Source organism: Pseudomonas sp. FP2254 (assembly GCF_030687695.1).
GTDB classification, from domain to species: Bacteria; Pseudomonadota; Gammaproteobacteria; order Pseudomonadales; family Pseudomonadaceae; genus Aquipseudomonas; species Aquipseudomonas quebecensis.
In genome coordinates, this window is sequence record NZ_CP117444.1 from 457,689 (window position 1) to 515,359 (window position 57,671).

General features: G+C 62.7%; 44 protein-coding genes and 2 pseudogenes (1 of these 46 only partly in view). 12 read left to right on the top strand and 34 right to left on the bottom strand.

What is annotated here, in order from left to right; translation table 11 throughout:
* Positions 1–328: 328 nt before the first annotated feature.
* The 4 genes and pseudogenes from gltB to PSH94_RS02005 all read left to right on the top strand — a co-directional run.
* On the top strand, positions 329–4,774 hold the full coding sequence (gene gltB / locus PSH94_RS01990) for a glutamate synthase large subunit (RefSeq protein WP_305436276.1): 4,446 nt from the start codon (positions 329–331) through the stop codon (positions 4,772–4,774).
* A gap of 32 nt (positions 4,775–4,806) precedes the next feature.
* Positions 4,807–6,225 (top strand): FAD-dependent oxidoreductase, encoded by a 1,419-nt coding sequence (locus PSH94_RS01995; RefSeq protein ID WP_181080356.1) that lies wholly within the window; start codon positions 4,807–4,809, stop codon positions 6,223–6,225.
* A 129-nt stretch (positions 6,226–6,354) separates the two neighbouring features.
* Entirely contained in the window at positions 6,355–7,422 is a 1,068-nt protein-coding gene (hemE, locus tag PSH94_RS02000) for a uroporphyrinogen decarboxylase (RefSeq protein ID WP_181080357.1), read from the top strand.
* Between the two features lie 257 nt (positions 7,423–7,679).
* Positions 7,680–8,057 (top strand): annotated as a pseudogene (locus PSH94_RS02005) (cytochrome B); the annotation flags it as partial.
* Between the two features lie 80 nt (positions 8,058–8,137).
* Here the strand turns inward: PSH94_RS02005 and PSH94_RS02010 are convergent.
* Entirely contained in the window at positions 8,138–9,406 is a 1,269-nt protein-coding gene (locus tag PSH94_RS02010) for an MFS transporter (RefSeq protein ID WP_181080358.1), read from the bottom strand.
* 125 nt (positions 9,407–9,531) lie between these two features.
* Here PSH94_RS02010 and PSH94_RS02015 point away from each other — a divergent pair, with 125 nt between their 5' ends.
* Positions 9,532–10,455, top strand: coding sequence for a LysR family transcriptional regulator (locus PSH94_RS02015; protein WP_181080359.1), 924 nt, complete (start codon positions 9,532–9,534; stop codon positions 10,453–10,455).
* A gap of 102 nt (positions 10,456–10,557) precedes the next feature.
* On the opposite strand, the gene PSH94_RS02020 is transcribed toward PSH94_RS02015, so the two are convergent.
* Genes PSH94_RS02020 through PSH94_RS02115 form a run of 20 tightly spaced genes read right to left on the bottom strand, consistent with a single transcriptional unit; the run spans position 10,558 to position 27,806 of the window.
* On the bottom strand, positions 10,558–11,004 hold the full coding sequence (locus PSH94_RS02020) for a hypothetical protein (protein WP_181080360.1): 447 nt from the start codon (positions 11,002–11,004) through the stop codon (positions 10,558–10,560).
* Positions 11,005–11,030: 26 nt separating this feature from the next.
* Positions 11,031–12,257 (bottom strand): beta-ketoacyl-ACP synthase, encoded by a 1,227-nt coding sequence (locus PSH94_RS02025; protein WP_034095712.1) that lies wholly within the window; start codon positions 12,255–12,257, stop codon positions 11,031–11,033.
* Positions 12,257–12,985 carry a 3-oxoacyl-ACP reductase FabG gene (gene fabG, locus PSH94_RS02030; RefSeq protein ID WP_181080361.1) on the bottom strand — a complete coding sequence of 243 codons (729 nt, stop codon included), beginning with the start codon at positions 12,983–12,985 and terminating at the stop codon, positions 12,257–12,259. The genes PSH94_RS02025 and fabG overlap by 1 nt, the downstream gene beginning before the upstream one ends.
* A complete protein-coding gene (locus tag PSH94_RS02035) occupies positions 12,982–13,443 on the bottom strand; it encodes a hotdog family protein (RefSeq protein ID WP_034136590.1) in 462 nt (153 codons plus the stop codon). The genes fabG and PSH94_RS02035 overlap by 4 nt, the downstream gene beginning before the upstream one ends.
* Positions 13,440–14,606 carry a beta-ketoacyl-[acyl-carrier-protein] synthase family protein gene (locus PSH94_RS02040; protein WP_305436279.1) on the bottom strand — a complete coding sequence of 389 codons (1,167 nt, stop codon included), beginning with the start codon at positions 14,604–14,606 and terminating at the stop codon, positions 13,440–13,442. The genes PSH94_RS02035 and PSH94_RS02040 overlap by 4 nt, the downstream gene beginning before the upstream one ends.
* On the bottom strand, positions 14,603–15,085 hold the full coding sequence (locus PSH94_RS02045) for a hypothetical protein (RefSeq protein ID WP_253510076.1): 483 nt from the start codon (positions 15,083–15,085) through the stop codon (positions 14,603–14,605). Before PSH94_RS02045 ends, PSH94_RS02040 begins: the two co-directional genes overlap by 4 nt.
* Positions 15,082–15,816 (bottom strand): class I SAM-dependent methyltransferase, encoded by a 735-nt coding sequence (locus PSH94_RS02050; RefSeq protein ID WP_305436281.1) that lies wholly within the window; start codon positions 15,814–15,816, stop codon positions 15,082–15,084. Before PSH94_RS02050 ends, PSH94_RS02045 begins: the two co-directional genes overlap by 4 nt.
* Positions 15,813–17,060 carry an NAD(P)/FAD-dependent oxidoreductase gene (locus tag PSH94_RS02055; protein WP_253510080.1) on the bottom strand — a complete coding sequence of 416 codons (1,248 nt, stop codon included), beginning with the start codon at positions 17,058–17,060 and terminating at the stop codon, positions 15,813–15,815. The genes PSH94_RS02050 and PSH94_RS02055 overlap by 4 nt, the downstream gene beginning before the upstream one ends.
* Before the next feature lie 33 nt (positions 17,061–17,093).
* Positions 17,094–19,424: an MMPL family transporter gene (locus PSH94_RS02060; RefSeq protein WP_305436284.1), complete on the bottom strand. Its 2,331-nt coding sequence runs from the start codon at positions 19,422–19,424 to the stop codon at positions 17,094–17,096.
* Positions 19,396–19,986, bottom strand: a complete 591-nt coding sequence (locus PSH94_RS02065; RefSeq protein WP_181080367.1) for an outer membrane lipoprotein carrier protein LolA — start codon at positions 19,984–19,986, stop codon at positions 19,396–19,398. Before PSH94_RS02065 ends, PSH94_RS02060 begins: the two co-directional genes overlap by 29 nt.
* Entirely contained in the window at positions 19,983–20,408 is a 426-nt protein-coding gene (locus tag PSH94_RS02070) for a thioesterase family protein (RefSeq protein WP_034095527.1), read from the bottom strand. Before PSH94_RS02070 ends, PSH94_RS02065 begins: the two co-directional genes overlap by 4 nt.
* Positions 20,401–21,942 carry a histidine ammonia-lyase gene (gene hutH, locus PSH94_RS02075; RefSeq protein WP_305436287.1) on the bottom strand — a complete coding sequence of 514 codons (1,542 nt, stop codon included), beginning with the start codon at positions 21,940–21,942 and terminating at the stop codon, positions 20,401–20,403. Before hutH ends, PSH94_RS02070 begins: the two co-directional genes overlap by 8 nt.
* Complete coding sequence (locus tag PSH94_RS02080; RefSeq protein ID WP_305436289.1) at positions 21,926–22,861, bottom strand: glycosyl transferase; 936 nt, start codon at positions 22,859–22,861, stop codon at positions 21,926–21,928. The genes hutH and PSH94_RS02080 overlap by 17 nt, the downstream gene beginning before the upstream one ends.
* Positions 22,858–23,592: a glycosyltransferase family 2 protein gene (locus tag PSH94_RS02085; protein ID WP_285427686.1), complete on the bottom strand. Its 735-nt coding sequence runs from the start codon at positions 23,590–23,592 to the stop codon at positions 22,858–22,860. The genes PSH94_RS02080 and PSH94_RS02085 overlap by 4 nt, the downstream gene beginning before the upstream one ends.
* Positions 23,585–25,249, bottom strand: a complete 1,665-nt coding sequence (locus PSH94_RS02090; RefSeq protein ID WP_181080371.1) for an acyl-CoA synthetase family protein — start codon at positions 25,247–25,249, stop codon at positions 23,585–23,587. The genes PSH94_RS02085 and PSH94_RS02090 overlap by 8 nt, the downstream gene beginning before the upstream one ends.
* Positions 25,246–25,791 (bottom strand): hypothetical protein, encoded by a 546-nt coding sequence (locus PSH94_RS02095; RefSeq protein WP_305436291.1) that lies wholly within the window; start codon positions 25,789–25,791, stop codon positions 25,246–25,248. Before PSH94_RS02095 ends, PSH94_RS02090 begins: the two co-directional genes overlap by 4 nt.
* A complete protein-coding gene (locus PSH94_RS02100) occupies positions 25,788–26,042 on the bottom strand; it encodes an acyl carrier protein (RefSeq protein WP_181080373.1) in 255 nt (84 codons plus the stop codon). Before PSH94_RS02100 ends, PSH94_RS02095 begins: the two co-directional genes overlap by 4 nt.
* Positions 26,043–26,051: 9 nt before the next feature.
* The gene (locus PSH94_RS02105) at positions 26,052–26,321 is read right to left on the bottom strand and encodes a phosphopantetheine-binding protein (protein ID WP_253510088.1); all 270 of its coding nucleotides are present in this window, start codon (positions 26,319–26,321) and stop codon (positions 26,052–26,054) included.
* The gene (locus PSH94_RS02110) at positions 26,305–27,111 is read right to left on the bottom strand and encodes a 1-acyl-sn-glycerol-3-phosphate acyltransferase (protein ID WP_305436293.1); all 807 of its coding nucleotides are present in this window, start codon (positions 27,109–27,111) and stop codon (positions 26,305–26,307) included. Before PSH94_RS02110 ends, PSH94_RS02105 begins: the two co-directional genes overlap by 17 nt.
* Complete coding sequence (locus PSH94_RS02115; RefSeq protein WP_253510092.1) at positions 27,087–27,806, bottom strand: beta-ketoacyl synthase chain length factor; 720 nt, start codon at positions 27,804–27,806, stop codon at positions 27,087–27,089. The genes PSH94_RS02110 and PSH94_RS02115 overlap by 25 nt, the downstream gene beginning before the upstream one ends.
* A gap of 337 nt (positions 27,807–28,143) precedes the next feature.
* Between PSH94_RS02115 and PSH94_RS02120 the strand changes: the two genes are divergently transcribed.
* Entirely contained in the window at positions 28,144–28,914 is a 771-nt protein-coding gene (locus PSH94_RS02120) for a ParA family protein (RefSeq protein WP_181080377.1), read from the top strand.
* Positions 28,915–29,048: 134 nt separating this feature from the next.
* On the opposite strand, the gene trxC is transcribed toward PSH94_RS02120, so the two are convergent.
* From trxC to PSH94_RS25990, 6 genes and pseudogenes are all read right to left on the bottom strand, one after another.
* Positions 29,049–29,483 (bottom strand): thioredoxin TrxC, encoded by a 435-nt coding sequence (gene trxC, locus PSH94_RS02125; RefSeq protein ID WP_181080378.1) that lies wholly within the window; start codon positions 29,481–29,483, stop codon positions 29,049–29,051.
* A gap of 87 nt (positions 29,484–29,570) precedes the next feature.
* On the bottom strand, positions 29,571–31,034 hold the full coding sequence (selO, locus tag PSH94_RS02130; RefSeq protein WP_305436295.1) for a protein adenylyltransferase SelO: 1,464 nt from the start codon (positions 31,032–31,034) through the stop codon (positions 29,571–29,573).
* Positions 31,035–31,082: 48 nt separating this feature from the next.
* A complete protein-coding gene (gene mscK, locus PSH94_RS02135) occupies positions 31,083–34,466 on the bottom strand; it encodes a mechanosensitive channel MscK (protein WP_181080380.1) in 3,384 nt (1,127 codons plus the stop codon).
* Between the two features lie 49 nt (positions 34,467–34,515).
* Positions 34,516–36,258: a potassium/proton antiporter gene (locus PSH94_RS02140; protein ID WP_181080381.1), complete on the bottom strand. Its 1,743-nt coding sequence runs from the start codon at positions 36,256–36,258 to the stop codon at positions 34,516–34,518.
* Positions 36,259–36,433: 175 nt separating this feature from the next.
* Complete coding sequence (locus PSH94_RS25985; RefSeq protein WP_370694756.1) at positions 36,434–37,306, bottom strand: methyl-accepting chemotaxis protein; 873 nt, start codon at positions 37,304–37,306, stop codon at positions 36,434–36,436.
* Positions 37,307–37,336: 30 nt separating this feature from the next.
* Positions 37,337–38,059 (bottom strand): annotated as a pseudogene (locus PSH94_RS25990) (MCP four helix bundle domain-containing protein); the annotation flags it as partial.
* Positions 38,060–38,340: 281 nt separating this feature from the next.
* On the opposite strand from PSH94_RS25990, the gene PSH94_RS02150 reads away from it, so the two are divergent.
* Positions 38,341–38,571, top strand: a complete 231-nt coding sequence (locus tag PSH94_RS02150; protein ID WP_024073014.1) for a hypothetical protein — start codon at positions 38,341–38,343, stop codon at positions 38,569–38,571.
* A complete protein-coding gene (locus PSH94_RS02155; protein WP_181080383.1) occupies positions 38,568–38,858 on the top strand; it encodes a cell division protein ZapA in 291 nt (96 codons plus the stop codon). The genes PSH94_RS02150 and PSH94_RS02155 overlap by 4 nt, the downstream gene beginning before the upstream one ends.
* Here PSH94_RS02155 and PSH94_RS02160 read toward each other — a convergent pair.
* Together PSH94_RS02160 and putA are read right to left on the bottom strand one after the other, a co-directional pair.
* Positions 38,855–40,657: an acyl-CoA dehydrogenase gene (locus tag PSH94_RS02160; RefSeq protein WP_305436298.1), complete on the bottom strand. Its 1,803-nt coding sequence runs from the start codon at positions 40,655–40,657 to the stop codon at positions 38,855–38,857. The two genes, PSH94_RS02155 and PSH94_RS02160, sit on opposite strands and share 4 nt — an antisense overlap.
* Positions 40,658–40,828: 171 nt before the next feature.
* Complete coding sequence (putA, locus tag PSH94_RS02165; protein ID WP_305436300.1) at positions 40,829–44,782, bottom strand: trifunctional transcriptional regulator/proline dehydrogenase/L-glutamate gamma-semialdehyde dehydrogenase; 3,954 nt, start codon at positions 44,780–44,782, stop codon at positions 40,829–40,831.
* A gap of 457 nt (positions 44,783–45,239) precedes the next feature.
* On the opposite strand from putA, the gene putP reads away from it, so the two are divergent.
* The 3 genes from putP to PSH94_RS02180 all read left to right on the top strand — a co-directional run bounded on the left by putP (position 45,240) and on the right by PSH94_RS02180 (position 49,693).
* A complete protein-coding gene (gene putP, locus PSH94_RS02170; protein ID WP_181080386.1) occupies positions 45,240–46,724 on the top strand; it encodes a sodium/proline symporter PutP in 1,485 nt (494 codons plus the stop codon).
* 207 nt (positions 46,725–46,931) lie between these two features.
* Positions 46,932–48,947 carry a type VI secretion system tip protein VgrG gene (locus PSH94_RS02175; protein ID WP_305436302.1) on the top strand — a complete coding sequence of 672 codons (2,016 nt, stop codon included), beginning with the start codon at positions 46,932–46,934 and terminating at the stop codon, positions 48,945–48,947.
* Positions 48,948–48,967: 20 nt separating this feature from the next.
* Complete coding sequence (locus PSH94_RS02180; RefSeq protein WP_305436304.1) at positions 48,968–49,693, top strand: DUF4123 domain-containing protein; 726 nt, start codon at positions 48,968–48,970, stop codon at positions 49,691–49,693.
* Here the strand turns inward: PSH94_RS02180 and PSH94_RS02185 are convergent.
* Positions 49,679–50,956, bottom strand: a complete 1,278-nt coding sequence (locus PSH94_RS02185) for an O-acetylhomoserine aminocarboxypropyltransferase/cysteine synthase family protein (protein WP_305436306.1) — start codon at positions 50,954–50,956, stop codon at positions 49,679–49,681. The two genes, PSH94_RS02180 and PSH94_RS02185, sit on opposite strands and share 15 nt — an antisense overlap.
* Before the next feature lie 175 nt (positions 50,957–51,131).
* Between PSH94_RS02185 and PSH94_RS02190 the strand changes: the two genes are divergently transcribed.
* Positions 51,132–51,968 carry a 23S rRNA (adenine(2030)-N(6))-methyltransferase RlmJ gene (locus PSH94_RS02190; RefSeq protein ID WP_181080390.1) on the top strand — a complete coding sequence of 279 codons (837 nt, stop codon included), beginning with the start codon at positions 51,132–51,134 and terminating at the stop codon, positions 51,966–51,968.
* A gap of 90 nt (positions 51,969–52,058) precedes the next feature.
* Here the strand turns inward: PSH94_RS02190 and msrA are convergent, their stop codons facing one another.
* The 4 genes from msrA to aceE all read right to left on the bottom strand — a co-directional run.
* Positions 52,059–52,706 (bottom strand): peptide-methionine (S)-S-oxide reductase MsrA, encoded by a 648-nt coding sequence (msrA, locus tag PSH94_RS02195; protein ID WP_181080391.1) that lies wholly within the window; start codon positions 52,704–52,706, stop codon positions 52,059–52,061.
* A gap of 72 nt (positions 52,707–52,778) precedes the next feature.
* Positions 52,779–55,475: a bifunctional diguanylate cyclase/phosphodiesterase gene (locus tag PSH94_RS02200; protein WP_305436308.1), complete on the bottom strand. Its 2,697-nt coding sequence runs from the start codon at positions 55,473–55,475 to the stop codon at positions 52,779–52,781.
* Positions 55,476–55,792: 317 nt separating this feature from the next.
* On the bottom strand, positions 55,793–57,442 hold the full coding sequence (aceF, locus tag PSH94_RS02205) for a dihydrolipoyllysine-residue acetyltransferase (protein WP_181080393.1): 1,650 nt from the start codon (positions 57,440–57,442) through the stop codon (positions 55,793–55,795).
* 11 nt (positions 57,443–57,453) lie between these two features.
* Positions 57,454–57,671 carry the 3' portion of a pyruvate dehydrogenase (acetyl-transferring), homodimeric type gene (gene aceE / locus PSH94_RS02210; protein ID WP_181080394.1) on the bottom strand. It continues 2,428 nt past the right edge of the window, so only the last 218 of its 2,646 coding nucleotides appear in the window; its start codon lies off the right edge, out of view; its stop codon occupies positions 57,454–57,456.

The following is a 57,671-nucleotide window of genomic DNA, read 5'->3' on the forward strand; positions in this document are numbered from 1 at the left end:
CCGCCCTCCCGGCACCTCAAAAAAATCGCATGGCGTGCAGTCTCCAGGGACCGCGCGCTTTGTGGTGTCTGCGTCACGGTAGCTTTTGAGTCGTAGCGGTCAGAATTAAAAAAGTTTTGACTAGCACAGCATATCGCTTTAAACCTTTCATAAATGCGACATAGATTTGCGACATTTCGTCGCTAAATTTGTGAGCGTCTGTGTCGGTGTGTACAATGACCTCCCTTTTGCCCCCGCTAAGCCGGCGAACGTTCGGCGTGGAAGGTAACCGGTTGAATTGAAAAGAAATTTGCCTCGGTATAAGAGGCAGCCTGGTGAGAAAGTGTCTATGAAAGCAGGTCTGTACCAACCCGATGAATTCAAGGATAACTGCGGATTCGGCCTGATAGCCCATATGCAGGGCGAGCCCAGTCATACCCTTCTGCAAACGGCCATCGAGGCCCTGACCTGCATGACCCACCGCGGTGGGATCAACGCCGACGGCAAGACCGGTGACGGTTGCGGCTTGCTGATTCAAAAGCCCGACCAGTTCCTGCGCGCTGTCGCCAAGGAGCATTTCGCGGTCGACCTGCCCAAGCAGTACGCCGTGGGCATGGTGTTTTTCAACCAGGACCCGGTCAAAGCCGAAGCCGCTCGCGAGAACATGAACCGCGAGGTCGTCGCCGCCGGCCTGCAACTTGTCGGCTGGCGCAAAGTGCCGATCGACACCAGCGTGCTCGGCCGTCTGGCCCATGAGCGCCTGCCGCAGATCGAACAGGTGTTCATCGCCGGTGAAGGCCTGAGCGACCAGGACATGGCGATCAAGCTGTTCACCTCCCGTCGTCGCTCGTCCGTGGCCAACGCTGCCGACACCGACCACTACATCTGCAGCTTTTCCCACAAGACCATCATTTATAAAGGCCTGATGATGCCGGCGGACCTCACCGCCTTCTATCCAGACCTGAGCGATGAGCGTCTGCAGACCGCAATCTGCGTGTTCCACCAGCGCTTCTCCACCAACACCCTGCCGAAATGGCCACTGGCCCAGCCGTTTCGCTTCCTCGCCCACAATGGCGAGATCAACACCATCACCGGCAACCGCAACTGGGCCGTGGCCCGTCGCACCAAATTCGCCAATGACCTGATGGACCTGGAAGAGCTCGGCCCGCTGGTCAACCGCGTGGGCTCCGACTCCTCCAGCATGGACAACATGCTCGAACTGATGGTCACCGGCGGCATCGACCTGTTCCGTGGCGTGCGCATGATCATTCCGCCAGCGTGGCAGAACGTCGAGACCATGGACCCGGACCTGCGTGCATTCTACGAGTACAACTCGATGCACATGGAGCCGTGGGACGGCCCGGCCGGCGTGGTCATGACCGACGGCCGCTACGCGGTGTGCCTGCTCGACCGCAACGGTCTGCGCCCGGCGCGTTGGGTCACCACCACCAACGGCTTTATCACCCTGGCGTCGGAAATCGGCGTATGGGACTACAAGCCTGAAGACGTGATCGCCAAAGGCCGCGTCGGCCCTGGCCAGATCCTGGCCGTGGACACCGAAACCGGGCAGATCCTCGACACCGACGCCATCGACAACCGCTTGAAGTCGCGTCACCCGTACAAACAATGGCTGCGCAAGAACGCCCTGCGCATCCAGGCGACCATGGAAGACAACGACCACGGTTCGGCCTTCTACGACATCGACCAGCTCAAGCAGTACATGAAGATGTATCAGGTCACGTTCGAAGAGCGCGACCAGGTGCTGCGTCCGCTCGGCGAGCAAGGCTACGAGGCGGTCGGCTCCATGGGCGACGACACGCCGATGGCCGTCTTGTCCCAGCGCGTGCGCACGCCATACGACTACTTCCGCCAGCAATTCGCCCAGGTGACCAACCCACCGATCGATCCGCTGCGCGAAGCTATCGTGATGTCCCTGGAAGTGTGTCTCGGTGCCGAGCGCAATATTTTCCAGGAGTCGCCCGAGCACGCCTCCCGTGTGATCCTCAGCTCGCCGGTCATCTCCCCGGCCAAGTGGCGTTCGTTGATGAACCTGGAGCGCCCAGGCTTCGACCGTCAGATCATCGACCTGAACTATGACGAGAGCCTCGGCCTTGAAGCCGCAGTGCGCAACGTCGCCGACCAGGCCGAAGAAGCCGTGCGCGCCGGGCGTACCCAGATCGTGCTGACCGACCGTCATATTGCGCCGGGCAAGCTGCCGATCCATGCCTCGCTGGCTACCGGTGCCGTGCACCACCGCCTGACCGAAAAAGGCCTGCGCTGCGATTCCAACATCCTCGTGGAAACCGCCACCGCCCGCGACCCGCATCACTTTGCGGTGCTGATCGGCTTCGGCGCCTCGGCGGTGTACCCGTTCCTGGCCTATGAGGTATTGGGTGACCTGATCCGTACCGGTGAAGTGCTGGGCGACCTCTACGAGGTGTTCAAGAACTACCGTAAGGGCATCACCAAGGGCCTGCTGAAGATCCTGTCGAAGATGGGCATCTCCACCGTCACCTCCTACCGTGGCGCGCAGTTGTTCGAAGCCATCGGTCTGTCGGAAGAAGTGTGCGATTTGAGCTTCCGTGGCGTGCCGAGCCGTATCAAGGGCGCGCGGTTCGTCGACATCGAAGCCGAGCAGAAAGCCCTGGCGGCCGAAGCCTGGAGCGCGCGCAAGCCGATCCAGCAAGGCGGCCTGCTCAAGTTTGTGCACGGTGGCGAGTATCACGCGTACAACCCGGACGTGGTCAGCACCCTGCAAGCCGCCGTGCAGCAGGGCGACTACGCCAAGTTCAAGCAATACACGAGCCTGGTGGATAACCGCCCGGTATCGATGATCCGTGACTTGCTCAAGGTCAAGACCTTGGACACGCCGATGGACATCAGCGAAGTCGAGCCGCTGGAATCGATCCTCAAGCGTTTCGACTCTGCGGGTATTTCCCTGGGCGCCTTGTCGCCCGAGGCCCACGAAGCCCTGGCCGAAGCCATGAACCGCCTGGGCGCGCGCTCCAACTCCGGCGAAGGCGGTGAAGACCCGGCGCGCTACGGCACTATCAAGAGTTCGAAAATCAAGCAGGTCGCGACTGGTCGTTTCGGCGTCACCCCGGAATACCTGGTCAACGCCGAAGTGCTGCAGATCAAGGTAGCCCAGGGCGCCAAGCCCGGTGAGGGCGGCCAACTGCCGGGCGGCAAGGTCAACGGTCTGATCGCCAAGCTGCGTTATGCGGTCCCGGGCGTGACCCTGATCTCGCCACCGCCGCACCACGACATCTACTCGATCGAAGATTTGTCGCAGCTGATTTTCGACCTCAAACAAGTCAACCCGCAGGCGCTGGTCTCGGTGAAACTGGTCGCGGAAGCCGGCGTAGGCACCATCGCCGCCGGTGTGGCCAAGGCCTATGCCGACCTGATCACCATCTCCGGTTACGACGGCGGCACCGGCGCATCGCCGCTGACCTCCATCAAATACGCCGGCGCGCCGTGGGAGCTCGGCCTGGCCGAGACCCACCAGACCCTGCGCGGCAACGACCTGCGCGGCAAGGTCCGTGTGCAAACCGACGGCGGCCTGAAAACCGGTCTTGACGTGATCAAGGCGGCAATTCTCGGCGCCGAGAGCTTCGGCTTCGGCACCGCGCCGATGATCGCCCTGGGCTGCAAATACCTGCGCATCTGCCACCTGAACAACTGCGCCACCGGCGTCGCCACTCAGAACGAGAAGCTGCGCAAGGATCACTACATCGGTACCGTCGACATGGTGGTGAATTTCTTCACCTACGTCGCCGAAGAAACCCGTGAGTGGCTGGCCAAGCTGGGCGTGCGCTCGCTGGAAGAGCTGATCGGTCGTACCGACCTGCTGGACATCCTTGAAGGCCAGACCGCCAAGCAACAGCACCTGGACCTCACGCCGCTGCTGGGCAGCGATCACATCCCGGCAGACAAGCCGCAATTCTGCCAGGTGGACCGCAACCCACCGTTCGACAAAGGCCTGCTGGCCGAGAAAATGGTCGAGATGGCCAGCTCCTCGATCAACGACGCCAGCGGTGGCGAATTCGCCCTGGACATCTGCAACTGCGACCGTTCCATCGGCGCACGCATCTCCGGCGAAATTGCGCGCAAGCACGGCAACCAGGGCATGGCGAAGGCGCCGATCACGTTCCGCTTCAAGGGCACCGCTGGCCAGAGCTTCGGCGTATGGAACGCCGGTGGCCTGAACATGTACCTCGAAGGCGACGCCAACGACTACGTGGGCAAGGGCATGACCGGCGGCAAGCTGGTGATCGTTCCGCCTACAGGCAGCGTCTACAAGACCCAGGACAGTGCCATCATCGGCAACACCTGCTTGTACGGCGCCACGGGCGGCAAGCTGTTCGCCGCCGGTACGGCCGGTGAGCGTTTTGCCGTGCGTAACTCCGGTGCCCACACCGTGGTTGAAGGCACGGGCGACCACTGCTGCGAGTACATGACCGGGGGCTTTGTCGCGGTACTGGGCAAGACCGGTTACAACTTCGGTTCGGGCATGACCGGCGGTTTCGCCTACGTGCTGGATCAGGACAACACCTTCGTCGACCGGGTCAACCACGAGTTGGTCGAGATCCAGCGGATCAGCGGCGAAGCCATGGAATCCTACCGGAACCACTTGCAGCACGTGCTGGACGAGTACGTCGAGGAAACCGGCAGCGAATGGGGTCGCAACCTCGCCGAGAATCTCGATGATTACCTGCGTCGTTTCTGGCTGGTCAAGCCCAAGGCTGCCAACCTGAAATCGTTGCTTTCCAGCATCCGTGCCAACCCGCAGTGATATGCGCCTGAAGAGTTTGATGAGGTTTTAACATGGCTGAACGTCTGAATAACGACTTCCAGTTCATCGATGTCGGGCGCAAAGATCCGAAGAAGAAACTGTTGCGTCAACGCAAGAAAGAGTTCGTGGAAATCTACGAACCCTTTAAACCCCAGCACTCGGCCGAACAGGCACACCGTTGCCTGGGCTGCGGTAACCCGTATTGCGAATGGAAGTGCCCGGTGCACAACTTCATTCCCAACTGGCTGAAGTTGGTGGCCGAGGGCAACATCCTCGCCGCCGCCGAGCTGTCGCACCAGACCAACACCCTGCCGGAAGTGTGCGGCCGGGTGTGCCCACAGGATCGTCTGTGCGAGGGTGCCTGCACCCTTAACGACGGTTTCGGTGCGGTGACCATCGGTTCGGTTGAGAAGTACATCACCGACACGGCGTTCGCCATGGGCTGGCGCCCGGACATGTCCAAGGTCAAGCCGACCGGCAAGCGCGTGGCGATCATTGGCGCAGGCCCTGCCGGCCTGGGTTGCGCCGACGTGCTGGTGCGTGGCGGCGTGACCCCGGTGGTATTCGACAAGAACCCGGAAATCGGCGGCCTGCTGACCTTCGGTATCCCCGAGTTCAAGCTGGAAAAAACCGTCCTGAGCCATCGTCGCGAAGTCTTCACCGGCATGGGTATCGAGTTCCGCCTCAATACCGAAATCGGCAAGGACGTGACCATGGAGCAACTGCTCGAAGAATACGATGCCGTGTTCATGGGCATGGGCACCTATACCTACATGAAGGGCGGTTTTGCCGGTGAGGACCTGCCGGGCGTGTACGACGCTCTGGACTTCCTGATCGCCAACGTCAACCGCAACCTGGGTTTCGAAAAGTCGCCGGAAGATTTTGTCGACATGAAAGGCAAGAAGGTCGTGGTGCTGGGCGGTGGTGACACCGCGATGGACTGCAACCGTACGTCGATTCGCCAGGGTGCCAAGTCGGTAACCTGTGCCTACCGTCGTGACGAAGCCAACATGCCGGGTTCGCGCAAAGAGGTGAAGAACGCCAAGGAAGAGGGGGTGAAATTCCTCTACAACCGCCAGCCGATCGCGATTGTCGGTGAAGATCGCGTCGAAGGCGTCAAGGTGGTCGAGACCCGTCTCGGCGCACCGGATGCCCGTGGCCGTCGCAGCCCCGAGCCGATCCCGGGCTCCGAAGAGATCATCCCGGCCGACGCCGTGGTCATCGCATTCGGTTTCCGCCCAAGCCCGGCGCCGTGGTTCGAGCAGTTCCAGATCCAGACCGACAGCCAGGGCCGCGTCGTCGCGCCGGAACAGGGCCAGTACAAGCACCAGACCAGCAACCCGAAAATCTTCGCCGGTGGCGATATGGTGCGCGGTTCCGACCTGGTGGTAACCGCGATCTTCGAAGGCCGCAATGCTGCCGAAGGGATCCTGGATTACCTGTGCGTCTGATGACGTAGCGGCAAGTTTCAAGCGGCAAGCGGCAAGTTAAAAGCACAATGGCTTCAACTTGCCGCTTGTAGCTTGCCGCTTGCCGCTGTCTTTTGAGACCATACCCGCACTTTTTTTGCGGATGCCGACATGACTGCCCTCAAGAACGACCGTTTCCTGCGTGCCCTGCTCAAGCAGCCTGTAGACGTCACCCCCGTGTGGATGATGCGTCAAGCCGGTCGCTACCTGCCGGAATACCGCGCCAGCCGCGCCCACGCCGGCGACTTCATGAGCTTGTGCATGAACCCTGCGTTCGCCTGCGAAGTCACGATGCAGCCTCTGGACCGCTACCCACAACTGGATGCGGCCATTCTGTTCTCCGATATCCTCACCATCCCCGATGCCATGGGCCAGGGCCTGTACTTCGAGACCGGTGAAGGTCCACGTTTCCGCAAAGTCGTCAGCACCCTGGCCGACATCGAGGCCCTGCCGATTCCCGATCCGCACAAGGACCTGGGCTACGTGATGGACGCCGTCAGCACCATCCGCCGCGAGCTCAACGGGCGCGTGCCGCTGATCGGCTTCTCCGGCAGCCCGTGGACCCTGGCCACCTACATGGTCGAAGGCGGTTCGTCGAAAGACTTCCGCAAGACCAAAGCCATGCTCTACGACAACCCACAAGCCATGCACCTGCTGCTGGACAAGCTGGCCCAGTCGGTGACCGCGTACCTCAACGGCCAGATCATGGCCGGTGCGCAAGCCGTACAGATCTTCGATACCTGGGGCGGCAACCTGTCGGCAGCGGCGTACCAGGAATTCTCCCTGGCCTACATGCGCAAGATCGTCAGCGGCCTGATCCGTGAACACGAAGGCCGCCAGGTGCCGGTCATTCTGTTCACCAAGGGGGGTGGCCTGTGGCTGGAAAGCATCGCCGATGCCGGTGCGGACGCCCTGGGCCTGGATTGGACCTGCGATATCGGCGAGGCCCGCCGTCGCGTCGGCAGCCAGGTCGCGCTGCAAGGCAACATGGACCCGACCGTGCTGTACGCCAAGCCGGAAGCGATTCGCGCCGAAGTCGGGCGCATCCTGGCCAGTTATGGCAACGGCACCGGACACGTGTTCAACCTCGGCCATGGCATCACCCCGGAAGTGAATCCAGACCACGCCGGGGCGTTCCTGCAAGCTGTGCACGAATTGTCCGCGCAATATCACCAGTAACATCCCGCCCCAAGCGAGCCGCCCCCTGCCTGGCAGAGGGCGGCTCGCTGCGCTTCAGCGTTCGTTAAGTCCTGCCTTGATAGTCTGCAGAGGTTGGGATTTCTCCTACAGCCTCTGGTAACTCGCCTCGGTAAAAATCCTACCCGACGTTTCCACTCGCCAGCGATTGGCGTTCATTGTCAGGTGCTATCAGGATGAACACTTCAGCGTATTCAACGGGCCAGAAACTGCTGCATTGGGTTTCGGCCGTCATCATTATGTGGTCTTTGTTATCCGGTTTTGCCGTGGCCGTCTTCAGCGTGCCGGCGTCGGTAAAGGCATGGGTCGCGTTCTTCAATGTGTCGTTGACCACCCTCTATATTCCGGTTTTTGCCTTGCGGGTGTACTGCTCCTTCGGCCATGGCCTGGATTTTTCCATCAAGCGCACGTTGCAGGAATACATGGCGTTGCTGGTGCATAAGGCCATGTACCTGGTGCTGGCCGTGGTGCTGGCGACGGGCGTACTAATGATGGATCGACCGATCAATATCTTTAACCTGGCCTTCATTGCGCCATTTGAAACCGACCCTGCGCGTATCGCCCTCTATACCCGCGTACACGTGCTGTCCTGCGTGGCGCTGTTGTTGATGCTGGTGCTGCACATCGGCGCGGTGGTCCTGCATGAACGTCGCGGCAAGCGGGTGATGGCGCGGATGTCGTTCGCGGCGGCCGCTCCTCAGGCCGAGGCCAGCGGTGGCAGCTTTGCCAGCTTCAACGCCACCAGCAAGGCGCCGATCAACAGCGCGACGATAAAACCGCCAATGCCATGCCATCCGCCAAAGTGCCAGAAGAACCCGCCCGCCGTGCCGGCAATACTCGACCCGGCGTAGTAGCAGAACAGGTACAGCGACGATGCTTGCCCTTTGGCTTTCACCGCACGGCGGCCGATCCAGCTGCTGGCCACCGAGTGGGCGCCGAAAAACCCGAAAGTGAACACCAGCATGCCCGGAACGATCAGCCACAACGGTGTGAACAGGGTCAGGGCCATGCCCGCCAGCATCACCAGGATGGTGGCCCACAGCACGCGCCGGCGGCCGAGGCGGTCGGCCAGCGAACCGATCCTGGCCGAGCTGTAGATGCCCGAGAGGTAGACCAGCGATAACAGGCCCACCCACGCCTGGCTCAGATCGTAAGGGGCGGCGAGCAGGCGATAACCGATGTAGTTGAACAAGGTCACGAACGCACCCATCAGCAGGAACGCCTCCAGAAACAGCCACGGCAGCCCGGCATCCTTGAAGTGCATGACAAACCCGTCCAGCAGGCTGCGCGGCCTCAGGCTGCGAGGGCGGAAATTGCGCGATTCGGGAAGGATTTTCCAGAACACCGTCGCGGCAACCAGCGCCAGGGCGCCGATGATCAGCATCCCGGTGTGCCAACTGACGAAATCGATCAGTACTCCCATGATCAGGCGCCCGCTCATGCCGCCGATGGCGTTGCCGCCGATATACAGGCCCATGGCCAGACCGATGTGTTGAGGGTGGATCTCTTCGCTCAAGTACGTCATGGCCACGGCCGCCAGCCCACTGAGCGCCAGCCCCACCAGCGCACGCATAAACAGGATGCCTTCCCAGGAAGGCATCAGGCCGCTGGCGATGGTGGCAAGCGCGGCACAGAACAACGCGGCCACCATCACCGGTTTACGCCCCAGGGTGTCTGAAATCGGACCGGTGATCAGCAGCCCCAGCGCCAGCATCGCCGTGGAAACCGAGAGGACCAGGCTGCTCTGCGCCGCGTTGATGGAAAACTCATGGGACAGCGCCGGCATCATCGGCTGTACGCAATACAGCAGGGCAAACGTGGCGAAGCCGCCGGAGAACAGCGCGAGCACCGTGCGCATGAACAGCGGCGTGCCTTTTTCGATGTACTCGTCGTTAAGTTGCGCCACCACCTCATCCAGAGCGGTGGGCGGGGCATCTTGAGCGAGTGGCGCGACAGCAGGTTTCACAGAGACCTCGGGGCGATAAAAGCCGGGCAGAGCAGGCAATGCAAAAAAGCATATAGCTGGCTAATGATTCTTTCCAATATATTGTTCGACCTGTTTGATAGCTTTAACGACCTAATGAGGCAAGCATGGAATTACGTCATCTGCGGTATTTCATCGCGGTCGCCGAAGAGCTGCATTTTGGCCGTGCGGCGCAGGTACTGGGCATCTCGCAACCGCCCCTGAGCCAGCAGATCCAGGCGTTGGAGAACGAAGTGGGAGCGCGGCTGTTCGAGCGCACCAATCGTCGGGTCGAATTGAGTGAAGCGGGGCGCCTGTTCCTGCAAGAGGCACGCCTGGTGCTGGCCCAGGTCGATAAAGCCGCAGACGTGGCGCGGCGGGCACAGTTGGGCGAACTGGGAGAATTGAAGATTGGCTTCACGTCATCGGCGCCGTTCAATGCCAGCATTCCCCAGGCGATCTTTGCCTTCCGTCAGGCATTCCCGGCGGTTCACCTCAACCTGCAGGAAATGAGCAGCACCGAGGTGGCCGAGTCGCTGGTGGATGAGTCGATTCAGGTCGGGCTGATGCGTCCGTTGCCCTTGCCGGATTCGCTGGCTGTGATCGAGCTGATGCGCGAACCGCTGGTGGCCGTGCTGAGCGCCGGCCACCCTCTGGCGCAAGGCTCCGAGCGTGGCTTGCACCTGGCGCAATTGGCGCAGGAGCCGTTTGTGTTTTTCCCGCGCAGTTACGGCAGTGGCTTGTACGCCCAGTTGCTCAACCTGTGCCGCGACGCCGGCTTCAGCCCGCGCTTCGCCCAGGAAGCAGGGGAAGCGATGACGATTATCGGGTTGGTGGCGGCGGGGTTAGGCGTGTCGGTACTGCCGGCGTCGTATCAGCGCATCCGCATCGATGGCGTGGTCTATCGCACGTTGCTGGATCAGGAGGCGGTGACGGCGGTCTGGCTGGTACAGCGCAAAGGCGCACAAACGCCGATGGCGAAGGCGTTTGTGGAGTTGTTGGTGGTGAGCGGGCTTGCCCCGCGTTGGGCTGCGCAGCAGCCCCAAATCTGACGCTGTGATCTGTCTGAAAAAACGCGGTGATCTTGTTGGGGCCGCTTCGCAGCCCAACGCGGGCAAGCCCGCTCGCCACAGAGGTGGTGCCTGGCTTTGGTTTTACTTCGACGTTCCCGTCTGCTCAAACAACTGCGCCGCCGACCCTGCCTCGCCACTCACACCATTACTGCGCAATCCCGCCATGATGTCGTTATCCAGGTTGTTCACCCAGCGGTTGTAATTGCGATGGATCTTGCCGTCCTTGTAGCCCAGGTCGCGGCTGTCGCGGTAGGTGATGGCATAGCTACTGCGGGTGTAGTGGATGTCGATTTCAGCGTGGTACTGGCCGCGTACGGTGATTTCGGCCTGAACCAGTTGCGGGCTCAGGCGCTGCACGGTCCATTCGCGTTTCTGCAAGGCGTTGACGATCACCTGCTTCATTTTTTCTTCGCTGACCTGCGTTCCGGCCGGTAGCTCACTGTGAGGGTTGAGCACCGGTTTGCTGGTGCAACCGGCGGCGCTCAGCAGAGCCAAAGTGATGAAGGTGGCGCGTAGCAAGGAAGACATTCCGTTTTCTCCAATCGATTAATAAATCAGGACCAGCGGCGAAAGATCAGCGACGTATTGACGCCACCAAAGGCAAAATTGTTGTTCATCACATAGTCGTGATGCATCTGGCGAAAGCCGCCCTGCAGGTAATCCAGCTCGCCACACTGCGGGTCGACCGTGTCCAGGTTGAAAGTGTGCACGTACTGGTCGCGGTTCATCATTTCGATGCTGAACCACGACTCCAGCGCCCCGCACGCGCCCAGGGTGTGGCCCAGAAAGCTCTTTTGCGAACTGATAGGCATGCGACTGCCGAACAGGCTGCTGGTGGCCAGGGTCTCGGCGATGTCGCCCTGATCGGTGGCGGTGCCATGCCCGTTTACGTAACCGATGGCGGCCGGTGCCAGCCCGGCGTCTTCCAGGGCCAGTTCCATGGCGCGGCGCATGGTTTTCTGTTCCGGGCGGGTGGTGTGCTGGCCGTCGGCGTTACTGCCGAAGCCGACGATTTCCGCATGGATGTGCGCACCGCGCGCCAGGGCGTGTTCCAGTTCTTCGAGCACCAGCATGCCGCCGCCTTCACCGATCACCAGGCCGTCGCGGCCGCTGTCGTAGGGGCGTGGGCTGGTCTGCGGTGCGTCGTTTTTCAGGCTGGTGGCGTACAGCGCATCGAATACCATGGCTTCGGTGGGGCAGAGCTCTTCGGCACCGCCGGCGAGCATCAACGGCAGGCGCCCGAACTTGATCGCCTCGTAGGCATAGCCGATGCCCTGGCTGCCGCTGGTGCAGGCGCTCGAAGTGGGAATCAAGCGCCCGGTCAGGCCAAAAAAAATGCTGATATTCGCCGCCGTGGTGTGCGGCATCATGCGCACATAGGAGTTGGCGTTGAGCCCCTCGGCCACCGAGTTGAGCAGCATGTTGCCGAAAGCCTTGATCTCATCGGTGCTGCCGGTGGACGAACCACAGGCCACGCCCATGCGCCCGTCCTTGATCGACTCATCGCCGAGCAAACCGGCATCCTGCAACGCCTGCTCCGCGGCCCACACCGCCAGGCGCGAGACGCGGCCCATGCTGCGCAGTTGCTTGCGTGTCCAGTGGGAGGGCACCACGAAATCGTCGATGGGCCCGGCCAAGCGCGTGTTCAGTTCGGTGAAACGGTCCCATTCGTCCATGCGCCGGATACCGCTGCGGTTGGCGCGGAAGTTGGCCGAAATGGTCGGCCAGTCGCTGCCCAGGGAGGTCACGCCGGCCATGCCGGTGACGACGACACGCTTCATCAGCACAGGCCCCCATTCACCGCCAGCACCTGGCGGGTGATGTAACCGGCTTCCGCAGACATCAGGAAGTTCACCGCCCCGGCCACTTCTTCCGGGGTGCCCATGCGTTGTGCCGGGATCATTTTCATCAGTTCCTCGACGGGTACGTTTTCGTCCAGCATGGCCGTGTCGATCAGCCCCGGCGCGACGCAGTTGACCGTGATCCTGCGCTTGCCCAGCTCGATGGCCAGGGCCTTGGCCGCGCCGATCAGGCCGGCTTTCGAGGCACTGTAGTTGACCTGCCCGCGATTGCCGATCAGCCCCGATACCGAGGTAATGCACACGATGCGCCCGGCCGCGCGACGACGGATCATCGGCATCATCACCGGGTGCAGCACGTTGTAGAAACCGTCCAGATTGGTGCGCATCACCACGTCCCAGTCGTCCTCCGACAAGGCCGGGAACGCGCCGTCGCGGGTCAGGCCGGCGTTGAGCACCACGCCGTAATAGGCGCCGTGTTGCTCCACATCGGCTTCAAGGATGTGCTTGCAGCTGGCGCGATCCGCCACGTCGAACTGCAGCACCCGCGCCTGACGGCCCAGGGCCTGGATCTGCACCTGCACCGCATCCGCCTCGGCGCGGCCGCTGCGGCAGTGCAGCACAATGTCGTGGCCCGCCTGGGCCAGGCGCAGGGCAATGGCGCGGCCGATGCCACGGCTGGAGCCGGTGACCAGTACGGATTCAGTCATGGCGTTTCGTCCTTCGATTCATCTAAATAGGCGGCCGCCTGGGGCGGTCGAAATACGTTCAAGCGCGCGCTGGCGTGGAACCCGTCGCCGCGCAGGTGGCATTCGAACACACCCATGCCGTTGTCGTCTTCCAGCGACCGCAGGCCGTGGATGCTCAGCTCGGCGCCGGCCGGGAAGTGCTCGACGTTGCACTCGAACTTACGTGTGCCCAGCAGGAAGCCTAACGCCACCGGCTCGCCTTTGCGGCGGGCGTGGCAGCCGGCGTAGGCGGCGACGCTCTGGGCCATCAGTTCGATGCCGACCCAGGCCGGCAGGCTGCCGTCAGGGCGGTTGAACAGGCCACCGGGCTTGACGGTGGCGCGGGTGTGAATCTGTTCTTCGTCGAACGACAGCACCTGGTCGATCAGGATCATGTCGCCCGCGTGGGGGATCAGTTCGGCGAGTGGCCAATCGATCATGGGGCCTCTCCGATAATCAGGCTGACGTTGTTGCCGCCGAAGGCAAACGAGTTGCTCATCAGGCAGGTTTTCTCCAAAGGTTCGCCGACACGCGCCCATTGCAAGGCCGGGAGCACAGGGTCGGCCTCGCCGTCCCACACATGCGGTGGCACCTGGCCGTGGCGCAGGCTCAGCCAGCAGAACGCGGCTTCCAGCGCGCCGGCGGCGCCCAGGGTATGGCCGCTCATGGGTTTGGTCGACGAGCAGGTCACGCCGGCGGGGAACAGGCTGGCGACTGCCAGGCTTTCCATGGCGTCGTTGTGCTGGGTAGCGGTGCCATGCAGGTTCAGGTAGCCGATCTGCTCAGGCATCAGTTTTGCGCTGGCCAAGGCCTTGCGCATCGCCTGCAACGCGCCCTTGCCGCTCGGCTCCGGCGCGGAAATATGGTGCGCATCGCAACTGGCGCCGCTGCCCAACAGGGCGATGGGCGCCGGTTGCCTGCTCATCACGAACAGCACGGCCGCTTCACCGATATTGATGCCGTCCCGGTTGCGCGAAAACGGGTTGCAGCGCGTGTCGGATACCGCTTCCAGCGCGCTGAAACCGTTGAGGGTCAGCTTGCACAGGCTGTCCACGCCGCCGCAGATCACCGCGTCGCACAGGCCCAGGTCCAGCAGGCGCCGGGCACTCATCAGCGCACGGGCGCTGGAGGTGCAGGCGGTGGAAATCACATAGGCCGGGCCGCTCAGTTGCAACCAGTCGGCGAGGAAATTTGCCGGCGCGCTGAGTTCCTGTTGCTGATAGTCATAGGTGCCGGGGAAGTGGTTGTCACGCAGGTACTCGGCGATGCCACGACTGGCCTCATCGATGCCCGAAGTACTGGTGCCGAGCACCACGCCCACGCGCGAGGCACCGTAGGTGTGGATCGCCTGGCGAATCTCGTCCTCGATCTGCAACGCCGCTTCCAGCAACAGTTGATTGTTGCGGCTGCTTTGCTGGCCCAGTTCAACCGGGATACGCGCCAGCTCACCCTGCACGCCGCCCACCGGCAATACGCGTTCCGGCACCCAGCCACTTTCGGCGCGCATGCCCGAGCAATCGCCGGCGAACAGGTTGCGGCTGACTTCGGCCTGGCCTCGGCCAAGGGCGCAGATCAGGCCGAGGGCGTTCAGGTAGGCGCTCATCGGGCGGCTCCAAGCGGCGTGATGCGGTAGCTCAAAGGCTGCCCCGCGATGTTCACGCTGAATACTTCGGAAGACTGGTACACGATCTGCCAATGGCCCGGCAGGGTGCGCGTCAGGTCCCGCGCCTGGGCGCTGGGGTACAGCGCGCGCACCTCATCCGCCGACGTCAGGGCAAATAACAGCGCGGCGAACAGCTCACGCGCCTGCGGGTTGGGCGGCAGCAAGCCATCGGCCTGCCACTGGCCGTCGACCAGTTTCTGCCGGGCCTGGGGAATACCCAGCGGGTCCATCATCGACCAGCGCAATGCGGCGCCTTCGCGTTGCACCACCAGCAGCCAATCCTGGGTCTGGCCGTCCGCCAGGCGTTGCACATGCAGTTGCAGCGGCAGCGGCAGGCGCGGGGTGGTCGCGGGCAGCGGCGGCTGGCTGGCGCAGGCGCTGAGCAGCAACAGGCAACCGATCAATAACGCGCGGATCATGGCGCAACGCTCGCCAAGGGTTTGCGCGCCACGCAGTTGACCAGGGTTTCTTCGCGCTGGCCCACCGGTTTCGGCCGGCGCAGGCGCAGGCGTTCGAGCAGGCCGAAATCCTTCGAGCGGCTCCACCACAGGTACGGGTACGAGACATTCTGCGGGCCGAACTCAAAGCCTTGCTCACGCAGCATCGCCAGATACCCTTCGGCGCTTTTCTGCACGTGCATGGGGTGGCGGAACAGCCAGCGGATCACCCAGGTGTCGATATAGGCTTCGGTGGATTCGGCAAACAGCAGGTAGCCGCCGGGTTTGAGCACCCGGTAGAACTCTTGCAGCGCACGGTGCTGTTCCACCAGATGGTGGAAGGTCTGGTGGCAGAACAGTAGGTCGACGCTGTTGTCCGCCACATCGAGGGTGGCGCAATCGCTGCCGATCAGCTCGACGCTCAAACCCTGGCGCTCGGCCTCGGCCTGGCTCATCTGCAAACTGTGGGGGTCGGCATCCAGGCCGATCAGGCGCGCCGGTGCAAACGCTTGCTGCAGCAGGGTGAACGATTTGCCCTGACCGCAACCGGCGTCCAGCAGCACCGGCGCCTGGGGCAGCGGCTCGCTGAACAGGCCGCGCAGGTCGTTGATGGCCACGCGCAGCACGTAATGTTGCCAGGTGTGGCTGCGCAGGAACCACAGGCCGAAGCGGGTTTCCTCGACGTAGTTTTTGCTCAGGTAGGGCGTACTCATACCGGCTCACTCGCACAGATTTCCGACAACATCCGCAAGCGTCGCTTGGGCTCGCTGACAAACGGGTTGCGCTCGTCCCATGCATAGCCGGCAAGAATCGAGCTGATCATGCGGCGAATCTCCGGGGCGCTGCCGGGATGGAAAATTACATCCTGGAACGTCCCGGCGTACCAGCCTTCGACGTAGCAACGGAAAGTGTCGACGCCGCGCTTGAGGGGCGCGGCGAATTCGGTCTGCCAATCCACCGTCTCGCCGCTCAACTGGCGGTGCAGCACGCCGGCGGCCATGCTGGCCGAGCGCATGGCGATGGTCACACCGGAGGAGAACACCGGGTCGAGGAATTCCGCTGCGTTGCCCAACAGCGCAAAGCCCGGGCCGTGCAAGGTCGTGACGTTCGCCGAGTAGCCGCCGATGCTGCGCGCCGGCGTATCCCACACAGCGTTTTGCAGCACGCCGGCCAGGCTCGGCGTTTCGGCGATAAAGCCGCGCAGGCAAGCGTCGAGATCATCGCCACGGGCGTCGAAATGCTCCTTGGCCGCAACCACCCCCACCGAGCAGCGGCCGTTGCTGAACGGTATGGTCCAGAACCAGATGTCGCGCTGGGTGGGATGGGTGGTCACGAGGATCTTGGTGCGGTCGAAGCCTGGGTGTTCGATGCGGTCTTCGACGTGGGTGAACACCGCCTGGCGCACCGGAAAATTCGACGGAGCTTCCAGGTCCAGCAGGCGCGGCAGCACGCGGCCGTAGCCGCTGGCATCGAGCACGAACTTGGCCTTGAGGTGGTACTCGCTGCCGTTCTCGCGACGCACATGCAAGTAACGGCAGTCACCTTTGAAGTCCACGCCGACGATGGTTTCGCCGTAGCGGATATCCACACCCTGCAGTTCGGCCTGGTCGGCCAGCAACTTGTCGAACTCGCCGCGCTGCACCTGGAACGTGGTGGGCTTGCCATCGCTGAACGTATCGCTGAAATCGAAGGCGCTGTAGCGCTCGCCCCAGGCGAACGCGGCACCGGTTTTCAGTTGGAAACCTGCTGCCTGCACGGCGTCCAGCATGCCGGCCTCTTCGATGAAATCGATGCAGTGGGACAGCAGGCTTTCACCGATCGAGAATCGCGGAAAGTGCTGGCGCTCGATGATCAATACGTCATGCCCCTTGCGTTTGAGCAGCGCGGCGGCGATAGCGCCGGACGGGCCGGCACCGATCACCACGACCTGGCGACGTTCCATTTCAACTGTGGGCACGAGGGCTCCTTGCCGCATGGGCGATAATCACATTCATAAGGCATGTTTCTGTTGGCCGGCCCAGGGCGCCAGCATAAAGCTGAACGCCAGGCCCAGGCTGACCGATAGACCGAAATTACTCACCGCCGGTGTACTCGACACCGCCAGCAGACCAAACGATAGCCATGTCGTCAGCGCCGCCAGCAGTGTACCCAGCAGGCTGACCGCCGCGCCGCCGATCTGTTCGCGCATCAGGATCGCGTAGTCGACACTGATCGCCGTCACCAGCAGCAGGCCGAACAGGCTGAACAGCGTCAGCGGCTGGCCCAGCCAACCGAGGCTGGCCAGGCTGCACAGCGCGGCCAGCAGCGGCAGTGCGACGATGCGCAAGGCACCGCCGACACCAAACGGCATGATGAGCAGCAGGACGATCAACCCGCACGACAGCAGCTTCAATTCGGCGGCGCTGATCTGCGTGGCGGCGAACACTCGGTTCAGGTCACCCAGGCGATCCACCAGTTGCACGCCCGGCAGGTCCGCCGCCTGAGCGTGCAGCAACGCCGGGTTGTTCAAGCCTTGCAGGCTGACCATCGCCGCCACGCCGCCGTCCACCGGCCCCAGCCACAGTGTGCGCCAGGGTTCGGCCAGCGGGCCCGCCAGTGCGGCGTCGATGTCTTCGGTGGGCAGCGCCTGCAGTTGTGCGATTTCCGCCTGCAGGGCACTGGCGGGCACGCCGAGGTCCAGCAGCGGCTGCCAATGCTGGGGCAGGCGGTTCAATGCGTCGCGCACCTGCTGTTGCTCGGCGGGGCGGCTGACCAATTGGTTGAGGGCCAGGTAGCCCTGTAGTTTGCCCGTGTTCACCAATTGATCCAGACGCTGGCCCAGGGTGTCCAGGCGCTCCAGCAACTGGGGCTGGTCCGGCGCGCGCACCAGAAAGAACTGGCTGGTGGGCTGGAACCCGGTGATGCGCGCCACGGCCTGGGCCTCCTGTAGCAACTGCGGCGGCGCGCCGATCCATTGGCGAATGTCGTTCTTGGTATTCAACTGCCACAGGCCGCCGGCGCAGAACAGCAGCACCAACGCCAGCAACACCGCACTGGGGACGCGCTTGAGCAACGCGGCGCGCAGCTGCCATAGGCGTTCGGCGATGCGCAACGGCCAGTGCGCCGGGCGCAGTTCGACGCCGTTGAGCAGCGCCGGCAACAGGCACACCGCCGACAGGTACGCCCCCACCAGCCCGGCGGCGGAGAACACAGCGATCTGGGTCAGTGCCGGGAACGGCGTCCAGGCCAGCGCCAGGTAGCCGATGTAACTGGTCGCCAGGCTCAGGCTCAGCCCCGGTAACGTCAGGCGCAGCGCCGGCCAGCTGCGCCACGGTTGCAGGCTCCAACTCTTGGACAAGTAGTGCAGCGGGTAATCCACCGCCACGCCGATCAGGCTCGAGCCCAGCACCAGCGTCATTACATGCATATGGCCGAACAGCGCCACACAGGCCACCGCGCCGAACAGCATGCCCACCAGTACCGGCACGAACGCCAGCAGCACGCGCCAGCGCCGGAACGCCAGCAACAGCAGCAACAGAATGCCTACGGTCGCGCCGCCGCCAACCCAGGTGATTTCGCGAGTGGCCTGTTGCTGACCGTTGGCGGCGTACAGCAGGCCGCTGGCGGCCAGCAATTGCGCGCCCTGTGCGTCGGCCTCGGCGCGGCTGGCCTGGAGCAGGTCCGCCACGCGCAGTGGCAGGTGCATATCGAAGGCGTTGCCGGTGGTGCGCGCGCGCAGCAGCACCCAACTCTTGCCGTCGGCATCGGCAATCAGCGCACCGCTGCCGATATCCAATTGCACCGCGCCACGTTGCGGTTGGCTGTTCTGGATGCGCCCCGTCAGGCCCAGCCAATCCTCCTGGCTGGGCACCAGGCTGAAGCCGGTGAAGGGGTCGAACAGCGCTTGCACACGCTGCTGGATGAAAGCGTCGGGATGCTCGATCAGTTGCGCGCGGTCCTTGGCCGACAGCATCGCCAGACGTCCGCGCAGCAGTTGCTCGCGCAGCGCCGGTAGATCGGCCTGCAGGTTCCACTGCACCTTTTCGAACAGGCCGCTGGCCTGCCAGCGTTCGCCCAATTGCCGGGCCACGGCCACCGCCTGCTGGCGGTCGGTGTGCCCCACCAGTACCAGCATCTCGCGGTTCAGCGGCTCCTGCATGCGCTGCTCGGCCTGCTGCTCCAGAGCATTCGGCGTGCTGCCGGGCACCAGCTCCATCAGGTTGGCCGACAGTGGCGCGCCGTGGCGCCACTGCCAGCCGGCCAGGGCCAGCACGGCCACCAGCAGGATCAGGAACAGGCGCGGCAGCTGGCGCTCACTGGGCAAAATCGTGTTGCTCCGCATCGCTCAAAGGTTGATCGGCGGTGCTGTCCTGCATACGCAATACGGTACTGTCGCCCTGGGTTTCCAGCAGTTCGATGGTTTGCACCAGCGCGCCACCCTCAATGTTGATCCGGGTGAACACTTGCTTGAGCAGCAGCGAGCGCGGGATCAGCGTGAGCTTCCACTGCGTGGCCTCGCCTTGCAGTTGCAGCTCGAAGTCACGTTGCAGGCCACTGCTGTCGCCTTGCAGCACGGCGAGGAACAAACGATTCTGCTCGGCGCCGGCGCTCTTGTTCGGCAGCAACTGCCAGCCATTGGCATCACGGCGCGCGATGCCTTGGGCGCTGATGCGGTAATCCTGTTGCAACGGCGTCTTGAGCAGCCATAGCAAGCCGTGGTCCTTGGCCAGGACGAAGGTGCCTTTGCTGACCAACGGCTGCGGCAGGGCGCGCAGGTGTTTTTCCTGGGTGAAGCTGCCGTGGATCACCGAGGGTTTGGCCAACTGGTCGCTGAGTTGCTGCAGGTCGAAGGCCTGGGCTTGAAGCGACAGCAGCAATGCGCCGAGGAAGGTGATCAGTTTCATGACAAGGCCCTGTCGACGGCGTCGGTGAAGACTTTGGGGGACGCCAGCTGCATCTCGCGAGTGGCGATTTCTACCGCCACCTGCACGGTGCTGGCGCGGGTCAGGCGCTCGCCGCTGGCCCGGTCGGTAATCAGGTAGTTGACCTTCAAGCGGTTCTCCCATTCCACCAGGCTGGCGCGCACATTGAGGGTCTGGCCGAACACCGCCCCCCGCACATAGCGCAGTTGCATGTCGATGACCGGCCAGGCATAGCCCGAGTCGAGCATGTGCGTGTAGTTGTGGCCGATCTTGTCCAGCAGCGCGCAGCGTGCCACTTCCAGGTATTTCACATAGTGCCCGTGCCACACCACGTGCATGGTGTCGACATCGAAAAATGGCACGAGGATCTCGGTGTCGCAGTGCAATACGCCTTGACTACGCATGCAGCCTCCAATGTTGTTCGGCGATGCGTTGCAGACACAGGCGCAGCTCGCCTTCCAGGGCGCGGTCTTCGATCACCGGTGGGAAGTCTTGGGTCAGTTCTGCGTGCATGGCCGCCAGCGCCGGTGGCAGCGGGCGCGCGTCGTCGGCCTGGGCGCGCAGCCACACCCCTTGGTTGGCGGCCAGCAGCGTGGCGGCGGCGACCTGTTCGGTCAGCTCCAGCACGCGGATCGCATCGCGGGCGGCGATGGTGCCCATGCTGACTTTGTCCTGGTTGTGGCATTCGGTGGAGCGCGAGAACACGCTGGCCGGCATGGTGTTTTTCAGCGCTTCGGCGGTCCAGGCGCTGGTGCCGATCTGCACAGCCTTGAAGCCGTGGTTGATCATCGCGCGGTCGGCCGGCGCGCCGGACAGGTTGCTCGGCAGGCCGTGGTTGTAGCGCACGTCCACCAGCAGGGCCAGTTGTCGGTCGAGCAGGTCGGCGACGTTGGCCACCAGGGTCTTGAGGCTGTCCATGGCGAAGGCGATATGCCCGCCGTAAAAATGCCCACCGTGCAGTACGCGTTCCTCCTCGGCGTCGATGATCGGGTTGTCGTTGGCGCTGTTCAGCTCGATTTCGATAAACGAACGCAGCCAATTCAGGCTGTCGGCCAGCACGCCGAGCACATGGGGAGCGCAGCGCAGCGAATAGCGATCCTGCAAGCGGTGCAGCGGCGCGGTGGGTGCATCAATCGCCAAGTCCTTGCGCAGCCAGGCGGCGACTTGCATCTGCCCCGGGTGCGGCTTGGCGGCGAACAGGCGCTCGTCGAAGTGTTCGGGGTTGCCTTGCAGCGCCACCACGTTCAGCGCGGTAATGCGCGTGACCAGTTGCAGCAGATAGTCGGCGCGGGCAAACGCCAGGCAGGCCAGGCCGGTCATCACGGCGGTGCCGTTCATCAAGGCCAGGGCTTCCTTGGGGCGCAGCACCAGCGGTTGCCAACCCAGTTCGCGATGCACATCGGCGGCCGCGCGGCGTTCGCCACGGAACAGCACCTCACGCTCGCCGGACAGCGTCGCCGCCACATAGGACAGCGGCGTCAGGTCGCCGCTGGCGCCCACCGAACCTTCCTGCGGGATCAGCGGCAGCACGTCGTGTTCCAGAAACGCTTGCAGACGCTCCAGTAACTCAACGCGTACCCCGGACACGCCGTGGCACAGCGACTGCAAGCGCGCGGCCAGCACGGCGCGGGTGGCCTGGGCGTCGAGTAACTGCCCCAGGCCGCAGCCGTGGAAGGTATACAGATGACGGGGCAGGGCTTCGACGTGCTGCAGCGGCACCGCCACCACGCACGAGTCGCCGTAGCCGGTGGTCACGCCGTAGATCACGCCTTCCTTGTCCAGCAGCGAGTCGAGGAACTGCGCGCCCTTGGCGATGCGCTGGCGATAGGCCGCGTCGCTTTGCAGCTGGGTAGGTACCTGACGGTTGGCCAGGGCCAGCACGTCTTCGATGCGCAGGGGGCGTTCGCCAAAGGTTACCGGCTCAAGATGCGTCGTCATCGGTCTTCCAGAAAGGGTAAAAGTTGAACCATTGTTGGGGCGCTTCCAGGCAGAACTCGGCCAGGCGCGCGGCGTAGCGTGAGGTCCACTGGGCGATGACCTGCTCGCGGGTGCTGCGTTTCCATTCGATCGATGGCGCGAACGGTTCGATGGTCAGGCGATAACGGCCATTGTGCTTGAGGCACATCAGCAGGTTCACCGGGCAGTTGAGCAGGCCGGCCAAGAGCCAAGGGCCCTGGGGAAATGCGGCGGCGTGCCCGAGGAAATCCACGCGCACCGTGCGCCCGCCGTGCAGCGGCACGCGGTCGCCGGCAATCGCCAGCCATTCGCCTTCGTCCAGGCGCTGGCTGAGCAACAGCATGGTCGCCGGGTCCAGCTCGCTGACCTGAATCAGGCGCAAATGGGTCGCGCCGGCTTCGCCCAGCAAACGGTTGAAACGTTCAGCGTGCTTGGTGTGTACCAGCACGTTCATGGTCACTTGTTCGCCGATTTCCGCCAGGGCGCGGCACACTTCCAGATTGCCCAGGTGTGCCCCCACCAGCATCTGCCCGCGCTCGCCGCGCAATTGCCCGCGTAGTTTGGCCGGGTCGTCGATGTCGATCTGTTCGATGCGCAGCTTGCCGTTCCACACATCGAGCTTGTCGAGCAGGGCGTCGGCGAAGGCCATGAACTGGCCGAAGACTTTTCTATGGGAGGGGCGCAGTTCATCGCGCCCGCTCCACTCGGCCAGGCGCTGCTGGTACTGCCAGGCGCTCTGGCGCGCGGTGCGGCCGAACACGAAGAAGTACAACACGATGCCGTACAGCACCGGGCTCAGCAGGCGCCGGCCCAGCACTTTGGCGGCGAACGCGGTGAGTTTCATCAGCCAATAGCTGCCGCGTTCTTCGCGGTCGGCCCAGTGCTTGGTGCTGTCGCTCATGCCTGCCACCGCCGCCACAGGATCATCGGCGCGCGCACCAGCATGCCGAAGAACAGCCGCGCATGCATGGCGCTGATGCGCACGTTGTCGCGCAACAGGCGAAAGTGCGACAGGCCGTCGGCCGGGTAGTGCACCTGCGTCGGCAGCCAGCGCATGGGCTGGTTGCGCCAGGCCAGACGCACCAGGATGTCGGAATCAAAATCCATGTGCGTGCCGATGTAGGCCGAATCCATCAGGGCCAACACCGGCGCCAGCGGGTACACGCGAAAGCCGCACATCGAGTCGCGGATCTGCAGCGACAGGGTATTGATCCATACCCATACGTGGGTCAGGTAACGCGCGTACAGCCGGCCTTTGGGCACGCTTTCGTCGTATTCGGGGTAGCCGCAGATCAGCGCGTCGGGCTGGCGGCGAGAGGCGTCGATAAAGGTCTCGACTTCGCGCAGGTCGTGTTGGCCGTCGGCATCGACCTGCAAGGCATGACTGAAGCCCAGGCGCGCCGCTTCGCGAAAGCCCGCCATCACCGCGCCGCCTTTGCCCTGGTTGGTCGGCAGGGTCAGCAGGGTGACATTCTCCATCCGCGCCAGTTGCGCCAGCACCGCTGCGCAGGCCGGGCTGCTGCCATCGTCCACCAACAGGCACGGCAGGCCGCTGTTCAACAGGCTATGGACCACGGCGGGCACGGCGGCTTCGTGGTTATAGACCGGGATCAGCGCGCAGGGGTTATGCATGGGCAGGTTCCAGCAGAATGCGGCCACTGGAGCACGCGGCGACGTCGTTGCGATAGGCGAAATACAATTTGCCGCGCTCTGTGTCGAAACGCAGGTGCAGTTCGATCTGGTCGCCGGGACGTACCAGTTGCTGGAACTTGAGCACTTCCATGCCGGCAAAGGTCGGCGGCAGGTCGAGCAGTTGTCGGCCGAGGTTGAACGCCCATTCCACTTGCACCACCCCCGGCAGAACCGGTGTGACCGGAAAGTGCCCGCTGAAATACGCCAGGTCCGGCGGTACGCTCAATTGCAGCGTCCATTCGCCGTCGATTTCAACCTGTTCCAACACCTGCGGTGCCTTCGGCCGTGGCGCCATGAGCAGCGCCGCCACGTCGGCCTGGGGCAGTTTGCCTTGGGCGTTGAGTGGCAGTTGGCTCAGCAGGCGCCAGCGGCGCGGCAGGGCCAGGGCTTCGCAATGTTGGCTCAAGTGCTGGCGCAGGGTCTGGGTGACGCTGCGCCGCCCCTGATTGCGCAGGGCGTGCACACCGGCGGCGCTTAACACCACGAGGGCGCCGAGGGACGCGCGGTTTTCCTCGACCACGCCCAACCGTGTTTCGGCCACCCACGGGTGGGCCATCAACGCCTGTTCGAGCATGGGCAGGGAGATGCGTTTTTCTTCCAGTTTGACGATGCGATCCAGACGCCCCAGCAGCTCGAAGCGGCCATCGGCATGCAGGCGCGCGGCGTCGGCGGTCTGTTCGATATGCCCGGCCGGCAGGTACGGCGAAGCGATGCGCAGGGCGCCGTCGGCGTCCTGGCTCAGGTGCACATCGGCAAACGGCTGCCAGGGTTGATTGCCCTGGCGCCAGGCAATGCCGCCGGTTTCCGAGCTGCCGAGGATTTCCGTCGGCCATTGCTGCAGGCGTTCATACAGACTGCCGGCGGCTTCCATCGGCAACGCGCCGCCGGAGGAGAACACGCGCGCTACCTGGCTCAGCGCCGGCCAGTCAAGGTTGTCGCCCATGCGCTTGAGCAGCGCCGGGCTGGCCACCCAGGCAAACCGTGTGTGTTCGCGGCTGGCGCGCTGTAAATCTTCGGGGAAGGCCAGTTGCTGACGTACAAACGTGCGACCGGCACACAGCGGCCACAGCACACGGAACAGCAAGCCGTAGATATGCTGCGTGGCGACACTGCCGATGATGCAGGCACCGTCGAGGTCGGCGCCCCATAGGGTTTCCAGGGCCTGCACTTCGTTGGCCAACTGGCGCAGGGTCTTGTCGATGCGCTTGGGTTCGCCGCTGGAGCCGGAGGTGCACAGGCTCAGTTGGCAGGTGTCCAGGTCCAGCGCGGCCGGGTTCAGGGGCGACTGATACACGGCGTCAAGGTCAGCGGCCTCGGTCAGCCAGGCATCCACGCATTCGTCCCAGCGTTGACGGGTCTGGGGTTGCAGGTCGGCGGGCAGCAGCACGCTGACCCCGGCACGCCAGGCGCCCAGCAGGGCGATCGCCAGCAGGCCGGCATCTTCCAGGTGTACGGCCAGGCGCTGGATGCCACGGCGTTGCAGCCCGGCGGCCAGGCACAGGGCCTGGTCGCGCAGTTGGGCGTGATTCAGGTTGGCGCACACCGAACGCTGCGCCACCGGCTCAAGCAACAGATGCTCAAGGTTCAACCAATTCATATGCGGCCCCGCACCCTTTGTCGTACCAGCCATTCCACGGCAAACAGCAGCCCCATCAGCCCGTAGGCGATCAGGCCGTTGTACAACGTCCACCAGCTCAGCGGTGCCCACAAGGTGAGGGCGGCCGCGAGCAGGCCATTAACCAAGAAAAAGACACTCCAGACCACGGTGACCTGGCGCGTGTACACGATGGCTTCGGGTGGCAGCTCCGGTTCCGTCATGCGCGCCAGGCGTTCAACAATCGGCGGGCCGTATTTCAGGCTCAAGCCGAACAGCGTGAGCATGAACGCGCTGACCAGGCTCGGGTACCAGCGCAGCAGCTGCGGGTTGTCGAACCAGGCCAGCAGCAGGCAGAACACGATCACCGCCACCGCCATCCAGCGGCTGCCGGGTCTGCGCGCGGCGGTGAGCGCCCGCAACAGCCACAGGCCGCCCAGCAGCAGGCCGAATTGCCACGGCGCAAAATGCTCGGTGCCGTAATACACCGCGAAGGGGTACAACAGCCCCGCCAGCAACAGGCCAAGGCCGATCAGCCGGCTCATGCGGCCGGTTGGACCAGACGGTACACCGCCTCAACCACATCGTTCACAGTGCGCACGGCCTTGAATTCCTCGGCGGCGATCTTCTTGCCGGTCTGGCGTTTGATATGGTCGATCAGGTCCACCGCATCGATGCTGTCGATTTCCAGGTCCTGATACAGGTTGGCGTCGAGGGTGACGCGCTCCGGGGGCAGTTCAAACAGTTCCACCAAGGCATCGCGCAGGGTGTTGAAAATTTCGTCACGAGTTTGCATGGTCCGGTCTCAAGCTGCCTGTCTGGCCGTGACGAACGCCGCAAGGCTGGCCACGTTGGTGAAGTGATTGCGGGTGTCCTTGGCGTCGGCATCGATCTTGATACCGTACGTTTTCTGGATCGCCAGGCCCAGTTCCAGGGCGTCTACCGAATCCAGGCCCAGGCCTTCGCCGAACAGGGTTTGATCGCTGCCGATGTCGTCGGCGCTGATGTCCTCCAGGCCCAGGGCCTCGATTATCAGCATCTTTATGTCGTGCTCAAGGCTACGTTGGTCGCTCATCTTCGGCGAGCTCCTTAGTGAAATAGTGATGCAGGTAATCGTTGAGCTTGCGTGAAGCCTGGGGCGCGGGCCCCAGAGTTGCGAACGCCTGTGGTTCTATATCGGCCCCGACCCGCAAACTGAAGTGCACGCGGCGTTTGGGGATGCGATACCAGGGTTCGGCCTTGGTCAGGGTGGTGGGGCTGACTTTGATCACGACGGGGGTGATGATTGTCGCACCTCGCAGGGCAATGGCGGCGCCCCCGCGATGAAAGGCCGGCGCAGCGCCGGGCGTGGTGCGGGTGCCTTCGGGGAAGATGATCAGGGTTTGCCCGCTTTGCAGGGCGCCGGCGGCGGCGTCGAGCATCTCGGCGCTGCCGTCGTTGCTGATATATCCGGCGTCGCGTACCGGCCCGCGGGTAAAGGGGTTCTGCCACAGGCTCTGCTTGACCACACAATTGGCCTGGCGTACCAGGCCGATCAGGAACACCACATCGATCAGCGAAGGGTGATTGGCAATGATCATCTGGCCGGGGCGACCGAGTTTTTCGGCGCCTTCGACGCTGTAGGTCAGCACGCCGGCGCGTTGCATCAGACCAATGAAGAACCAGAACAGCCAACTGATCATGTGCCGCGCACGACCTCGATGCCGGGCCGCGCTGCCCGGCAGGCAACTGAGCAGGGGAAACACCAGCAGGCGCAGGCACAGCCCGCCGACACCGAACAGGGCGAAACTGGCGGCCGTGGCGCACAGGCGCCAGTAGTAGGCGTCCCTTGGCTTGTCGGTCATGGCGTGCGTTGCCAATTCCATACGCGGTTCTTCCAGGCATGTTGGCACGCGCCCTGGTCGGTGAGCAGGGTGCGCAGCAGGTTCAGGGCGTGGGGCCACTGGGTTTGAGTGGCTTGGACAGTGCCGGTGGTGAGTTCCAGTTGCCACTCGTCGCCTGGGGTGAGCAGCAGGCCAAGCGCGTAGGGGAAGGGCACGTCATGGATCCAGCTGGCATAGGCGGCGGGCGGCTGCTCTTCGGTGATCACCAGCAACACCGCTGGTGCGCCCTCATTGAGCAACGCGGCGGCTTCGAGCAGGCCGTGTTCCAGACCGTCGCCGGCGGCGGCGAGGGCGGTCATTTCGCTGGTTTCATTGCGCAGGATCGACCACAGGCCGATCACCGCGTTGTGCACCGACAGGCTGAACTGGGTCGGCGACAATGGCTGTTCGTGGGCCAGGTCGCTGAGGATATCGAGGGTGCGCGGGGTTTCGCCGTGACGCGACACAAATACCAGCGGCAGGTCCTGCAGGCCCTCGGCCAGCGGCCAACCTACACTGAAAGCCATGCGCGCCAGGCGGCTCAGGCGTCGGCGTTGAATGGCTGGCAGAAATGACACGTCGGGAGAGGCTTCGCTTTCGGGCAGCAACACCGGGGCCTTGCACCAGGCGTGCCAGTCGTCCGCGCTCTCCAGGCCAGGGGCCCAGGCGCGCCATTGGGCGATGTTGAAGTTGATCACTGAGAAGTTATCCCGCCCCTGCGGGCTTCCATGTGCGGCATTTGGCCCCGAATACCGGGACAGGGAGCAAGCGCCGAATGGCGCGCATTATCCGGGTGCCGTGGGGTTCTAGCAAACATTGGTAAAAAAATGTTCAAGGTCGATTACAAAATCACGGGAAAGATTGACAGATTGTCCGTTGCCCAAGCGCTGGTTGGATTGTCAGACCGTTCCGAATCATTCTTGTGTGTCATACGACTGCGTTCTGTCGATGCGGCACTGCATGGATGAACGAGGTAGCTAACAGGCGCTTTTGCCCTCTACACTCGGACATTCATTGATACACGGAGGTTTTTCCATGCGGCGTGTGGTGTTCAATCAGAAAGGCGGCGTGGGTAAATCCAGCATCGCCTGCAACCTGGCGGCGGTCAGCGCCAGCGAAGGCTATCGAACCCTGTTGGTGGACCTGGATGCACAAGCCAATTCAACCCAGTACCTCACCGGCTTGACCGGCGACGACATTCCCATGGGCATCGCCGATTTTTTCAAGCAGACCCTGTCTTCCGGGCCGTTTTCCAAGAAGAACAAGGTGGATATCTACGAAACGCCGTTCGACAACCTTCACGTGATCACCGCCACCGCCGAACTGGCAGACCTGCAACCCAAACTCGAAGCCAAGCACAAGATCAACAAGCTGCGAAAGCTGCTGGATGAACTGGGCGAAGATTACGACCGGATTTACCTGGATACGCCCCCGGCATTGAATTTTTATGCGGTTTCGGCGCTGATTGCCGCTGATCGCGTGTTGATCCCCTTCGACTGTGACAGCTTCTCGCGCCAGGCCCTGTATGGCCTGCTGGCGGAAATCGAAGAATTGAAGGAAGACCACAACGAAGGGCTGGAAGTGGAAGGCATCGTGGTCAATCAGTTCCAGGCCCGCGCCAGCCTGCCGCAGCAGATGCTCGACGAGTTGATCGCCGAAGGCCTGCCGGTGCTGCCCGTGTACCTGGCCAGCTCCGTGCGCATGCGCGAATCGCACCAGGAAAGCCGGCCGCTGATCCACCTTGACCCACGGCACAAGCTGACCCAGCAATTTGTGGAGCTGCATAACCTGCTGGAAGGCACCTGAGCTCAAACGCCACACAGATCCAAGGCGGGAGGGGCTTGCCCCGATAGCGTATTGCCAGCTAACTCATTTGGAGCTGACCCTCCGCATCGGGGGGCAAGCCCCCTCCCACAGTGTCCAGCATTGTGTCGGTCCGGTTATATTCCCTGGCTACGCAACCAGCTCATTAATTGCGGCAGCGGGAACGCCCCGCTCTGGCGCGCCACTTCACGGCCGTTTTTGAACAGAATCAGACTGGGTATCGACCTAATCCCCAGTTGCGCCGACAACGGCTGGTTGGCTTCGCTGTCCAGCTTGGCCAGCCGGCACTTGCCTTCCAACTGCCCGGCCGCCTGCTCAAACACCGGCGCAAACGACTTGCACGGCCCGCACCAGTCGGCCCACACATCCACCAATAGTGGCAGATCGCCCTTGATCTGACTGGCGTAGTCGCCTTGCTTCAACTCGAAAGGCTTGCTCAGTAGCACCGCTTGCTTGCAGCGCCCGCACTTGGGCGCATCACCCAGGCGTTCGCCGGGGATGCGGTTGAGGCCGTTGCAATGGGGGCAAGGGATGACGAGAGGTTCGGACATGGTGGGCTCCTGGGATGGCCAATGGATTTTATTTGGCGCCGCCGCCGGTGTTTATCAAGGTAGCCAGCATGCGTCGACCTCTCGATTTCACGACGAACAACTGATCTCCAGATGCTTACCCCAATCCGGCGGCCGTTGCGCGTACTGTTCCATGCCGGGCTGCTCCTCAAACGGCTTGGAAAGCACCTCGTGCAGCCGCCGTACTTCGCTGTAGTCACCTGACTCGGCGGCGGTAATGGCGTTTTGCGCCAGGTAATTGCGCAGGATGTACAGCGGGTTTACCGCGTGCATCCGTCCACGACGCTGTTCTTCGCTGTAGTCCCCGTCCCGCGCTACACGGGCTTTATACAGTTCCGCCCAGGCATCGAACCCGGCCATGTCGACAAAATCATCGCGCAGCTTGGCCACCGCCAGCGCTGCCGATTCATCCCCCAGGCGGCGCCAGAACAGTGTGTAATCCACGCCGCTGTTCTGCATCAGCTTGAGCAACCGCTCGACCAGCTTCTGGTCGTCGTCCTCGGCGGTGGTCAGCCCCAATCGGCGGCGCATCAGGTCCAGGTAGTGGGCCTGGTAGTACGGCAGGTACAGGCCAAGCGCTTCCTTCAAGGCGTCCACGCTGATAAACGGCGTGAGCGCCTGGGCCAGCGCGCTGAGGTTCCACTGGCCAATCGGCACTTGGTTGCTGAAGGAATAGCGCCCTTCATGATCGGAATGGTTGCAAATGAAATGCGCGTCAAAATCATCCAGAAACGCAAACGGCCCGTAATCGAAAGTGATGCCCAGGATCGACATGTTGTCAGTGTTCATCACACCGTGGCAGAAACCATAGGCCTGCCATTTGGCGATCAGCTCGGCAGTGCGTTCGACGATTTCGCGGAACATCGCCAGGTAAGGCTCGGGCTGTTCGCGGCATTCGGGGTAGTGCAGGTTCAACACGTGTTCGGCCAGTTGCGCCTGCTGCTCGGGCTGCTTGGTGTAATAAAAATATTCGAAATGCCCGAAGCGGATGTGGCTGGGCGCCAGGCGCAGGACCATTGCGCCGCGCTCTTGCTTCTCGCGCCATACCGGCGTGTCGGAGCCGATCACGCACAGCGCGCGGCTGGTGGGAATGCCCAAGGCGTGCAGCGCTTCGGACGCCAGGAACTCGCGAATCGACGAGCGCAGGACCGCGCGGCCATCCCCCATGCGCGAGTAGGGAGTCATCCCCGCGCCCTTGAGGTGCAGGTCCCAGTGTTCGCCGGCTTCGTTGTAAACCTCGCCCAACAGCAACCCACGGCCGTCGCCGAGTTGCGGCGTGTAGCCGCCGAACTGGTGCCCGGAATACACCATCGCCCGCGGTTCGGCTTCGGCCCACAGCTTGTGGCCACCGAACAGTTCGGCAAACACCGGCGTTGCCGCTACCGCCGGGTCGAGGTCGAGCAGGCCCATGGCCGCATTGCTTGCCACCACCAGGCGTGGCTCGTCGAGGGGCTCGGGCAGAACGTGGGTTGAGAACGCGTCGCCCAAACGGGCGAAGCGGTTGTCGAAGGTCAGTTCATCGAGGGCTTTCACCGGCCATCTCCAGCAGAATGCCCCCGCATTTTGCTGGGGCTGGATGCGTTAGTCGAGTTTGCTCGGTGGCGGTTCAGGTGCATCCTGGACTTTTCCGGCGGGCGGCTCGGGTGCGTCCTGCTCCGGCGTCGAGGCGGCGATGGTCTTGCGCTCGTCCTCGACCGGCACCAGCTTATATTCCTGGCCGTGCATGTTCTTGAGGTACACCTCCATCTGCCGGAACGAGATGTTGATGTGCTGTTTCTTGAACTCACGGTTGATATAGCGGTTGACCTCGTCCAGTACCGGGTTGCGGTCGCCCAGGTCGCGCACGTGCATGCGCAGTTCGTGGTCCAGAGTGCTTTCGCCGAAGTTGAGGAAGTACACATGGGGTTCCGGATCTTTCAGAACCCGTGGGTTTTCCCTCGCGGCCTTGAGCAACAGTTCCTTCACCAGGTCCAGGTCGGAGCCGTAGTCCACGCCCAGTTTCAGCGTGACGCGGGTGATGGTGTCGGTCAGCGACCAGTTGATCAGTTGCCCGGTGATAAACGTTTTGTTCGGGACAATGATGTCCTTGCGGTCGAAGTCGGTGATGGTGGTGGCGCGGATGCGGATCTTGCTCACCGTGCCCGACAGGTTGCCGATGGTGATGGTGTCGCCGATGCGCACCGGGCGTTCGAACAGGATCATGATGCCGGAAATAAAGTTGGCAAAAATTTCCTGCATGCCGAAGCCCAGGCCCACCGACAGCGCGGCCACCAGCCATTGCAGCTTGTCCCAGCTCACGCCGAGGGTGGACAGGGTCGAAACAAAACCCACGCCGGCAATGATGTAGGACAGCAAGGTGGTGGTGGCGTAGGCGCTGCCCTGGGCCAGGTCCAGTTTGGACAGCACCAGCACTTCCAGCAGGCCGGGCAGGTTGCGCGCCAGGGCGAAGGTGATGCCAATGATGATCAGCGCACCGAGCAAGTCGCCGATGCTGATGGGCACCATGCTGATATTCGCGCCGGTGCCGCTGGTGTATTCGTACAGGGTGACGTTGTCCAGGTAGGAAAATACCGAGATCAGGTCCGACCACACCCAGTACAGGGCCGCGATGAAGCCGCCGAGCAAGGCCAGGCGGATCAGGCGCATGGACTGTTCGTTGACCTGTTCGATGTCCAGGGTCGGTTCTTCGATCACCGCTTCGCCTTCGCCGGCTTCCTTGGCAGCCTGGCGTTTGGCCAGGGCACGCGAATAAGCCAGGCGCCGCGCCGCGACACCGAGGCCGCGCACAAAGGTGGCTTCGATCACCAGCCAGAGCATCAGCAGGTAGAGGGTGTTGATCAAACGGTCGCTGAGCTTGAGAGCGGTGTAGTAGTAGCCGAAGCACACCGCGATAAACAGCGCGACGGGCAGCGCGGTGAACAACAGGCCCACGGCTTTGCGAAACAGCGAGGCTTTTTCGTGGGTCGGGCTGTAGAGCAGCAGGCGACCCAGCAGCCAGGCCATCAACGCGTAGCAGGTCAGCACCACGCCGATGCCCAGCACATCGTCGGCCAGCGCCGCCGGCTGGTGTTCGGCGATAGCTACCACCGCCACGAGTGCCAGCACCACCAACCCGAGCTTGCGCACCCAGCCTTGGAGGAATTCAACCTGGGGTTTTTCCCAGCGGAAGTGCAGTTCGGCCACGCCGCCCGGCGCCAGAATCCGGTAAGCGGTGTAGAACACCAGCCACGCCTGGGCCAGCTGCAGCAGCGCCGAACCCAGGTTGGCGTTCTGCCCTCGGGCGTCGATCTGCAGCGCGTAGCCGCACAAGGCCAGGCCCAGGGACACCGGCATGGCCAGCAGAATGTTGATCAGGATGGCCTGCGGCGTGTGCCACTGGCTGTCGCGCTTGAAGTGGCCGATGTCCAGGTGCACCTTGTTCAGGCGCTGATACAGGGCCTTGCGGCGCCACAGCAGCGCGCCGATCAACAGCAGCAATGGCAGAAACAGCAGCGGGCGCTGGATCAGGCCGTCATACAATTCGCTGACGCTGGAGGCCCAGGGCAGGGTGGTGACTTGCTTGCTCAGGTGCGCCGGCACGGTTTCCAGCCACTCAGTGTCCAGCGGCTTGTTGCTGGGGATCCAGAACATCTGTTCGTCCAGCGTGGCGCGCAGGGTGGTGGCGGTGCTGAGCAGTTGTTTCTGGTTCAGTTGCAGGGTGATGGATTCGTTCAGCAGCGCGCTTAACTCGCGGCTCAGGCGTTCGAGCAGGTCGCTGCGGGTAATCGCCAGTTCCAGCAGGGTGCGCCGCAGTTGCGGGGTCACTTCGTCCGGTGGCTGATTGGTCAGCAGGTTATCCACATAGGCACTGGGGGAGCTGATCAGCTCGCGCTGCTGGTTGACCTCGAACTGGTACAGACGAATGTTGGCGATATCGTCCGCCAGGTCGCGGTCCACCGTCAGACGCGGCAATGCCTGTTTTTGCTTATAAAGAATCTTGGAAAGCAGCAGGCTGCCCTTGAGCACGTTGATCTGCTCGTCCAGCGCCGAGTCGCTCTGGGTGACGGTGTCCAGCTGCTGCTTGGTCTGCAGGTTTTTCTGGGTCAGGTCGTTGAGGCGGTCGGTGCTTTTGAGCAGGTAGTCCGAGAGCTTCAGGTTGGCCGCGCTTTCGGTGGCCAGCAGGCTGCTGCCGCCGGCTTTCTGCGCTTCGATGGACTGCTGGGTAACGGTTTGCTGCGATTGGGCCAGGCGCTTCTGGTTGATCAGGGTTTGCAGGTCCTGGATTTCCTGCTCCAGGCGCGCGGTTTTTTCCTGGATCAGGTCGTGCTGGCTGTTGCCCAGGTCTTGCAATTGGCTGTTGCCGGCCAGTTCCTGGCGGCGCAACGGGATCAATGCGTTCAAGGCGGCGAGTTCAGCGTTCAGCTGGTTGCGCTGGTCGCCACTGAGGGCTTTGCCATTGTCCTTGCCGGTCTTGAGGATTGTATTGATCTGCTGGATGCGCGTCTGGCTGCTGCTGATTTCGGTCTGCGCCCGCTCGGGGCGGGTCTGGGCGGCGATGGTCAGGCTATTGGCGTCGGCCAGCTCTTTTTGCAGGTCGCCTTGCTGGGTGCTGCGCTGCACCAGCAGTTGTTCGAGCTGCGGCACCGGCAACGTGGCGTAGCGCTGGGCCACGGGCACGATTTTGGTGGCCTTGAGTCGGGCCAGCTCGCGCTGGTTATCGGCGGTCTCGCGTGGCGCGTTTTCCAGCTGGCGCTTGAGGTCGGCCAGGCGCTGCTCGTAATCCTGCTTGTTGCTCAGGTAAGTCAGCGTCTGCTGCAGGATCGCCTGCAACGCCTTCATGTCGGCGTCGGGCAGCTTGCGGTCGGGCAGTTTGTCCAGGGATTGCTGGATGGCGTCGGCGCTGGGAGGGTCGGCGGCGTAGACGCTGCCGACACAAAGAGTCAGGCCCAGCAGGGCAGTGGCGAGAAAAGTGCGCAGGATTGGCATAGAGACCGGTCGAGCAAGTGAAGAATCGGGGGCATTGTCGCCCCGCAGTTTAGAGGAAGAGCCCGGGGCCCGGGCGACTTCCTTCGGGGAATCTGACGCCGACTTTGCCGATCTTGTTCCCGTCCATGACCGCGACGGTCCAGATGGTGTTGTTCCACTCCACCTGGTCGCCCACCACCGGGGCGCCGCCGACTTTCTGGGTGATGAATCGGCTCAGCGGCATGTCCGGATCGATGCCGTCGAGTTTGAGGCCGTACAGCGCCGATACCGCACCCAGTTGGGCGTCGCCTTCGAGGACGAAGTCGCCGAAGAAGCGTAGGTCCAGGCCACGTTGCGGCGCCTGGCTGAACAGTTTGCCCAGGGCCGGCAGGTTGTGTTCGTGGCCGATGACACAGAGCAGATCGCCGACTTCCAGCACCGTACTACCCGACGGATGGAGCAGTTGTTGGCCACGAAACAGCGCAGCGATGCGCGTGCCTTCGGGCATTTTCAGCTCACGCAGGGCCGCGCCGATGCACCATTTTTCCGCGCCCAGGCGGTAGACGAACAACTCCCACTCGCTGGTGACGTGGACCTCGAGTGCCGCGCGGGAGATCGGCGCCGGGTCCGGCGGAACGGTGACCTTCAGCAGCTTGGCCACCCACGGCAGGCTCGTGCCCTGCACCAGCAGCGACACCAGCACGATAAAGAACGCCAGGTTGAAGTACAGCTGCGCATGGGGCAGGCCGGCCATCAGCGGGAACACCGCCAGGATGATCGGCACCGCGCCGCGCAGGCCGACCCAGGCGATGAAGGCTTTTTCGCGGCCGTGGAAGGCCTTGAACGGCAACAGGCCGACCATCACCGACAGCGGCCGCGCGAACAGGATCATCCACAGTGCCAGGCCCAGGGCCGGCAGGGCGATCGGCAGCAGATCATGGGGCGTGACCAGCAGGCCCAGCACCAGGAACATGCCGATCTGCGCCAGCCAGGCCATGCCATCGAGCATATGCAAGATGCCATGCCGGCTGCGCACCGGGCGGTTACCGATCACGAGGCCGCAGAGGTACACGGCGAGGAAGCCGCTGCCGTGGAAGGCGTTGGTCAAGGCGAAAACGAACAGGCCGCCGGCGATCACCAGGATCGGATAGAGGCCGGTGGCCAGGTTGATACGATTGACCAATTGCAGCATCAGCCAACCGCCACCCAGGCCGACCAGGCCACCGATGCCGAATTCGCGCACCAAATGTGTCAGCAGGCTCCAGTGCAGGCCGGTCTGGCCGCTGGCGAGCATGTCGATCAGGGTGACGGTGAGGAACACCGCCATCGGGTCGTTGCTGCCGGATTCGATTTCCAGGCTGGCGCTGACCCGCTCATTCAGGCCCTTGCCGCCCAGCAGTGAGAACACCGCTGCGGCGTCCGTGGAACCGACAATCGCGCCGATCAGCAAGCCTTGGATAATGTTGAGGTTGAACAGCCAGGCCGCCGCCATGCCGGTAAGGCCGGTGGTGATCAACACCCCGACCGTGGCCAGCGATAATGCCGGCCAGAGCGCCACGCGGAAACTTGCCACCCGGGTTCGCAGGCCGCCGTCGAGCAGGATCACGGCCAGTGCGAGGTTGCCCACCAGGTAGGCGGTCGGGTAGTTGTCGAAGATGATGCCGCCGCCGTCGACGCCGGCGACCATGCCCACGGCCAGGATGATCACCAGGATCGGGATGCCCAGGCGTGAAGAAAGAGAACTGACCAGAATGCTCGCACTTACCAGCAACGCGCCGATCAAGAACAGGCTGTTGATGGTCGTCGCATTCAAAGGCAGTACTCCATAAGCAGATACATAAGACGAGGCGCAAACTGACCATGCAGTCTGCGTGCCAGGGATTCTAACCTGTTGAATTGCCGCCCTGTCAAAAAGCTTTTGTGATTCACCTGAATCCAAATGAGGGAGGGGCAAGCCTCTCCCACATTTTTCAAGCCTGTGCAGGCAGTTAGAGGCGGAAGCGGCCTACCATCCCGTTCAGGTCTACCGCCAGGCGTGACAATTCGCTGCTCGCGGCGCTGGTCTGGCTGGCGCCCGTAGCCGATTGCACCGACAAATCACGAATATTCACCAGGTTGCGATCCACTTCCCGCGCCACCTGCGCCTGCTCTTCCGCCGCGCTGGCGATCACCAGGTTACGTTCGTTGATCTCGACGATTGCGCTGTTGATGGTCTCCAGGGACATCCCTGCGCCTTTGGCGATGTTCAGCGTCGATTCCGCGCGCTCGGTGCTGTTGCGCATCGAGTTCACGGCGTGTTCGGTGCCGGCCTGGATGCTGCCGATCATCCGCTCGATTTCGCTGGTGGACTGCTGCGTGCGATGGGCCAGGGCGCGGACTTCGTCGGCGACCACCGCAAATCCACGCCCGGCTTCGCCGGCACGAGCCGCTTCGATGGCGGCGTTCAGGGCCAGCAGGTTGGTCTGGTCGGCCAGGCCGCGAATCACGTCCAGCACTTTGCCGATGTCCCGCGACTCAGTGGCCAGGTCACCGATCAAGGTGGCGGTGGCCTGCACGTCGCCGCTCATGCGCTCGATGGCGCTGACGGTCTCCTGCACCAGATCGCGGCCGTCGCCGGCTGAAGCGGTGGCATTGCGTGAGGCTTCGGACGTGCTCACGGCATTGCGCGCGACTTCTTCGACGGCGCTGGTCATCTCGTTGACCGCCGTGGCGGCCTGTTCGATTTCGTTGTTCTGTCGGGTCAGGCCGCGCGCGCTTTCGTCGGTGACTGCGTTCAGTTCTTCCGCCGCCGAGGCCAACTGAGTGGCCGAGCCGGCGATACGCTGCAGGGTGTCGCGCAATTTGGTCTGCATCTTCGCCATGGCGGCGAGCAGGCGACCGGCTTCGTCGTTGCCTTCGACCTGGACCGGCTGCGTCAGGTTACCCTCGGCGATGGTCTCGGCGGCGCTCAATGCCTGGGAAATCGGCAGCGTGATGCTGCGGGTCAATAGCCAGGCGAACAGCATCGTCAACGCGGTGGCGAGCACCAGCAGGCCCACCACCAGGTCAAAGGCCAGGGTGTATTGATCCTTGGCTTCCTGATTGGTCGCCAGCGCCATGCTGTTGTTGATATCCAGCAGGCGTGTCAGCACTGCGTTGACCTGCTCCGAGTTACTCAACAGCTCAGTGTTGAGCAGGGTCCGCAACTGATCCATCTGATTGGCCTGGGACAGGCTCTTCATGCGCGCTTCGATCTGGTGGTACTGGCCGAGCAGCCGCACGTACTCATCGTAGGCAGCGCGCTCCTCGCGGCTTTCAATCAGCTTTTCGTAGGTAGCCTGGGCGGTGCGGATCTGTTGGTTGCGCAGTTCGAACGCTTCCAGGGTTTTTTGCTGCACGTCCGGTTCGCGATTGGTCAGCAGGCGGTACGACAGTACCCGCAGGCGCAGGGTCAGTTGGGTGAATTCATCCAGTGCGCGGATGCTCGGCACACTGGACAGGGTGATGTCTTGCGCGGCGGCTCGGATCTTACTCATCTGGTTCAGGGCAAACACACCGAGAAACAACATCAGTGCACCAATCAACGCGAAACCGAGGAAAGCCCTCGGCGCGATATTCATATTACGAAGCGACATGCTGAAATCCTGAAGGGGGAAAAGCGCGATCCGTGCGGCCGTGAGACGGGATGTGCATGGCTATCGGTCGTAAGACTAAAGTCTAAAGGGTGCTGTGCGTTTTTGTCGCACCTGACGAGGGGTTGGACGGATTCAGGAACCAGATGGGGGAAATGCAGTCACTAAGGCTCGAAAGCGTGGCCTGCCCCTTGAAAAACCGGGCTGCGCGCCGGGATAAGCCTGGCATCCGAGGTGAATTTTCTTTATCGTCACCGCCCTTTTAAAAAGCTCGAGAAATCAAAATGTTAGAAGCATCCCTCAGCCAACTGGAACAACTGGTCAGCGACTTGGTACAGCAAAACCAGGACTTGCTGGGCAGCAATGAAGCCCTTAAGGCAGAACTCGCTCGTGCCAAGGATGAAAACGACAGCCTGCAACTGAACCTGATGGAACAGGAAGAAAAGCACGGTGCTACCGCTGCCCGTATCCAAGCGCTGGTTGAGCGCGTGAGCGCAGGTCCTGTGAGCGCATGAATGAAGGGATAAAGGTCGTTTCGATCCTCGGCGAGGATTACTCGATCAAGGCGCCGGCCGGGGAAGACACGACCCTGATGCACGCCGTGACCATGCTCAAGGCCTCCCTGGCCACCACCAAGAAGAAGTACCCGACGTTGATCGGTGACAAATTACTGGTGCTGGCGGCGCTGAATCTATGCGCCGAGCAGATCGAAATGCAGCAGGCCCATCAACAGGAACTCGACCGTTACCAAGAGCAAGTCAGCGCCACGGTCGAGGTGATTTCCAAGGCGATCCAGCCTTAGAACCACTCATCCTGCATCGCGAGGCACGTATCGTCCCGTGCCTCCAGAATCGCCAGTTCATGATGGCAGCTCGGTACTTCCCAGGTCAGGAAGTACCGGGCAGCCTGGAGCTTGCCTTTATAAAACGCAGCGTCCGCTGCATTGCCCTTGGCCAGTCCTTCCTCGGCGCGAATCGCCTGCTCCAGCCAGCGCCAGCCAATCACCGTGTGCCCGAACACCTTCAGGTACAGCGCCGAGTTCGCCAGGCTGCTGTTGACCTTGCCTTGCGAGAGGTCCGTCAACAGGCCGAGTGTGACGCTTTGCAGTCTGTTGAGCAGGTGCTCCAGCGGTTCACGCAATGCGGTGAGTGACGGGTACTGCTGGGCGCGCGCGCCGGTGTCAGCGATCAGGCGGATCAGTTGCTTGAGCCCCGCGCCGCCGTTCTGCGCCAGCTTGCGACCCAGCAAGTCCAGGGACTGGATGCCATGGGTGCCTTCATGGATCGGATTGAGGCGGTTATCACGGTAGTACTGCTCCACCGGGTATTCGCGGGTGTAGCCGTGGCCGCCGAGAATCTGGATCGCCAGCTCGTTGGCCTTGAGGCAGAACTCCGACGGCCAGGATTTAACGATGGGGGTGAGCAGGTCCAGCAATTCGTGGGCCTGCTTGCGCTCTGCCTCGCTGACCAGCGTAGTGGTGTCGTCGAACAGGCGCGCCGCATACAGGCCAAGATCGAAGGCACCTTCCACGTAGGCTTTTTGCGTCAGCAGCATGCGCTTGATGTCCGCGTGCTGGATGATCGAGACCGGTGCGGTCGTGGGGTCCTTACTGTCCGGCAAGCGGCCTTGCGGGCGTTCGCGGGCGTATTCCAGCGAGTACAGGTAACCGGCGTAGCCGAGCATCACCGCGCCCATGCCCACGCCAATACGCGCCTCGTTCATCATCTGGAACATGCAGCTCAGGCCCTGATGCGGCTTGCCTACCAGGTAGCCCACGCAGTTGCCGTTGTCACCGAAATTCAGCGCTGTGGACGTGGTGCCACGCCAGCCCATCTTGTGAAACAGCCCTGCCAGCAGCACGTCGTTGCGTGCGCCCAGGCTGCCGTCGTCGTTGACCAGGAATTTAGGCACGATAAACAGCGAAATGCCCTTCACCCCAGGCGGCGCATCCGGCAACTTGGCCAGCACCATGTGCACGATGTTTTCCGACAAGGGGTGATCACCGCCGGAAATAAAGATCTTGTTGCCTTTGAGGCGATAGGTGCCGTCATCCGCAGGTTCTGCGCGTGTACGAATATCCGACAACGACGAGCCGGCATGGGGCTCGGTCAACGCCATGGTGCCGAAGAAGCGTCCTTCGATCATCGGCTGCAGGAAGCGCTGTTTCTGCTCCTCGGTGCCGAAGCTTTCAATCAGGTTGGCCGCGCCCATGGTCAGGAACGGGTACGAGGTGGACGCCGCGTTGGCCGATTGGAAGTGCGCGAAGCAGGCTTGGGACAGCAGGGTCGGCAACTGCATGCCGCCAGCCTCGAAACTGCGCGCGGCATTGAGAAAGCCAGCCTCCAGAAACGCGTCCACGGCCGGCTTGACCTCCGGGATGAGGATGGCCTTGCCGTCTTCATAGCGCGGTTCGTTTTCGTCGTTTTTGCGGTTATGGGGCGCGAAATACTTTTCGGCGATGCTGCGTGCGGTGCTGATGGCCGCATCGAAGGTTTCACGGTTGTGCTCGGCAAACCGCTCGCGCTGGGTCAGGCCCTCGGCATCGAGGACTTCGTACAGCTCGAAAGCCAGATTGCGGGAACTGAGCAGCGTCTCGGACATGGCGGATTACCTTTGTAGGAATTGGCCTGAGTCTAAGTGCGCGAATTAAGGGTGAATAGCAAGATTGATCTAAGTGATGGAACGGCAAAACACAGATGATCATTTGCAATGCAGTCGAATGTGGGAGGGGGTTTGCCCCTCCCACATTGTCCAGCTGTATTTCTTTCAGGGTTAGCCGATGGTCATCAGGCTGGCGTTACCGCCCGCCGCAGCGGTGTTGACGCTCAATGCCCGCTCGATCACCAGGCGCTCCAACGCAATGGAGGTCTCGCCCTGGGACAACCCATGCACCCCGACAATCGCCCCGCCACGCTGTGCCACTTGCTGGCATACCGCGCGCAATTGATCGGAGTCGCCGTGGTGCAGAACGGCGTCGAACACCACGCCGTCCTTGGTCCAATCGGCTACGCGCTTGATCTTCGCCTGAATATCCTTCGGCAGGCGTGGGAACAAGGCTTTGGTCAGGTCGGTTTCCGGCCATACCGCCGAGCCACCCACCGCCAATACCGCCGCCAATTGAGTCAACAGGTCGCCTTCCACGTCTGCCAGGCACAGAACGTGCTCGCGAGGGAGGATGGCGTAGCTGTTGCGCTCACCGGTCGGGCCGGCCAGTTGGCGGGTGATACCGCTTTGCGATTGCGCGGCGAATTGAGTGCACAGGGCGCTCAGTTCGCTGAACTTATTGCTGTCTGCCCAGCTTTTCAGGGCGGTCAGCGGTTGGCTCATGGCGTCGCGCAGGCGCATGTCCGGTGCGGCCACTTTGTCGGCGCGAACGAAGGATTGCTCGATCGCATCGGTAGGACGAGTCGACAGCAAACGGTACAGGTACAGCGGACCACCGGCTTTCGGGCCGGTGCCCGACAGGCCTTCGCCGCCGAACGGCTGCACGCCGACCACGGCACCTACGATGTTGCGGTTAACGTAGACGTTACCGGCATGAACGTTGTCGATCACTTTGGCGATGGTTTCGTCGATACGCGTGTGCACGCCCAGGGTCAGGCCATAGCCGGACGCGTTGATCTGACCGATCAACTGGTCGATCTCTTTGCGCTTGTAGCGCACTACGTGCAGCACCGGGCCGAAGATCTCGCGCTGCAGTTCGTCGAAGCTTTCCAGTTCGATCAGGGTTGGCATCACGAAGGTGCCGCGCTTGATTTCTTCGCCGTCGGCAATCGCCACCTGGTACACAGTGCGGCCTTTATCGCGCATGGCCTGGATGTGTTTCTCGATGCCGGCCTTGGCTTCGGCGTCGATCACCGGGCCGATGTCCACCGACAGGCGCTCCGGGTTGCCGAGGCGACATTCGGCCATGGCGCCCTTGAGCATTTCGATGACGCGGTCCGCCGAATCTTCCTGCAGGCACAACACGCGCAGGGCCGAGCAACGCTGGCCGGCGCTGTCGAAGGCCGACGACACCACGTCGATGACCACTTGTTCGGTCAGCGCCGAGGAGTCGACGATCATCGCGTTCTGGCCGCCGGTTTCGGCGATCAACGGGATCGGACGGCCCTGGGCATCCAGGCGACCGGCCACATTGCGTTGCAGCAGGCGCGCCACTTCGGTGGAACCGGTGAACATCACGCCTTTGACGCGATCGTCACCCACCAGACGCGCGCCGACGGTTTCGCCCTGGCCCGGCAGCAGTTGCAGCACGCCTTCCGGGATACCGGCCTCCAGCAGGAGGCGCACAGCCTGGGCCGCCACCAGCGGGGTTTGCTCGGCAGGCTTGGCGAGCACCGGGTTACCGGCAGCCAGCGCTGCGGCGACCTGGCCACTGAAGATTGCCAGCGGGAAGTTCCATGGGCTGATACATACCACCGGGCCCAGCGGGCGGTGGGCGTCGTTGGTAAAGTCGTTGCGCGCCTGCACCGCGTAGTAGCGCAGGAAATCCACGGCCTCGCGCACTTCGGCGATGGCGTTGGCAAAGGTCTTGCCGGCTTCGCGGGCCAGCAGGCCCATCAGCGGCTGGATCTCGCCTTCCATCAGGTCGGCGGCGCGTTCCAGGATGGCGGCGCGCTCTGCCGGCGGGGTGGCCTGCCAGATCGGACCGGCGTTGATCGCGCATTGGATGGCGTTGTCGACGTCTTCGACGGTGGCTTCCTGTACCTGGCCGACCACATCGCGCAGGTCGGACGGGTTCAACACCGCTGTCGGCGCTTGCTCGCTGGAGGCGCAACCGAGCATCGGTGCGGCTTTCCAGTTGTTGTGAGCGGTGGCCAGCAGGGCGCAGGACAGCGATGCCAGGCGGTGTTCGTTGGCCAGGTCGATACCGGCCGAATTGGCACGGTCGCTGCCATACAGGTCACGCGGCAGCGGAATGCGCGGGTGCGGCAGGCCGAAGCCGCCTTCCACGGTGGCCATCTGCTCGATGCTGGCCACCGGGTCGGCCACCAGCTCCTGGATCGAAATCGACTGGTCGGCGATGCGGTTGACGAACGAGGTGTTGGCGCCGTTTTCAAGCAGGCGACGCACCAGGTAAGCCAGCAGTGTTTCGTGAGTGCCGACCGGGGCGTACACGCGGCACGGACGGTTCAGCTTGCCGTCGGCCACTTTGCCTACCACCTGCTCGTACAGCGGTTCGCCCATGCCGTGCAGGCACTGGAACTCGTACTGGCCGGGGTAATAGTTCTGACCGGCAATATGGTAAATGGCCGACAAGGTGTGGGCGTTGTGCGTAGCGAACTGCGGATAGATGACTTCCGGCACCAACAGCAGTTTGCGCGCGCAGGCAATGTAGGAAACGTCGGTGTATACCTTGCGCGTGTACACCGGATAGCCTTCCAGGCCTTCGACCTGGGCGCGCTTGATCTCGCTGTCCCAGTACGCGCCTTTCACCAGGCGGATCATCAGGCGATGGCGGCTGCGGCGCGCCAGGTCGATGACGTAGTCGATCACGTATGGGCAACGCTTCTGGTAAGCCTGGATTACGAAACCGATGCCGTTCCAGCCGGTCAGTTGCGGCTCGAAGCACAGGCGCTCCAGCAGATCCAGTGACAGCTCCAGGCGGTCGGCTTCTTCGGCGTCGATGTTCAGGCCGATGTCGTATTGCTTGGCCAGCAGGGTCAGGGACAGCAGGCGCGGGTACAGCTCATCCATCACGCGCTCGTATTGCGCACGGCTGTAGCGCGGGTGCAGCGCCGACAGCTTGATGGAGATACCGGGGCCTTCATAAATCCCACGGCCGTGGGAGGCTTTGCCGATGGAGTGAATAGCTTGCTCGTACGAGGCCAGGTACTTCTGGGCGTCGTGTTCGGTCAGGGCGGCTTCACCGAGCATGTCGTAGGAGTAACGGAAGCCCTTGGCTTCGAACTTGCTCGCGTTGGCCAACGCTTCGGCGATGGTTTCGCCGGTCACGAACTGCTCGCCCATCAAGCGCATGGCCATGTCGACGCCCTTGCGGATCATCGGCTCGCCGCTCTTGCCGATGATGCGGCTCAGGGACGAGGTGAGGCCGGCTTCGTTATGGGTGGCGACCAGCTTGCCAGTCAGCAACAGGCCCCAGGTGGCGGCGTTGACGAACAGCGACGGGCTGTTGCCCAGGTGCGGCTGCCAGTTGCCGGTGCTGATCTTGTCGCGGATCAGTGCGTCGCGGGTGCCCTTGTCCGGAATGCGCAGCAGCGCTTCGGCCAGGCACATCAGCGCCACGCCCTCCTGGGACGACAGGGAAAATTCCTGCAGCAGGCCCTGAACAATCCCGGCACGGCCGCCGGCACTCTTCTGATTGCGCAGTTTCTCGGCAATGGTGGCAGCCAGTTTATTGGTGGCCTCGGCCATTGGCGCCGGGAGGCGGGCCTGCTCGATCAGCATCGGCACCACTTCCGGCTCAGGGCGGCGGTAAGCGGCAGTGATCGAGGCACGCAATACGGACTGCGGCAGGATGCTTTCGGCAAACTCGAGGAAGCACTGGTGGGCGTGGTCGGTCTGGACGTCGCCTGCGTCGTCGGCGTCCTTGGTGCCCGAGCCGTTGAGTTCGGTCAGGGTTGCACCACCCTCGAGTTTCTCCAGGTAATTGAAAATCGCCTGCTTGATCAGCCAGTGCGGCGTGCGATCAATGGAGGTCGCGGCCGCCTTCAAGCGTTCGCGGGTCGGGTCGTCGAGTTTGACCCCAAGGGTGGTCGTCGCCATTTTCTTATCCTCATGGGTGCCACTACCGCGTGGCATTAGCTGGCGGCAAGATTAGCTTTGCCCATCAAGAGGTGCAACCGGGTGCAACCCTTTTTATTTGTGAAATGTGAGTGGCTTCGTCGGAAATAATTTGGCGGCTGCACAATCCGCTGTGTCTTGGTGCATTTACTTCTGAGATCGGCGCTCCTTGCTCCGAAAAGGAGCAAAAACGAGGCCTTTTCTGCAAATTGCGTCAGGGTGCAACTTATTCTCGAGAAACTGGTTGCACCTTATTTGCTTTGTTGAATAGCATTCGCGGCCAAGGTGCAACCAGCTTACGGGCTCGGTTCATCGGCTGGCGGCTTTCCTGGGGAAACGCCAGTCATAAATGCGCGGCGTGCAGGTTCGTCCAGCCCTTAAACGGGAGGCGTCTGACAGGTCGCCGCTACATAAAAACAAAGCCAGGGCGTCACTTCTTATGAGCGTTAGCAATCCAACCCTGATCACATTCGTGATCTATATCGCAGCAATGGTGCTGATCGGCTTCATGGCCTATCGCTCCACCAACAACCTTTCCGATTACATCCTGGGCGGTCGCAGCCTCGGTAGCGTGGTAACGGCCTTGTCGGCCGGCGCTTCCGATATGAGCGGCTGGTTGTTGATGGGCCTGCCGGGCGCCATCTACATGTCCGGTCTGTCGGAAAGCTGGATCGCCATCGGCCTGATCGTCGGTGCCTACCTCAACTGGCTGTTCGTGGCCGGTCGCCTGCGGGTACAGACCGAACACAACGGCGACGCCCTGACGCTGCCGGACTATTTTTCCAGCCGCTTCGAAGATAAAAGCGGCCTGCTGCGGATCATCTCCGCGGTGGTAATCCTGGTGTTCTTCACCATCTACTGCGCCTCGGGTATCGTCGCCGGCGCGCGTCTGTTCGAAAGCACCTTCGGCATGTCCTACGAGACTGCGCTGTGGGCCGGTGCGGCGGCGACCATTGCCTACACCTTCGTTGGCGGTTTCCTGGCGGTGAGCTGGACGGACACCGTACAAGCCACGCTGATGATCTTTGCGCTGATTCTCACGCCGATCATCGTGCTGCTGGCCACCGGCGGCGTCGACACCACGTTCCTGGCGATCGAAGCCAAGAACCCCGACAACTTCAACATGCTCAAGAACACCACCTTCATCGGCATCATCTCGCTGATGGGCTGGGGCCTGGGTTACTTCGGCCAGCCGCACATTCTCGCGCGCTTCATGGCGGCCGATTCGGTGAAGTCGATCGCCAACGCGCGCCGCATCTCCATGACCTGGATGATCCTGTGCCTGGGTGGCACCGTGGCCGTGGGCTTTTTCGGCATCGCCTACTTTTCGGCGCACCCGGAAGTGGCCGGGCCGGTGACCGAGAACCACGAACGTGTGTTTATCGAACTGGCCAAGCTGCTGTTCAACCCATGGATCGCTGGCGTGCTGCTGTCAGCCATCCTGGCGGCGGTAATGAGCACCTTGAGCTGCCAGCTGCTGGTGTGCTCCAGCGCCCTGACCGAAGACTTCTACAAGACCTTCCTGCGCAAGAGCGCGTCCCAGGTTGAATTGGTCTGGGTCGGCCGGCTGATGGTGCTGCTGGTGGCCTTGATCGCCATCGCCATGGCCGCCAACCCGAACAACCGCGTCCTGGGCCTGGTGAGCTACGCCTGGGCCGGTTTCGGCGCCGCGTTCGGACCTGTGGTGCTGATTTCGGTAATCTGGAAAAACATGACCCGCAATGGCGCTCTGGCCGGCATCCTGGTCGGCGCGATTACCGTGATTGTGTGGAAACACTTCGCTCTGCTGGGGCTGTACGAAATCATCCCTGGCTTTATCTTTGCCAGCCTGGCGATCTACATCGTAAGCAAACTGGGCGCGCCGACTGCGGGTATGGTCGAGCGTTTTGATGCTGCGGAAAAAGACTACAACCTCAACAAGTAATTCGACGGGCGCCCAGCGTCTGATGAGTTAAACGAAAGGCCCGCATCCTACGGATAGCGGGCCTTTTTTTTGCGAATGATTTGGCGCATGCAAGCTGACGATTCGCACACTCGTGCGTAGGGCTTTACTGATTTGTGCGAGCAGTGCTCAGCAGGACACGACACTGTTGCAGAATCGCCCCCCCCAGCCTTCGCAGAGAAACATCGGATGTTCGCGCCTGCCAATCAAAGTGCCTTTACCCTGACCCTGGATGGGGTGCCCAGCGACCTAAAGGTCTACCGTTTCAAAGGTCGTGAAGTACTCAGCCAGCCCTATCATTTTGATTTGGAACTGGTCGGCGAGCAGCCTGACCTTGACCTGGAAGGTCTGCTGCATCGCCAGGCTTATCTGGGGTTTGATGCGCATGGGCACGGTGTGCATGGCGTAGTGGACCATGTGGCGCAGGGCGACTCCGGGCGGCGGCTGACCCGTTACAGCGTTCGTCTGGTACCTCAGTTGGCCTATCTGGCCCATAGCAGCCACCCACGCATTTTCCAGCATAAGACCGTACCGCAGATCGTTGCCCAGGTTCTTAAAGAGCAGGGCATCCAGGCCGATCGATTCGAGTTTCGCTTAAGTGGCACCTACCCCGAACGCGAGTATTGCGTGCAGTTCGCTGAGACCGACCTGGCATTCATTCAGCGCCTGTGTGCCGAGCTGGGCATTCACTACCACTTTCGGCATTCGCCCGAAGGCCATTTGCTGGTATTTGGCGATGACCAGACCGTGTTCGCCCGGGCCGAGGACGCCACGCTCTACGCCGCAGGGTCCGGGATGGTGGCGGACACGCCGGCCATCAAGCGTTTCGCGGTACAACTGCGCACCTGTACGACGGCTCTGAGCCTGCGCGATTACGATTGGCGCAAGCCACGCCTGACGCTGGAAAGCACGGTGTCCGACGAGCAGAATTCGCGCCTTGAAGCGCAGGGCTACCCCGGCCATTTCACCGACCGTGTAGAGGGTAAGCACCTGGCGCAGCGGGGCCTGGAGCGTCACCGCAGCGAGCATTGCTTAGCCTTCGGCAGCGGGGATGAGCCGGCGCTCGCCTGCGGACGTTTCCTCAAGCTGGCCGGGCATCCGCGCCAGGAGTGGAACGACTTGTGGCTCATGACCGACGTGACTCACGAGGGCAGCCAGCCCCAGGTACTCGAAGAGGCGGTGACCGAGGTCGCCGGTGGGGAAATGCGTCAGGGCTACTCCAACCACTTCGTCGCAGCGCCCTGGGAGGTGGTTTTTCGCCCACCCTTGCCATCGCGCAGGCCGCTGACGGGTTACCAGAACGCGGTGGTGACCGGCCCCACCGACAGTGAAATCCATTGCGACGAATACGGTCGCGTCAAAGTGCAACTGGCCTGGGACCGCCACGGCACACATGACGAGCATTCCAGCTGCTGGCTGCGGGTCGCCAGCGGCTGGGCCCATGATCGCTACGGCGCGGTACTGATCCCACGGGTGGGCATGGAAGTGCTGGTGGGCTTTTTGAATGGCGACATGGACATGCCTGTGGTGGTCGGCTGCCTGGCCAACGCCGCGACGCCGTTGCCCCTCGACCTGCCGGCGGACAAGACCCGCAGCATCCTGCGCAGCCAAAGCAGCCCTGGCGGCGGCGGATACAACGAACTGCGCATCGAGGACCGCAAGGGCGCCGAGGAAATCTACCTGCGCGCCCAGCGAGATTGGACCCAACATGTGCTGCATGACCAGCAGGTGCGGGTGGACAACCGGCGTCGAATCACCGTGGGCGGCGAGTCGCACCATGAACTGCAGGGTGAAGAGCAGCGCATCACCCATGGCAACCGCCTGACGCAACTCAAGCAGGACGACCACCTCGTGATCGGTGGTTCACAGCAGGTACGCGCGGAGCAGGTGATCCGGATCGGCGCCGGCCAGAGCGTCGTCATCGATGCGGGTGCCAGTGTCACGATTCAGGCCGGTGGGCAGTCGATCACGGTGTCCGCCGCCGGCATCTTCAGCAGCGTGGAGATCCAGTTGGGCGGTGCTCCCGCGCCTGCTCCGGCGCCGTTGCTGCCCGGGCTGAGGGATAAAGTGCTGGCGGTGCTCCCGGCTCCGTTGAGCCGTGTGCAGATAGCCAGCCTGAAACGCAGCGCGCCGTTCTGTGAAGAGTGTGAGCGCTGCAAGAACGGGCAGTGTGATGTCGCTGATCGCCCCATCAGTCAACTTTGAACCCAAGGAACTTATCCCCAATGGAGCAACCTCTGTCACCCGGTGCCTGGCTGGCCCAATGGCCCCTGCAACCCCATGAGCAACTCTTCGCGGTGCTGGGCAGTGCCAGCGATGCCAAGCCGTTCGACGCCTGGCAAGGCATGGCCGCGGGAGCCTCGCCGCGCGCCATATGGGCAGGCACCGCCTACGCGGACTGGACGCAGGTCATGCCTTACCTTGCACGGGTCGAGCCCGGCAGCGCGTTTCTCGATTGGGTGACGCACACCCAGGCCGAGGACTGGGGCTGGCTGGCGGTGTCATCCAGCCCGTTGGAGGTGGTACTCGCCCATCTGCAGGGCTTGACCCAAGTGAACCTGCCCGAGGGGCAGGCAGTGTTCCTGCGCTTTTGGGATGGCACGCAGGTGCTGCCGCTGCTGCAGCATCTGGGCAGGGACGCGGGGCAGGTGCTGCCGGTGTTCCAGCGCTACTTGATCAATGGGCAGCCGCTGGCCGTTGCGACGGCCCCGGTCGGCGCCGCCAAGACCAGCCCCTGGTGGCAAGTGCCTGCCACGTTGCTGGAGCATCTGGCCGAACAATCGCCGCAGACCCGGATCGACAACCTGCTGCAATGGCTTGAGGAACAGCGCCCGGACCTTTGCGCCGCCTTCACGCCCCCGACCCTGCAGCACAAGGTCGCGTATTTCGCCCGTGGGCCCGTGGTCACCTATGCGGCGCTGACGGACTATCTCGACTCAGAGGCGAGTTGAGCCCAGTGCCTGCTGCAAATCGTCGATCAGGTCTTCAATGGCTTCGATGCCGACCGACAGGCGAATCATCTCCGGCTTCACGCCGGCCTTGGCCTGCTCCTGTTCGTTCATCTGCCGATGGGTGGTGGACGCCGGATGGCAGGCCAGGGATTTGGCGTCGCCGATGTTCACCAAGCGTTTGAAGATCTGCAGTGCATCGTAGAAACGCACGCCGGCGTCATAGCCGCCCTTCAGGCCGAAAGACAGGATCGCCGATGGCTTGCCTTGCATGTATTTCTGCGCCAGTCGATGGTGCGGGTGCTCCGGCAGGCCCGCGTAGCTGACCCATTCCACGTCGGCATGCCCTTGTAGAAACTGCGCAACCTTGAGCGCGTTCTCGGTGTGGCGTTCCATGCGCAGCGCCAGGGTTTCCAAGCCTTGCAGCAACAGAAAGGCATTCATCGGCGCCAGGGCCGCACCGGTGTTGCGCAAGGGCACGGTACGCGCGCGGGCGATGAACGCGGCGGGGCCGAATTTTTCGGTGTAGACCACGCCGTGATAAGCCGGCTCGGGCCGGTTGAGGCCGGGGAATTTTTCCGGGTACTGCGTCCAGGGGAAGGTGCCACTGTCGACGATCACTCCGCCGAGCGAATTGCCATGGCCGCCGATGTATTTGGTTACCGAATGCACGACGATATCGGCGCCGAACTGAATGGGTTTGCACAGGATCGGCGTGGCGACGGTGTTGTCCACCATCAACGGCACACCTCGGGCGTGTGCCACCTTGGCCAGGGCCTCCAGATCGATGATATTGCCCGCCGGATTGCCGATGCTCTCGCAGTACACCAGCTTGGTCTGGTCATCGATCAGCTCGGCGATGGCCTCGGCGCTATCGTCCCGGGCGAACCGCACGTCCACACCAAAGCTGGGCAGCAAATGGGCGAACAAGGTATAGGTGCCGCCGTACAGTTGCGGCGTGGTGACGATATTGTCTCCGGCGCGGGTCAGGGTCTGGATCGCATAATGGATCGCCGCGCTACCGGCTGACACCGCCAGCGCCGCGATGCCGCCTTCGAGGGCGGCGATACGTTGCTCCAGGACATCGTTGGTGGGGTTCATGATGCGCGTGTAGATATTGCCGGGTACGTCCAGGTTGAACAGGTCGGCGCCGTGCTGGGCGTTGTCGAATTCGAAAGCGACGTTCTGGTAGATCGGCACGGCCACGGCCTTGGTGGCCGGGTCCGACTTGAAGCCGTGGTGCAGGGCGAGGGTGGCGTCTTTCATGATGGCAATTGACCTCCTTGGATTGGGTGCCCGCCACAATAAATCCGCGCTCAGGCGGGTATTTAGATTTTTTTCCGCCCGCCTGCTGCCTTTAGGGCATAAGCACCGCCCGGCATGCCGCCCTGCACCTTTGTCCGTGTAGAAGGTAAACTTCGCCCCCTGCGCAGGAGCAACCATGAATTATCGTCACGCCTTTCACGCCGGCAACCACGCCGATGTCTTCAAACACCTGACCTTGACCCGCCTCATCGCCCTGATGTCGCGCAAGGAACAGCCGTTCGCCTACCTTGACACCCACGCGGGCATCGGCCTGTACGACTTGCAGGGCGATCAGGCCAACCGCACCGGCGAATACCTGGAAGGCATTGCGCGACTGTGGGGCCGGACCGATTTGCCGCCGCTGACCGCCGACTACATGCGCGTGCTGCATGAGATGAACCCGGACGGCCAGTTGCGCTACTACCCCGGTTCGCCGGAACTGGCGCGTCGGCTCACGCGCCCGCAGGACCGTGTGTTGCTCAACGAGAAACATCCTGAAGACGGTGTATTGCTCAAGGACAACATGAAGGGCGATCGCCGGGTCAAGGTGCACCTGGGCGAAGGCTGGCATGTGCCGCGAGCGTTGCTGCCCGTGCCGGAAAAACGCGCCCTGATGCTGATCGACCCACCGTTTGAAAAGCTCGACGAGATGCAACGCTGCGCCGCGTCCCTCAAGGAAGCAGTCGGCCGCATGCGCCAGACCGTGGCGGCGATCTGGTACCCGGTCAAGGACCAGCGCATGTTGCGTCGCTTCTATCAGGACCTGGCCGGAACGGGGGCGCCGAAATTATTGCGGGTGGAATTGCTGGTGCATCCGCTGGACACGCCCAACACCCTGACCGGTTCGGGCCTGGCGATTGCCAACCCGCCATGGGGCTTGGAGGAAGAACTGCGTGAGCTGTTGCCGTGGCTGTCCAAGCAACTGGGCCAGACCCAGGGCGGGTGGCAGATGGATTGGCTTATAGCTGAGTAGGTGTGAGTTGTAAGGTGCAAGCTTCAAGCTTCAAGCTACAAGTGAGGGCAGAAAGCACCACTTGCAGCTTGTAGCTTGCCGCTCCGATCTTCAGATCGCGCAAACCACGCCTGTTCCGCCAATGCCGCAATAACCCTGTGGGTTTTTCGCCAGGTATTGCTGGTGATACGCCTCGGCGAAATACACGGTCGGTGCCTGGTCGATTTCGGTGGTGATCTGCCCCAGGCCGGCCTTGTTCAGTTCGGCCTGATACGCCTCGGCACTGGCCTTTGCAGCCTCCAGTTGTTCCGGTGTGGTCGCGTAGATCACCGAACGGTATTGGCTGCCGATGTCGTTGCCCTGGCGCATGCCCTGGGTTGGGTTGTGCAATTCCCAGAACATCTTCAGCAGGTCTTCGTATTTCACCTTGGCCTGGTCATACACCACCAGCACCACTTCGCTGTGGCCGGTCAGGCCGGAACACACTTCTTCGTAGGTCGGGTTGGGCGTGAAGCCGCCCGCATAACCCACCACGGTGCTGACCACGCCGTCGCGCTGCCAGAACTTGCGTTCCGCTCCCCAGAAGCAGCCCAGGCCGAAGATCGCAAAGCCTACGTCATCGAGGAATGGGCCCAGCAGCGGGTTGCCGTTGACGAAGTGCGTCTCGGGCAGGGTCATCGGCGTTTCACGCCCAGGCAACGCTTGTTCTTGAGTAGGCAGCACGTTTTTGTTCACCAGAATTTCCGAGCGCAAGACCATGAGCAGTCCTCTCGTCAGGTTGAGTGATGGTAAAAATTCAGACAGTCAGTGTGCCCGAGTGTTACAGCGATGTCAGGCGATTGGGCCACGCGGGTAGCGTTTAAGCATGGCCGGCAGCTCTGCTCCGGGAATCGGCCGATCGAACAGGTAACCCTGGCCCACATCGCAACGGTGCCGCCGCAGGAAGGCCAGCTGTTCGGCGGTCTCGATGCCTTCGGCCACCACCTTGAGCTTGAGGTTGTGCGCCATGGCGATCACGGCGGAGGTGATTTCCATGTCGTCCTGGTTGTCCGGGATCTCGTGGATAAAGCTGCGATCGATCTTGATGATATCGATGGGGAATTTTTTCAAGTAACTCAGCGATGAGTAGCCGGTGCCGAAGTCGTCCATGGCCAGGGTCAGGCCGAAGCTCTTTAACTGGTCCAATTGCAGGCGCGTGTCTTCGGTGGCTTCCAGCAGCAGGCCTTCGGTCAGCTCCAGCTCCAGCAGGTTGGCCGGCAGCTGTTCTTCCTTGAGGATCGTGGCAATCGAGGCCACCAGGTCCGGGTCGGAGAACTGCTTGGGGGACAAGTTGATCGCCACCTGCAGGTTGCCCAGGCCGGCGGCGCTCAGTTGCCGGCTCATGCGGCACGCCTGGCGGGCAATCCATTTGCCGATGGGGATGATCAAGCCAGTCTCTTCGGCCACGCTGATGAACTGGTCGGGGCGGATCATGCCCTTTTCCGGATGGTTCCAGCGCAGCAGCGCCTCCATGCCGAGCAGGCGGCCGCTGCGCAGGCATAGCTTGGGCTGGTAGAACACGTCCAGCTCGTTCTGCGTCAGGGCGCGGCGCAGGTTGTTCTCTACAAACAGCTTGTAGCTGGCTTCGGCATTGAGGGCTTCGGTGAAGACCTGGACCTGATGCTTGCCGTTGGCCTTGGCTTTATGCAGTGCCAGGCCGGCGTTACGCATGAGGGTTTGCGGGTCGCGGCCATGCAGCGGCGCGCAGGCCAGGCCCACGGAGCCGGTGACGCTGATCAACTGGTTGTCGACGAACATCGGTTTGTCGAGGGTCGCCAGCAATTGGCTGGCCACTTGCTGACCGGTTTCCAGATCGGTTTCATCCAGCAGCACCGCGAACTCGTTACTGGCAAAGCGCGCCAGGCTGCCACTGCTGCTTAAGCTGTTGCGCAGGCGTCGGGCCAGGCTGATCAGCAACTTGTCGCCGGTCTGGTGGCCGAGGCTGTCATTGATGCGCTTGAAGTTATCGATATCCACCAGCAGCAGGCTGATCGGACTGTCGCTGTCGCGGGCAAAGCGTTCATCGAGGTTGCGGATGAACGCCGGGCGGTTGCCCAGATTGGTCAGGTTGTCGGTGTAAGCCAGACGCTCGATGCGCTGCTGGGCCAGCTTGGTCTGGGTGATGTCTTCGTAGATGCCGATGTAGTGGGTCAGCTCACGGTTGTCGCCATAGACCTTGGAAATCGACAACTGCCCCCAGTAGGGTTCCAGGTTCTTGCGGCGGCTTTTGAACTCGCCCTGCCAGCTGTTGCTCTTGGCCAGGCTCGACGGCGCGTCGAACAGCAACTCACTGAGGTTTTCCAGCGCCGGCAGCTGCGCCAGGCGATGGCCGTGGACCTCTTCTGCGCTGTACTGGGTGATCGCGGTGAAGCTGGGGTTGACGTACTCCACCACGCCGTCGCAGTTGACCAGCAGAAAGGCGTTGGCGCTTTGCTCTACGGCCCGCTGGAACAGGTGCAGGGCGCTCGTGGCGGTGCGACGGTTATGGTTGTTGATGACTTGTGCAAACTGATCCGCCAGCTCCCCGGCAAAGGCAATTTCATCGGCCTGCCACGCGCGCGAACCGCCGCTCTGTTCCAGGCACAGCACGCCGACCACCTGCCCGTCGACGCGGATGCTGGCGTCGAGCATGGCGTGCACATCGTTGGCTCGCAGGCTCTCGGCCATTTCGCGAGTGCGTGGGTCGCGCATGGCGTTGGTGGCATCGATGGCTCGGCTGGTGTGCAAGGCTTCCAGATAATCCGGGAAACAACTGGCGTCGATGGGATCAGGCAAATGGTGCTGTTGATCGGCGCGATGGTAGGCGGAAATCGGCACCAGGCGCTGGCCTTCAAGGTTCCAGATACTGGCGCAATCGAGCTGGTAGATTTCGCAGGCGCTGCGGGTGATCAGCTCGGCGGCTTCCTGCAGCGAATTGTTGGCGGTGTAACGCTGGCGGGCCAGCAGCAGGATCAGCTCCTGCTGGGCGCGCACCCGTTCCAGGTGCTGCAATTGTTCCTGCTGGGCCCGTTGGTTGAGTTCCAGGGCGATCTGCAGACGACTGTTCTGACTCTCCAAATCTTCTGAGGAGGGAAGGGGCAAAGGCACCTCGCTGAACAGGCCGTCGACTACCATCAGGTAACCGCGCAGCAAGTGACGATTGTGTTGTTTGTAGGCTTCGCCCATTTCCAGCAGGCTCAGCGGGCCATCGTTGGTGTGCAGGGTGTAACGCACCAGATAGTGCGGGCTCTGGGTCAGTTGCTGCTGGATGGCGTCGTGCAACTGATAGCGGGCCTGGGGTTCCATCAGGCTGGCGTAGGGCGTGCCGATCAGGGCGCACAGTTCAACCGCCGGCAGGCCGAATTGGCGCTCGCAGTTGGGATCGAGGTAGAGCATAGCCCAGCTTGCCTCATTAAGCCGCTCGAAACGCAGCATACCGAGGCGCGAAGGCACCGGTAACTGCGTCACTACCTCGGCCGCCGTACGGGCGACATCGGGTTGGCTTTTCATGGGGGAAACTCACTTGAAATAACGCGCACGGCGCCGGGCTCACGCCCTCTTTTCTGTTGCCTGCGGCAAGGTTGCATCATGCGGCGCGGGCTGACAAGAGAGGATGAAGGCTAAGTGCTATATGTGTGTTATCGGCCGCTTGGGGGATTTCTACAGTCGCAGTGACAGAAGGTGTACAAACCTGTTCTCTCTGTCCAGTTTTCGCGGTGAAACACGCAAAAAAAGCCCCGCCAAGTGGCGGGGTTGAGGTACGAGCGTGGCGCTCGGAAATCGGTGCAAACGGGCCTTCCGGGTTAAGAAGGAAGGCCCGTCGCGGCTTACAGCAGGATGGTGCGGATGTCGTTCAGCAATTGGCTCAGACGCTGGGTGAAACGTGCAGCGGCGGCGCCGTTGATCACACGGTGATCGTAGGACAGCGACAGTGGCAGCATCAGCTTCGGCTGGAACGCCTTACCGTCCCAGACCGGCTGGATTGTCGCCTTGGACACACCCAGGATCGCCACTTCCGGCGCGTTGACGATTGGCGTGAAGCCGGTACCGCCAATGTGGCCGAGGCTGGAGATGGTGAAGCAGGCGCCCTGCATATCGTCCGGGGTGAGCTTCTTGTCACGGGCCTTGGCCGCCAGTGCGGCAGCTTCAGCGGCGAGCTGCAGCAGGCTCTTCTGGTCGACGTTCTTGATGACCGGCACCAGCAGGCCATCCGGGGTGTCGACCGCAAAGCCGATATGCACGTACTTCTTGCGAATGATCGCCTTGCCGCTCGGCGCCAGCGAACTGTTGAAGTCCGGCAGTTCCTTGAGCAGGTGCGCGCAGGCCTTGAGCAGCAGTGGCAGGACGGTCAGCTTGACGCCGGCCTTTTCGGCCACGGCTTTCTGCGCAACGCGGAATGCTTCCAGGTCGGTGATGTCGGCCTGGTCGAACTGCGTCACGTGGGGGATGTTCAGCCAGCTGGCGTGCAGACCTGCCGCGCCGATTTGCATCAGGCGGGTCATCGGCACTTCTTCGATTTCGCCGAAGCGGCTGAAGTCCACGGTGCGGATCGGCGGAATGCCCGAGCCACCGGTGGTAGCGCCGCCGGCAGCCGGCGCTTCCTTGGCCTTTTGCATCATGGCTTTGACGTAAACCTGCACGTCTTCCTTCAGCACACGACCGTGAGGGCCGGTGGCGGCGACGGCGCTGAGCTCGACGCCGAATTCACGGGCCAGCTGACGCACGGCCGGGCCGGCGTGAACCTTGGCACCGCTCGGCGCAGGCGCGGCAGCAGCTGGGGCCGGTGCGGCCTCGGCTTTTGCGGCGGGTGCGGGTGCGGCAGCCGGAGCCTGGGCGGCTTCAGCTTTGGCCGCCGGAGCGGCGGCCGGTGCTGGAGCAGCGGCAGGCGCGGCGCCTTGTACTTTGAGCTTGAGGATGAAGTCACCGGTGCCGACTTCGTCTTCCAGCTTGACCGCAATGCTTTCCACCACGCCGGCAGCCGGCGAAGGAATCTCCATGGAGGCCTTGTCGGACTCCAGGGTGATCAGCGACTGGTCGGCTTCGACCGTATCGCCGACCTTGACCAGCAGCTCGATGATCTTGGCTTTGCCCGACGAGCCGATGTCCGGAACGTGAATGTCCTGAACGGTAGCGGCAGCCGGTGCAGCGGCCGGGGCCGCTGGGGCCTCGGCGGCAGCGGCAGGCTTTTCAGCCGGCGCGGGAGCGGCTGCAGGAGCGGCCGCCGCAGGCGCCGCATCGGCGGCACCTTCGATTTCCAGCTCGAGCAGTTCGTCGCCTTCTTTCAGGCGGTCGCCCAGCTTGACCTTCAGGCTCTTGACCACGCCGGCCTTGGGAGCAGGAATTTCCATGCTCGCCTTGTCCGATTCCAGGGTCAGGATGCTCTGGTCGGCTTCGACGGTGTCGCCGACCTTCACAAACAGCTCGATTACTTCACCTTCACCGCTGCCGATGTCAGGTACGCGAATGAGTTCGCTCACAAAAAGTCTCCTCAGCAGTCCAGTGGGTTGCGTTTTTCCGGGTTGATACCGAACTTGACGATGGCGTCAGCCACCACCTTGGGTTCGATCTCACCACGGTCAGCCAAGGCTTCCAGGGCTGCCAACACCACGAAGTGACGGTCGACTTCGAAGAAGTGACGCAGCTTCTTGCGGCTGTCACTGCGGCCGAAACCGTCGGTGCCCAGGACTTTGAACTCCTTGGACGGGA

What these genes read in the sequence shown, in the direction of transcription:
- PSH94_RS02035 (WP_034136590.1), bottom strand. Translation starts at nt 13,443, where the DNA reads ATGATCGATTGGCCACTCGCCGAACTGATCCCCCACGCGGGCGACATG.
- PSH94_RS02105 (WP_253510088.1), bottom strand. Translation starts at nt 26,321, where the DNA reads ATGAGCGACCAACGTAGCCTTGAGCACGACATAAAGATGCTGATAATC.
- PSH94_RS02070 (WP_034095527.1), bottom strand. Translation starts at nt 20,408, where the DNA reads ATGCGTAGTCAAGGCGTATTGCACTGCGACACCGAGATCCTCGTGCCA.
- PSH94_RS02095 (WP_305436291.1), bottom strand. Translation starts at nt 25,791, where the DNA reads ATGAGCCGGCTGATCGGCCTTGGCCTGTTGCTGGCGGGGCTGTTGTAC.
- putA (WP_305436300.1), bottom strand. Translation starts at nt 44,782, where the DNA reads ATGGCGACGACCACCCTTGGGGTCAAACTCGACGACCCGACCCGCGAA.
- PSH94_RS02085 (WP_285427686.1), bottom strand. Translation starts at nt 23,592, where the DNA reads ATGCATAACCCCTGCGCGCTGATCCCGGTCTATAACCACGAAGCCGCC.
- putP (WP_181080386.1), top strand. Translation starts at nt 45,240, where the DNA reads ATGAGCGTTAGCAATCCAACCCTGATCACATTCGTGATCTATATCGCA.
- PSH94_RS02050 (WP_305436281.1), bottom strand. Translation starts at nt 15,816, where the DNA reads ATGAGTACGCCCTACCTGAGCAAAAACTACGTCGAGGAAACCCGCTTC.
- PSH94_RS02065 (WP_181080367.1), bottom strand. Translation starts at nt 19,986, where the DNA reads ATGAAACTGATCACCTTCCTCGGCGCATTGCTGCTGTCGCTTCAAGCC.
- PSH94_RS02020 (WP_181080360.1), bottom strand. Translation starts at nt 11,004, where the DNA reads ATGTCTTCCTTGCTACGCGCCACCTTCATCACTTTGGCTCTGCTGAGC.
- PSH94_RS02190 (WP_181080390.1), top strand. Translation starts at nt 51,132, where the DNA reads ATGAATTATCGTCACGCCTTTCACGCCGGCAACCACGCCGATGTCTTC.
- PSH94_RS02100 (WP_181080373.1), bottom strand. Translation starts at nt 26,042, where the DNA reads ATGCAAACTCGTGACGAAATTTTCAACACCCTGCGCGATGCCTTGGTG.
- hemE (WP_181080357.1), top strand. Translation starts at nt 6,355, where the DNA reads ATGACTGCCCTCAAGAACGACCGTTTCCTGCGTGCCCTGCTCAAGCAG.
- PSH94_RS02110 (WP_305436293.1), bottom strand. Translation starts at nt 27,111, where the DNA reads ATGGAATTGGCAACGCACGCCATGACCGACAAGCCAAGGGACGCCTAC.
- trxC (WP_181080378.1), bottom strand. Translation starts at nt 29,483, where the DNA reads ATGTCCGAACCTCTCGTCATCCCTTGCCCCCATTGCAACGGCCTCAAC.
- msrA (WP_181080391.1), bottom strand. Translation starts at nt 52,706, where the DNA reads ATGGTCTTGCGCTCGGAAATTCTGGTGAACAAAAACGTGCTGCCTACT.
- PSH94_RS02155 (WP_181080383.1), top strand. Translation starts at nt 38,568, where the DNA reads ATGAATGAAGGGATAAAGGTCGTTTCGATCCTCGGCGAGGATTACTCG.
- PSH94_RS02160 (WP_305436298.1), bottom strand. Translation starts at nt 40,657, where the DNA reads ATGTCCGAGACGCTGCTCAGTTCCCGCAATCTGGCTTTCGAGCTGTAC.
- PSH94_RS25985 (WP_370694756.1), bottom strand. Translation starts at nt 37,306, where the DNA reads ATGGCGAAGATGCAGACCAAATTGCGCGACACCCTGCAGCGTATCGCC.
- PSH94_RS02200 (WP_305436308.1), bottom strand. Translation starts at nt 55,475, where the DNA reads ATGAAAAGCCAACCCGATGTCGCCCGTACGGCGGCCGAGGTAGTGACG.
- PSH94_RS02025 (WP_034095712.1), bottom strand. Translation starts at nt 12,257, where the DNA reads ATGAAGCGTGTCGTCGTCACCGGCATGGCCGGCGTGACCTCCCTGGGC.
- PSH94_RS02120 (WP_181080377.1), top strand. Translation starts at nt 28,144, where the DNA reads ATGCGGCGTGTGGTGTTCAATCAGAAAGGCGGCGTGGGTAAATCCAGC.
- mscK (WP_181080380.1), bottom strand. Translation starts at nt 34,466, where the DNA reads ATGCCAATCCTGCGCACTTTTCTCGCCACTGCCCTGCTGGGCCTGACT.
- PSH94_RS02150 (WP_024073014.1), top strand. Translation starts at nt 38,341, where the DNA reads ATGTTAGAAGCATCCCTCAGCCAACTGGAACAACTGGTCAGCGACTTG.
- PSH94_RS02040 (WP_305436279.1), bottom strand. Translation starts at nt 14,606, where the DNA reads ATGAGCGCCTACCTGAACGCCCTCGGCCTGATCTGCGCCCTTGGCCGA.
- fabG (WP_181080361.1), bottom strand. Translation starts at nt 12,985, where the DNA reads ATGACTGAATCCGTACTGGTCACCGGCTCCAGCCGTGGCATCGGCCGC.
- PSH94_RS02090 (WP_181080371.1), bottom strand. Translation starts at nt 25,249, where the DNA reads ATGAATTGGTTGAACCTTGAGCATCTGTTGCTTGAGCCGGTGGCGCAG.
- gltB (WP_305436276.1), top strand. Translation starts at nt 329, where the DNA reads ATGAAAGCAGGTCTGTACCAACCCGATGAATTCAAGGATAACTGCGGA.
- PSH94_RS02045 (WP_253510076.1), bottom strand. Translation starts at nt 15,085, where the DNA reads ATGATCCGCGCGTTATTGATCGGTTGCCTGTTGCTGCTCAGCGCCTGC.
- PSH94_RS02180 (WP_305436304.1), top strand. Translation starts at nt 48,968, where the DNA reads ATGGAGCAACCTCTGTCACCCGGTGCCTGGCTGGCCCAATGGCCCCTG.
- PSH94_RS02015 (WP_181080359.1), top strand. Translation starts at nt 9,532, where the DNA reads ATGGAATTACGTCATCTGCGGTATTTCATCGCGGTCGCCGAAGAGCTG.
- PSH94_RS02175 (WP_305436302.1), top strand. Translation starts at nt 46,932, where the DNA reads ATGTTCGCGCCTGCCAATCAAAGTGCCTTTACCCTGACCCTGGATGGG.
- hutH (WP_305436287.1), bottom strand. Translation starts at nt 21,942, where the DNA reads ATGACGACGCATCTTGAGCCGGTAACCTTTGGCGAACGCCCCCTGCGC.
- PSH94_RS01995 (WP_181080356.1), top strand. Translation starts at nt 4,807, where the DNA reads ATGGCTGAACGTCTGAATAACGACTTCCAGTTCATCGATGTCGGGCGC.
- PSH94_RS02185 (WP_305436306.1), bottom strand. Translation starts at nt 50,956, where the DNA reads ATGAAAGACGCCACCCTCGCCCTGCACCACGGCTTCAAGTCGGACCCG.
- PSH94_RS02060 (WP_305436284.1), bottom strand. Translation starts at nt 19,424, where the DNA reads ATGCGGAGCAACACGATTTTGCCCAGTGAGCGCCAGCTGCCGCGCCTG.
- PSH94_RS02080 (WP_305436289.1), bottom strand. Translation starts at nt 22,861, where the DNA reads ATGAGCGACAGCACCAAGCACTGGGCCGACCGCGAAGAACGCGGCAGC.